We start from the raw sequence: 57671 nt of genomic DNA on the forward strand, positions 1-57671 counted from the left end.
TGGGGGCGTTGCACCAAAAAAGTAAACGGCGATAACACCATTTTATACCTGTCGGTTTTTAAATGGCCTGCCGATGGTAAGCTTAATGTACCGGGGTTAAAGAATAAACTTGTTAGCGCAATATTGTTGGCAAATGGCACAGCATTAACAACTTTAGCTGATAAGGACGATTTAATAATTAATGTCCCCGCCCAGGCACCCGACGCTATCGCATCGGTTATAAAAATTGAAGTAAAAGGAAGCCTGGCCAAATAACGTGTACTACAGTATCGGGCGGTGCCGGATCTATAGATTATTAAATTAAGCGTATGACATTCAAAATATTAAAATTAAGCGCTGGTATATTACTATGCGTGCTGACAGTAAAAGCGCAAACTACTGTTACTACTCCGGCAGATAACTCGGCTTATATTTTAACGCCTAAAACCGGGCGGGCACCGCGCATTAACGGCCCTAAAATATTTGGTGTAAGGCCGGGGCACCCTATTGTTTTTACTGTGCCTGTAACCGGTACCCGCCCTATAAAAATTTCGGCTACGGGTTTGCCCGCCGGGGTGAAATTAGACGCGACAACCGGCAGGTTATCCGGTTCTGTTAGCAAAGCCGGCACCTATAACCTGGTGTTTATAGCTAAAAACCCGGCAGGTAGTGCCAAGCGTAATTTTAAACTGGTTGCAGGCGAAGATATTGCTTTGACACCGCCAATGGGCTGGAACAGCTGGAATGTTTATGCTTCAAACGTAACCCAGGAATTGCTGCTGGCCAACGCCAAAGCAATGGTAAGCTCGGGTTTAATTGATCATGGCTGGAGCTATATGAACATTGACGATGTTTGGCAGGGCGAACGCGGCGGTCCGTTTCATGCCATACAACCCAACCTGGCAACTTTCCCTGATATGCAGCGGGCAAGCAATGAAATTCATGGCATGGGTTTAAAAATTGGGATCTACTCTACACCGTGGGTCGAATCATACGGGCACCATATTGGCGGTTCGGCAAATAATTCCGAGGGGACCTTTGAAAAGACCCCGGTTGTAGTGCCACGTAATAAAAAACTAATGCCTTATGCCATTGGCACCTATCAGTTTGTTGATAATGATGTAAAGCAATGGGCCGCCTGGGACATAGATTATCTGAAATACGACTGGAACCCCATTGAAATGCCGGAAACCAAAAAGATGTTTGACGCCTTGCGCAACAGCGGCCGGGATATTGTTTACAGTCTTTCAAACTCCACGCCTTTTGCTACTATTGCCGACTTATCTACCGTATCAAATACATGGCGCACGGGCGGCGATATAAGAGATAGCTGGCCGAGCTTAAAAAGCAGGATCTTTACGCAGGACAAATGGGCGCCATATGAAAAGCCGGGCCATTGGAACGACCCAGACATGATGATAGTGGGCTACTTAGGGTGGGGCAAAGATCTGCACTCAACTAATCTTACACCCGATGAGCAATACACCCACGTTAGTGCCTGGTGCCTGATGTCGGTACCGTTATTATTGGGTTGCGATTTGACCAAGTTGGATGACTTTACTTTGAGTTTATTAACCAATGACGAAGTATTAGCCGTTAACCAGGATACCGCCGGTAAGCAAGCAACGGTAATATCCAAACAAGGCGACAACGGTATAATGGCCAAAACTACAGAAGATGGCACAATAGCTGCCGGTATGTTTAACCTGGGCGATAATGGAAAACAACAAATCACTTTAAACTGGGCCGACCTAAAACTAACCGGCAAATACATCGTGCGTGACTTATGGCGACAAAAGGACCTTGGTACTTTTAACGGAGAGTTTAAAGCTGATGTTAACCAGCATGGCGTAGTAATGATAAGTTTACGCAAAGCCAAATAAGCATGCTGATGCCGGAGGTCAAGGGTTCGGATGCTGTCATTCTTTCTTGTCGGCACACACGGAGATGCCTGCAGTCTCCAACCCACTATACGACGTAGTCCGAAGTTTGTAACTTATTTAGATTGCTTGTCAAAAAACTCCTTTAGCACCTGGTTAAACAGGTTAGGACTTTCGTAAGCGCCATAATGCGTTGCGCCGGGCATAATAAACAATTGGCCGTGGGGTAGATGCTTATATATCTCAAGCGTGTGGGTAAGCTGGATTGCATCCCTATCGCCCGACATGATCATTGCCGGAACCGAGATCTTATTTAGTTTAGCAAAGGCGATGTTTGGATATTTCGCCATCAGCATGTTTAACTTTTTTGCTTTGGGGTCGGTGCTGTTTTTAGAAGCATCAACCACACCGCGGTATATTTCTGGTAGTAAGGCAGTACTGTCAGCCTGGATATTAGCGCCCCAGGTTGCCAGTTTTCTTACTTTGTCCGGATGTTCCATCGCTAAAATCAGGCCGATGATACCACCATCGCTTTGTCCCCAGATATAAGCCGAGTCTATATGTAATACATTCAAAAGCTTATTTATATCATCCGTCATCAGGTCATAGGTAAGTTCTTGATTTGCGTCGCCTGACCTGCCCTGTGCGCGGCTATCAACAGCAATTACTTTATAAAACTGCTTAAAATAACTTATGCGTGCCGAATGCCCCTTGATAGAACCACCATTACCATGCAGCAACAATAAAGGTTTGCCTTGCCCGTATACCTCGTAATACAGTTTTATACCGTTAACATCAGCATAACCACCGGCGCTATCATTTTTGCCATAGTCTACGTGATTTGCGTCTATCCTGAGAGCGCCTTTTCCTATTGCTGCATCCTTTTGGTCCTGCTGAAAGCTAACCCCGTCAAAATTCATTGGGGCAGATGGTGTACCGGCCACCCATGGCGACAGGTCGGCATTTTCAAAGCCACCGTTTGGCAGGGCCAACTTTTCGTACTTGCCGGCACTTGTTTCAACGCTTAAATTAAAATCATCAAAAAAGAAACTCCCGTTATTTTTACAATAGCCGCCTAACTGTAATGTCTTTGCTGTAGCATCTAACGGTCCTTCAACCGTAGCTTGCTGCCAGGTTTTACGTTTGATCATATTAGCATGAAAGTCATTCCGGAAGCCGGGGCTGTTATCCTTTTTCTTAACCAGGGTGATTATGTTACACTCCGCGGAATCTGAACCTGATACTTTAACAAAAGCCGTTAGGCGCATTTTTTTACCGGCATATTGCGCTACGTTAATTTCGCGCGTGAAGAAGGCGTAGTTGGTAACAGATGGTGCGGGTGCATTTTGGGCGTTTACCATTGGTGCGGTTATGCCCAGCATTAATATTGATGCAATAAGAATAGCGTGTTTCTTAAACGTCGGCTTCATTGTGCTTTAACTTATTTACGGTTTAACAATAATAACCCGCGTTAACTGAACCGCCGGTCGGGATTAAAAGACAATGGAATTTTTAGAATGTTGCATGGGGCCCACCGTTGTCAGAAGTTTATGACTCCGGACGAATATGCGGTAGTGTAATTACAGCACAAAAAAAGGCCCCCGATATATCAGGAGCCTTTTCCAATCATTGTGAGTCTTAAATATTATTCGCCGCCATCACCGCCATGCACGCTTTCCTCGTGGAATAGTTTAGCGCTGAAGAAGTCGTTGTTCATGCGTGATATATTGGTCAGCGTAATTTCTTTAGGGCATTCTGCTTCGCAGGCACCGGTGTTGGTACAGTTACCAAACCCTTCTTCGTCCATTTGGGCTACCATGGCTTGTACACGGCTGTAGCGCTCGGGCTGGCCCTGTGGCAACATACCCAATTGCGATACCTTAGCCGATACAAACAGCATAGCCGAAGCGTTTTTACAAGCTGCCACGCAAGCGCCGCAACCTATACAGGTGGCCGAGTTGAAAGCCTCGTCGGCAATTACTTTAGGGATAGGGATAATATTGGCATCGGGCACACCACCGGTATTTACCGATACGTAACCGCCGGCCTGCTGGATCCTGTCGAACGCCGCACGGTCAACCGCCAGGTCCTTTATAACCGGGAACGCCGCCGCGCGCCATGGCTCAATGGTGATCGTTTCGCCATCATGGAAGCTGCGCATATGCAGCTGGCAAGTGGTTATGGCGCGCTTAGGGCCATGCGGGCGTCCGTTAATATATAACGAGCACATACCGCAAATACCTTCGCGGCAATCATGGTCGAAATGGATAGGCTCATCACCTTTTAAGGTAAGGCCCTCATTCACCACATCCAGCATTTCCAGGAATGACATATCCGGCGAGATATTCTCGGCTGGGTATGTTACCATTTTGCCAGCAGAATTGGCATCTTTCTGTCTCCACACCTTTAGTGTCAAGTTCATATTACCGCTCATTATTTGTAACTCCTTTGTGTTGGGTGAACAAATTCAAAATCTAAATTCTCTTTATGTAGTTCCTCCGGCTGATTCTCGCCTTTGTATTGCCATGCACCAACGAACGAGAATACCTCATCATTACGCATTGCTTCGCCTTCCGGAGTTTGCGACTCTAAACGGAAGTGGCCGCCGCATGATTCACTACGCATCAACGCGTCGTCAACCATCAGCTCACCTAATTCAATGAAATCGGCAACGCGCCCGGCTCTTTCTAACGAAGCATTTACTTCATCATTCGCGCCAACTACTAAAGCGTTTTTCCAGAACTCAGCCTTTAAAGCTTGTATCAATCCTTTGGCTTTGGTCAGGCCTTCGGCAGTACGCGCCATTCCGCAATATTCCCACATAATGTGGCCAAGGTCGCGGTGGTATTCGTTTACCGTTTTAGTGCCTTTAAGCGCCAGTAATGTCGCTATCCTATCCGTAACATCCTTTTTAGTTTGCGCGAACGCGGGGTGGCTGGCATCAACCGGTTTCGGGCCGATGGTGGCTAAATAATCGCCTAAAGTATATGGGATAACAAAATAACCATCAGCCAACCCCTGCATCAATGCCGAGGCACCTAAACGGTTTGCACCGTGGTCGCTGAAGTTACACTCGCCCAAAGCATAAAGGCCCGGTACGTTGGTGCTTAAGTTATAATCAACCCAAAGGCCGCCCATGGTATAATGCACGGCAGGGTAAATACGCATTGGCTGGGTGTATGGGTCCTCGTTGGTAATTTGATAGTACATATCAAACAGGTTACCATATTTTGCAGCTACAGCTGGCTGGCCAAGGCGGTTTATCGCGTCGGCAAAGTCAAGGAACACGGCAAAGCCTGATGCACCTACACCACGGCCATCGTCAACCATTTCTTTAGCGTTACGTGATGCCACGTCGCGCGGAACAAGGTTACCAAATGATGGGTATTTACGCTCTAAGAAATAATCGCGGTCGTCCTCTGCAACCTGCGCGGCTGTGATTTGTTTAGTGCGTAGTTTCTCGGCAGTCTCTGTAGTTTTTGGCGCCCAAACACGTCCGTCGTTACGTAACGATTCAGACATCAGCGTTAGCTTGCTCTGGTGATCGCCCGATACCGGGATACAGGTTGGGTGGATTTGGGTATAACAAGGGTTAGCAAAAAAGGCACCGCGTTTATGTGCGCGCCAGGCTGCTGTAACGTTTGATCCGATGGCGTTTGTCGACAAGTAAAACACGTTACCATAACCGCCGGTACATAACAATACCGCGTGGCCGGTATGTGTATCTATCTCGCCGGTTATCAAGTTACGGGTTATGATACCTTTTGCCTGGCCGTCAACTGTAACCACATCCAGCATTTCGCTGCGGGTGTACATTTTAACTTTGCCTTTATGGATCTGGCGGTTTAATGCCGAATAAGCGCCTAATAATAATTGTTGTCCCGTTTGGCCCCTCGCATAAAACGTACGCGACACTTGGGAGCCACCGAATGAACGGTTATCCAGCAAGCCGCCGTATTCGCGGGCAAATGGTACACCTTGTGCAACGCATTGGTCTATGATATTTACAGATACTTCGGCCAAACGATAAACGTTGCCTTCGCGGGCGCGGTAATCTCCCCCTTTAATGGTATCGTAAAACAGGCGGTAAACACTGTCGCCGTCGTTTTGGTAATTTTTAGCAGCGTTAATACCACCCTGTGCAGCAATAGAGTGCGCACGGCGCGGGCTATCCTGGAAACAAAACGCTTTTACGTTATAACCCAGCTCGCCTAACGACGCAGCAGCCGACGCACCTGCCAAACCCGTTCCTACAACTATAATGTCGTATTTACGCTTGTTGGCCGGGTTAACCAGCTTTAAGTTAAATTTATGCTTGCTCCATTTTTCGGCTAATGGGCCCTGCGGAATTTTAGCATCTAAACTCATTTCTTTTATTTACGATTTTAGATTTAAGAGTTACGATTTAGTTTTTTGAATTGGATCAATTCGTAAATCTGAAGTCGTAATTCGTAAATCATATTTAACTCACTATTTAAAAAAATAATACACTATCGGCATCAGGGCAAAGGCCGCGGGGATAATAACCGCGAAGAACCAGGTGCCGATAAACTTAACCACCGGGCTGTATTTTCTATGCGTCCACCCTAATGTCTGGAATGCGCTTTGGAAACCATGCAGCAGGTGGAATGATAATGTACCCATTGCAATAACATACAATATCAAATACCATACGTTATGGAAACTGGTTGAAACCAACGCGTGGATGTCCTTAACCCTAACAATTTCTATATTACCTTCGGTGGTTGATGAATGTTCGAAATTTGGGTCGGTGGGTGTAAAGTCGGTAACCGTGGTTACGTTGCTTAACACATCGGTACGGTACTCTTTATAGCCAACATTATGGGTAAACTTGTAGTTATACCAAAAATCTTTCATGTGTACCACGACGAAGAAAAACAGGATAGCCCCAAGCAGGCCCATATTTTTTGACGACCATGATGCCGGCGATTTTGTTGCCGATGCATAAGCTACCGGCCTTGCCTTGCGGTTGTTAATGGTTACTACCAATCCGTAAAACGCGTGTAACAGGATAGAGAAGTACAGCAGGTAAGCTATAACCTCTATCGGCGGGAAATGCGTAAGGAAGTTGGCATAAACGTTAAAACCATAACCGTCGTCGTTTTTAAACAGGAACAGGTTACCGCCTACGTGTACAATGATGAATGTACACAAAAACAAGCCTGTTAAAGCCATTATAAGCTTTTTGCCCAGCGATGAGTTAAAGGTTTGTTTAATTTCGCTCATTATTTTATTGTAAATGAAAATTTAGGCAAAAGTATTTATTAAATACCAAAAGATAGAAATGCATTTTATTAAATAGCGGTCAATTAGCTATTTAGAAACAATCTAAAGGAATGTGTTTTTACTGTAAAATTTTGAACGTACATTTGCCTGTAGTGGTAAATATGCTACTTTAGTAAAAACCAATACCCCTGTCACTATGAAATATGTATGCGTTGTTTTTTTAGTCCTGTTATTTACAGCCTGCAAACACTCGCAAAGCGGGCAAATTGAAATTACCGGCACTGCCGATGGTGTAAATTTTGGCAATGTTATTATCAGGGACCAGGCAAATGCCCCCGTTTTCAGAGCTGATATAACTGCCGGCAAATTTAATCTGAAAGAGTTTTTACAGTATGCCGGTTACTATAAAATGATCTATGCATCAAGCGCTACCCGTGGCGGCACCCGCGAGGTCGAGGTTTATCTTGAACCGGGTACCTATTCTATCGACATCGATCAGCAAAAAATAAACGATTACCCTTATATCACCGCGTCATCGCCATTACAAACGCAGCTATCTGCTTTTAACGCCATCAGGGACACCGCCCGGCACGAGGCACATAATAAAGCCATTGACATCACGAAGCAGATGCAGCAGTTAAGCGATACCGAGATCAAATCAACCACGCAAATTGGCAGGCTTAGCGAGTTGCAGGCAAAACAGCTGCAGGCCAACCAGATAGATGAGTTTGCAGTTTACAAAGAGTTTATGACCAAATACCCGGATAATGCTATAGCCGGGCATTTAATGAAGGCTTTGCCCTATCAGGATAACCCAGTTGCTTATTACGCTATCTTCCAGAAATTTAGTGTGCTGGCCAAAAACAGCGATGACGGTAAAGAGCTGGAAGTAAAGTTAAAAGGCTTGGCCAAGCTGGCACCCGGAAGCCCGGCACCCGATATTGCAGGCACCACACCCGATGGTAAACCATTAGATATTAAGGCCCTGCACAAAAAAATAATACTGCTGGATTTTTGGCGCTCAACCAATGGATCAAGCCGCGATAACCACGAAGAACTGCTAAAAACAATGGTGCCGCAACTACGCTCGAAAGGGTTTGGGGTGATCAGTGTGTCGTTAGATACTGACAGGGTAAAATGGGAGCAAGCCATCGCTTCCGACAGAATGGATTGGACACAGATCTCGGACCTTAAGGGCGACGAGTCGCCAAATGCCGGTACCTGGGGTATTAAAAGCATTCCTACCTATTATCTTTTGGACGGCAACGGAAAAATAATTGCCCGCGTTCCGGAGTTTGTGGAAATTGGCGCGGCTATTTCTGATTACCTGTCAAAACATTAATTACTAATTTTTTAGTTTCCGGATATTTTATTATAATTTGGTGATACCAATTTACCTGTCACCATGAAATATTTTCTCCTGCTTTTAATTGCTTCGGTATTTGCCGGCTGTACCGGTAATGATATCGAGATAAACGGTACTGCCGATGGTATAACCGACGCTACAATAATTCTTAAGGACGGCTCCGGGCAAACAATATCAGGAGTTAATATAAAGGGCGGCACGTTCCATGTCCCCAAAACGCACCTGGATTATCCCGGTTACGGCTCCCTGATCTTTTCAAGGCCGGGCGAGGATGACCTGAGTTTTGAGCTATATCTTGAACCCGGATTATACACTGTTAAATTAGATAAAGCGAAATTAAACAGCTATCCGCAGGTAACATCAAATTCACCAATCCAAAATCAATTATCAGACTACAAGCTTTTATTTGAGAAAATGAGTTGGGATGCCAATCAAAAAGTAAAGGCGCTCGAAGAGAAATTTCAACAAGCGGTCAGATCCACTCCGGGTTGGGGTGACAGCACCACTGCCTTATCTAATCGTGTCGAAACTGAACGGAAAGATTTAACCGATGTTAGCTGGCGGGTTCTATTGGCTTATATCAATAAATACCCTCAAAATGATATTGCGGCCCATATGATGCAAAGCATGAGTATGGATCTTAACCCTACGGCCTATTATAACGTTTACCAAAAGTTTAGCCCAGCCCAAAAAAATAGCGACGAAGGTAAAGATATAGGCGAAAGGCTAAAAGCGCTTATCCGGTTAAAACCAGGTGCAATGGCACCAACAATTGCCGGCACCATGCCTGACGGTAAGCCGTTCAACTTAAAATCGCTACACAAAAAATTAATATTGGTCGAGTTTTGGAAGGCTGGCAATTTCCAAAGCCGCCTAAACCACCAGGCTATGTTCAAAAATCCGCCGCCGTTATTTATGCATTTTAATGATCTGGGTATTGTAAGTATATCATTTGATAAAAAGCGCGACTGGTGGTTAGGCTCTATGCGTGATGATAAACTAACCTGGCCACAGTTATCTGATCTGAAAGGCACCGATTCGCCTAACTTCACTAATTGGGATATCCAAAATTTGCCAACTTATTGGTTATTGGATGGCACCGGCCATATTATAGAACGCGATCTGCAATTGAGCGAGATAAGCATAGTAGCAGCCAAATATCTTAAAGACCATTAAGCAATAGCCATTACTTTATCCTTAAGCACAGCGAAAATGCGGTCGGTTGCTATGCTGCGGATGGCTACCCTGCCCGTAAACCTGCCGAAGGATGGCAGGATACCCTGCCTTTTCCCAAACGCGAAACAAGGCAATGTTAAGCTTTGCCGGCCCTTACCTTTTAAGTTTACGCCCGGGTGGATATGCCCGCAAAGTACATAGCCTTTTAGCTCATTTAATTCTGTTTCGCTTTGCGGATGGTGCAGCATCAGGAAAGGCGCCATTAAAAGCGAGGAATGCAATTCTATGTTTAGCTGATGATAATGATCATCGTGCACAATATCATGGTTACCACGGATCAGGATAATGCGCAGTTTAGGGAACTGTTGCCGCCACAATCTTAACCACTCCCAATCGGCATTCATATCGCTGTGGAACAGGTCGCCAAGGAACAATAATTTTTCGGGGCGATATTCATGGATCAGGTCGGATAATACGGCCAGGTCATCCTGCTCCATATCCCGCGGAACAGCAATCCCTGCTTTACGGAAATGACCCACCTTACCCAAATGCACATCCGCAGCAATTAATGCTTTTTCCTGCTGCCAGTAAATAGCCCGTTGGGGTGTCAATAAAAGATCCTGGTCTAAAAGTTTAAAAGCAGTAGCCGCACTCATCGTCATAATTAGTGCAAAAGTAGTAAAAGGCATTTCATTGTTCTATAAAATCCTACTATAGCGATGGGTTTGAAACCCATCGCTACGGAAATAGCTGCCAGATTTTTTTATCGGCATATCAATAACCAAAACTTCTTCCTACTTTTAAATGCAATGAAAAAATTCCCTGCCTTATTAATTTGTATCGCACTGCTACAAACCATTTGTGCCAACGCGCAAACTATTGATCCGGATAGTGCGGCGTTTGCATTAATTAAACTCAAACAACAGCAAAACACACTTTTACACGCACCGCCGGCAACAGGCGCTGCAAAGGTTAAACAGATCAGTCAATTGCTACGATGGGGTGTATGGGATAAAGCCTGGAAATTAATCAATACAGGGCCTGTTACCGCTGATATCCGCTTGCTGAAAGCTGATTATTTGATCCTTCATAATGATTACCCTGCTGCCGAGACCGAAGTAACCACCGTACTTAAAACCGCACCAAATAATTTAAAGGCCTTACAGTTAAAAGCCACATTACAAATCCAGGCATGGAAACTGCCGCAGGCCATTATCACCTGTAAAAATATCTTAAAAGCCAGCCCTGCGTCGGAGGCTACAGAATTGATAATGGGCCGGGCCTTATTGCTGCAAAAGAAATATCCTGAAGCCTTAGCCATCGCCAAAAAAATAGAGAAGCAAAACGCAGTGAATGCCGGGGCCTACCAATTGGAGGCTGACGTTTATTTCTGGGATCAGCACCCCGAGCAGGCGGAAGCGCCTTTAAAAAGATCGTTAGCTATCGACCCATATAATGCCGATGCCCGTTTTAGCTATGGCTATGCTATTTGGCGCCGGGTTGATGCTACACAGTTAAACGCCATGGCGGCGCAATGGGAAGTCGCGTTAGCAATTAACCCGCTGCATTTTGCTACGCACTGGCATTGGGGCAATGGGCATACCAACCTAACTTATGCCGATTACGCGCAGAAGGATGATGACGAGGTACGCCGTGCATTAGAAAAAGCCGATGCCCTGTTCAGCGCTAATAAAATTGATGAGTCTATCGCCTACACGCGTACCGTGCAGCAACAATACCCAACATCAGTATTGCCGCTGATGCACCGCGGATCGCTTTATTACAGTGCGTTTGATATGGACCGCAAGCTTCGGTTAGATTCTGCAGAAAATATTTTCAGGCAGATCCTGTTACGCAAAAAAAATTACGGGCCGGCGCATAATGGTTTATCTGCCGTAATAAAATCAAAGCGGATCCCTTACCTGTCCATTTATGATTCGGTAACCAGGGTACTGCAAAATGTAAAGATCACGGATATGAAAAACTTCGAGCAGGTTTTCCCTGATGTATCTTATTATCCGGGTACGCTGGCAAAAGCTATGGTTTGGAACCAATTATACGCCGCTACGGTTTATTTCCCGTTCCTGTCTAAGCAGAACAGGTCGTTCAGGGTATCGCCGTTGCATATTGATCTGGCTATTACAATGCGTTCGCCAAGTTTTAGGTATACCACCACGTTTGATAACAGGCAATGGATGGATATCCGTGGGGTAGGCAGTGGCTGTGCCGATATGGAATATGTGGAGCGCGGCGCTTACGAAGAGCGGAATGTGGTGCTGCACGAGTACACGCACCTTTTTCATCAAACCGTATTAACTGATGACGAAGTACGGCAGATAAGAAAGCATTATTATACGGCGATGGCAGAGCACCGCACACTTGATTATTACTCGCAAAATAACGAGCATGAGTATTTCGCACAGGTATACCCTGCTTACTTTGAACCGGTAAAGGTGCACCCGCTGGATTTTAAATCGATGAATACATCCAGCGACCTAAAGACAAAGGACCCCGGCATGTACGCCTTTCTTGATAAGCTGGTTAAAAAGCAACGTGCCTACCTTGCCGGCGATAAAAGCGCCATGGCTGATAACTGGGCGCAAGTGTATTTAAATTTAAGCGGCGGACGGCGTGGAGGGCCTAATGCAAAAGCAGCGAGTTACCTTGATACCTCGTTAATGTACGATAGCAAATACCTGCCAACTTACCTGGCTTACTCGCGGTTGAAAATGGCAGAAAAAGATTTTGTCGCCGCAATACAATGGCAGGAAAAAGCCATGGCTATAAATCCTAAATATGCTCCAACTTATGTGGCCCATGCCGACCTGGTGGCCGCGCTTTACGATGCTAAACTCTTAACCCAAAAAGCAGCGATTGAACAGCAGGCGGAGCATTTAAATAAGGCTTATCATTTGGAAGACGATTACCAGGAACTTGCCGCTATTAACAGCCAGCTGCGCGATATGTACCGCCGTAACGGGCAAATAGCTGATGCTATCGCGATAGCAGATGAGTATGCAAAAAACGGCGCAACTGTATCAACCTACCTACGCGATCAGCGTGATGATGCGGTGGCTTATGTGGCCTCATTGAGATCGGAGCTGGGTTATCCTGAACAAGTTGCTACACTACAGCGCCTGGTTGAGCAAAAACCACAAAACTATAATTACCGTGCCTTATATGCCGATGCGTTGTCGAACAATAAACAATATACTAAAGCAATTGAAACCTTACAACAGGCCCAGCACATACTAAGATCAAGCGGCAATGGTAACCCGGGTTTTGACTTGCAAATAGCCGAGTTTTATAATGCGCTTGGTCAAATGGATTCGGTAACCAAGTACCTGCCGGTAGCAACTCGTATTGCCGGCCGTGGCGGGCGCAATAATAATGATGTGCTGCGCTATGCGCGGCTGCAGGCCGCAACGGGCGATACCGATAAAGCGATGCATATGACATTCGGTCTAAATACAGGTACCGACAATGCTTTATTGAGCGACTATCAATATACGCTCGGCATAATAAACGAGGGTCATAACGACGCCTTTGTAGCTAAAAATTATGAGTCGGCTATCGCCTATAACCCCTACCTGTTTAAGGTTTATCCGTTGCTTATTACTTATTACAACAACAGCGGCCAGCCAGCTAAAGCGGCGGCGTTACGTACAAGCCTTAAGAATCTAAAAATACAACCGGGGCCGGGTATTGGGGTGCTGTAGAATACTTGCAACCCTATTTGTCATTCTGAGCATAGCGAAGAATCTTATACACTTAACAGGTCGATAATAAGCATGGTTTAGAAGATTCTTCGCTACCGCTCAGAATGACAACTCTCTTTAATAAAAAAGCCACCCCAATTTCTGAGGCGGCTCCGCTTTCAAGGTTTAGGTAGGGTCAATTAGTTATAAATATTATCGCGCTTTAAAAGGTTAACCTCGCCGGGGGTGATATCAACTATCGCGCGTCTTTCGTTATTGGTGATGTTTAGCTCATCCATCAGGTTAACCACGTTGGCATAGTTTGATTTATCGCTGGGTTTTATCAGTACCACCATATCCTTACCCTGCTCGCGTTTTATCCGGGCGCTTTGTTCAAGCAGCGCTTTACGTATCCCGTTCTTGCCGAACCCATCTACAGCAGGCGCGGTCAATGATTTACCCGGCAAGCCTATATACCATTCTAATTTATCATTAGCGCCTATCAGTACTGTCATGGTGCGCGACTCGGGGACGCCGCCTACTACGTCGCCTTCTTTATCAGGCATTGTAAGCGCCATAACATTCGGCTTTTGCAGCGTGGTTGTTAATATAAAAAAGGTAATGAGCAGGAAAGCCAGGTCAACCATCGCCGTCAAGTCTACCCGTATTGCTTTTTTGGTGCTTCTAACACGGCCGCTGTTTCCGTTAGCGGCGGGTTTGGTTTCTAATTCTGCCATAACTTTAGGTTTTATGCCAAAAGGCGGTTAATAATTTAGGTTGATTATAAATTAAAGGTAACTCTTTTATTTATTAAATGCAACCTAATTGCATTTTGTTTTTTAAAGATTATTTTCATTCATTTTCGGCTTACCAGATATCATAAACCAATCATCCATGTAACATCTCTGCTATGTTAATATGCCAAAGCCACCTTGCACCTGGTGGCTTTTTGTTTACACCTTCTTTTTTCTATTTTTAGGGAGTGAAATAATTTCGCTGCTGATCTCAAAAAAACGCTTATCCAATTTATATGAAGAAATTTTACTTCTCTGTTCTGTTTGCATTAGTGCTGCTACAGGTTAAGGCGCAGGCACCCGTTGCGGCTTCGGCTCCGCCAAAAGGCAACTACATGCTGGCATCAAAATTTAACGCCGATAAACTGCGCAAGATGGTATTCTCGCAGGCGGTTGATCCGCACTGGCTGAAGCTGACCAACCGTTTTTGGTATGTGTACGAAACCAGTGAGATAAAGAGCTGGTATATCGTTGATCCCGCTACGCGAAAAAAAACAAGGATGTTTGATAACGACAAACTGGCTGCCGAAATAACCCTGATTGTTAAGGACCCCTTTGACGCGCAGCACCTGCCCATAGAGAACTTGAAGTTCACCAATAACGAAAAATCAATACAGTTTGAGCTGAAAAGTACCATTGACGTGGTGAAGAAGGACCGCAAGGATAAAAAGGCTGCCGACTCGCTGGAGAAGAAAACCTTTTACTTTACCTACGATCTGCAAAACAATAAACTGGCCGAGCTGAAGGATTTTAATAAGGTTAAACCAAAACCTATCTGGGCATCAATAGCGCCGGATAGTTCGGCAATTGTATTCTCTAAAAACTTTAACCTGTACTGGATGGATAAAGAGAACTACAAAAAAGCCGTGAAGAACGAAGACGACAGCACCATTGTAGACCACCAGCTAACAAAGGACGGTATTGAATTTTATGCCTATGGCAGCGGCCGCGGCGATGACGAGAGCGTTACCGATAAAAAAGCCAACAAGAAACGCAGGCCGGCAGGTGTGCTATGGTCGCCCGACTCGAAATACTTCGTAATGGAGCGTAACGACCAGCGCAAGGTAAAGGACCTATGGGTAATAAACAGCATTGCCGAACCGCGCCCTACCCTGCAAACTTACAAGTACCTGATGCCGGGCGAGAAAGAAACCCCTACCAGCGAAATGTTGCTGTTTGACTTCGGCGCAAAAACGTTTAAGAAACTGAATATATCGATATTTAAGGACCAGTCGATAGGCGTATGGCAGGCCCCTGCTACCGCCAGGAGCCGCGACGACGAGTTTAAGCCAAATGTATGGCTGGGTACTGCGGATAAGTTCTATTTCTACCGCATGGGCCGCGATTTGAAGCGACTGGACGTTTGTAACGTTGACATACATACCGGCAAAATAAACGTACAGGCTGACGAGCGCATGAATACTTATGTAGAGATCTCGACCCCTGGCCTGATCAGCGGCGGTAAAGAGTTGATTGAATGGAGCGAACGCGACGGCTGGGCACATTTTTATTTGTATGATGATGCCGGTAAAATGAAGAACCGCATTACATCAGGCGCTTTCCATTGCGATGACATTGTGCGTATTGACGAGAAGAACCGGGTGTTGTACTTCACGGCATCGGGCCGTGAGCCGGGCGAGAGCCCTTACTATGTGCACCTGTACCGTATCAACCTGGATGGCAGCGGCCTTAAGCTGTTAAACCCGGGCAACTTTAACCACGGCAGTAATATCAATGACGGGCCGAGCTATTTTGTAGATAACTTTTCGAGAGTTAACGCGGGTCCAAAATCGGCTTTGTATGATAATACGGGCAGCAAAATAATGGACCTTGAAACCGCCGACCTGTCAAGGTTAATGGCGACAGGCTATAAGTTCCCCGAGCCCTTTAAAATTAAGGCTGATGATGGCATTACCGACCTTTACGGCGTAATGTACAAGCCTTATGATTTTGACCCGACACGCAAATATCCTATCATAGAATATGTTTATCCCGGCCCGCAAACTGAAGCTGTAAACAGCGGCTTCAGCGTAAGCGCAGCCAGCATGAACTATGTAGACCGATTGGCACAGTTAGGCTTTATCGTTGTTAGCGTAGGTAACCGCGGCGGCAGCCCCGAGCGATCTAAATGGTATCATAACTACGGCTATGGCAATTTACGGGATTATGGCCTGGCCGACAAAAAATCAGCAGTTGAGCAACTGGCAGACCGCTTTAACTTTATTGATATTACCAGGGTGGGTATTACCGGCCACTCGGGTGGTGGTTTTATGAGTGCTGCCGCGATGTTTGTGTATCCTGATTTTTATAAGGTGGCGGTATCCGAATCGGGCAACCACGATAACGCGGTATACAACAGTTGGTGGAGCGAGAAGCATAACGGCATTAAGGAAGTAATTACTGCCAAAGGCGACACAACCTTCCAATACACCATTGATAAAAACCCTGATATCGCCAAAAACCTTAAAGGTAACCTGATGCTATCAACCGGCGAAATTGATAATAACGTAAACCCGGCCAATACCGTAAGGGTAATAAACGCGTTGGTAAAAGCCAACAAACGTTTTGAATATGTATTGTTACCCGGCCAACGCCACGCTTATGGCGATATGAGCGAATACTTCTTCTGGCGTAAAGCTGATTACTTTGTACAACACCTGCTTGGCGATTTCTCGCAACCCGTGGATATTATGGAAATGACCAGGGAAGTGGAAATGAATGGGAAGCGGAAATAAACCTCAGCCCAACCCCTCTCCTTTGGAGAGGGGCTATTAAAAATAGATTTGGCCCGTAATTTTGTTGCGGGCCTTTTTTAGTTAGATTTACTATCAGATTTTTTTTACCCCTGCCTGATGCTAAAGCGATTACTCATCATCATTCCGTGTTATAATGAACAGGCATCGTTACCGGCGTTGCTTGCAGAATTGATTGAGGTAAAAATTCCGGGGTATGTAATAATCCCAGTGGTGGTTAATGATTGTTCCACAGATGATACTTCCGCTATCGCCCGGCAACAGCAAATAAAGGTTATTGATCTGCCCATTAATCTGGGCATAGGTGGTGCGGTACAAAGCGGGTTATTATATGCAGCGCAATATAATTTTGACCTGGCTGTACAAATGGATGGCGATGGCCAACATCCGCCCAAGGAATTGGTCAAGCTGTTAAGCTGTTATGAAAATAGTAATGCCAACCTGGTTATCGGCTCACGGTTTATCGAGAAGGAAGGGTTCCAATCGTCGTTTACCCGCAGACTGGGTATTGGGTATTTTTATTGGCTCAACAAGGCGTTTACCGGGTTAAATATTTATGACAGCACATCGGGTTTCCGCTTGTTTGACAGAAAGGCTATTGAACTGGCATCGGTTGATTATCCTGACGAATACCCTGAGCCGGAATCATTAGTGTATTTCGCTAAAGCCGGGTTTCGCATAAAAGAAACCCCGGTAATAATGGCAAGCCGTGTTGGTGGCCAATCATCTATCAGAAATTTTGCTTCTTTGTATTATTGTATAAAAGTTAGCTTGGCTATGCTTTTTTCTGCAATCCGTAAAATCCAATAACTATGGCCCGTATCCAAATCATCACCATAATAACCAGCCTGCTGTTCCTCCTTTATATTTCAAGGCTGATAATAAAAGGCAAGCTACGCGAAGAATATGCCATAGTATGGTGTGTATGCACTGTGGTACTGGTTATCTTTTCTTTCTGGCGAAGCGGGTTAGAGGTAATGTCGAAGCTATTCGGCGTGTACGAGGCGCCCAACCTGGTATTTACGGCCTGTATTTTTGCTATCCTTATTTATTTATTGCACCTAAGTGTAGTGGCCTCAAAACTGCATAAGCAGAATAAACAAATGGCGCAGGATATAGCCTTGCTCAAGGAAAAAGTATATAACACAAAAAAAGATTAAAATAAATTTGCGTAACCCAGAAGTTACATATACATTTGCGTAACTTCAAAGTTACACATATGGCAAAGATCATTAAACACGATTTATTTTTCCCGAACCCGCAGACGGACGTATGGGAGTACATTACCAACGCCGACCTGATAGCGCAATGGCTAATGCCCAGCAATTTCCTGCCTATTGAAGGGCACGAGTTTCAGCTAAAAGCACCGGCAATGCCCGAAATGGATTTCGACGGCGTGTTTCATTGCAAGGTTTTAGAGGTTACGCCACCTACTCAACTTTCCTACTCATGGAACTTTGGACCGGGTGACGGAACGCTAAATAAATCAGTAGTGAGCTGGACTTTAACTGAAAAAGACAATGGCACCGAGTTATCGCTGGTACATCGCGGGTTTGAAGGCGAAACCTTTATGGCGATGTTCGACTCCATGAGCGAGGGCTGGCCAAAACATATCTCGCAAATTCTTAACCTGCTAAACCCGTCGACAGATGACACAGCAAAGGCTTGACGTGTTCCAGGTTATCGCCGACCCGAGCCGTCGGCAGATATTGCAGCTGCTATCAAAAGATAGTTTGACTATCAACTCGCTGGCCGAAAACTTTGATATGAGCAGGCCCGCTGTGTCTAAACATATTAAAGTGTTGCACACTTCGGGCTTTATCTCTATAAATGACGTAGGGCGCGAACGGCATTGTGTATTAAAGAAAGAGGGCTTTGATCAACTACATCAATGGCTGGCTTATTACGACGCATTCTGGGGCAGCAAACTGAAAAAATTGGAAAGCTTATTAAAAGAAAAGCACGATGAAAACAATACCCGATTATAACACAACAATTTTAGTAGACCAATCACCAAAGGAGGTGTTTGATGCTATCAATAATGTACGCGGCTGGTGGTCACAAAATATTGAGGGCGGCACCCAAAACCTAAATGATGAGTTTAACTACAAGTATAAAGACGTTCATCATACTAAAATGAAGCTGATAGAGGTTGTTCCCGAGCAGAAAGTAGTGTGGTTGGTCACGGACAACTATTTTAATTTCATTACAGATCAAAATGAATGGAAGGGTACAAAAATTATTTTCGAGATCTCTAAAAAAGATAACCAAACACAGATGCATTTTACGCATGAAGGCCTAACGCCGGCTTATGAATGTTACCAGATCTGCTTTGATGCCTGGACAGATTATATCCAAAACAGTTTACGCAACCTGATAACTAACGGTAAAGGCACACCTAACCCTAAAGAATAAATAAACATGAATAATAAAGATTTTACAACCAGTATTTTAGTGGATCAATCACCAAAAGAAGCGTTTGATGCTATAAACAATGTTATAGGTTGGTGGACAGAAAACCTTGATGGTGGCACACATAACCTAAATGACGAATTTGAGGTCCGTTTTGGGGATGTGCACTATTCAAAACAAAAGTTAACAGAAGTTATTCCGGGAGAGAAGGTAGTTTGGCTGATCACAGATAGCAAGCTAACCTTTGTTAAGGACCAAACTGAATGGACGGGAACAAAGATAATTTTTGATATTACCAGGAAGGGAAATCAAACAGAAGTTCGCTTTACACAACAAGGCTTAACGCCTGCGTTTGAATGTTATGGTGGCTGCTCAAATGCCTGGACAGATTATGTCCAAAACAGTTTGTACAGCTTAATTACTACCGGTACAGGTAAACCAAGCCTAAAGGTTAGTTAATACTTACCATGCATTTAATAACACCGTTTGCCGGGTCGAGCCAGCTTTTAAATTCTGTTGCAACATCGTCGAAGCTTACCCGGTGAGTAATGTAATTGGCGGGGTCTACCAACTTATTTTTCATAGCTGACATCACAAGATCAAAATCTTCGCGGGTTGCGTTACGGCTGCTCATTAAGGTAGCTTCCCGTTTATGAAACTCGGGGTGGCTAAAGCTTATCTCGCCTTTTTGTAAGCCGATCAACACAAAGCGGGCACCATGGGCCATATATTGAAAAGCATTATTTATTGCTTTTTGGTTGCCCGTAGCGTCAATAACCACTGTTGGCATATCGCCGCCTGTAATTTCTTGTAACCGCGCCGTAACATCATCCGTTAAAGCATTGATAGTATGGTCGACTTTTAATCTGTCTTTACAAAAGGCTAAACGTTGCGGGTTTATATCTAAAGCTATTACTTTGCCGCCGGCAATGCGGGCAAATTCCATGGCGCCAAGCCCAATAGGCCCCGCCCCGATAACCAAAACATATTCACCCTTTTTAACATCCGCACGGCGTACACCATGCGCCCCAATGGCCAGGGGCTCAACCAGCGCTAACTCGTCTAAACTTAACCCTTGCGAATGCAACAGCAGCCTTGTAGGTACTTGTATATATTCTGCCATCCCGCCATTGGTATGTACACCTAATACCTGTATAGCACTACAGCAATTTGTTTTCCCCGAACGGCAAGCTAAACACTTACCACAGTTTAAATAGGGGATAACTGTTACCTGGTTGCCAGCTTTAAAGTCGTTGCTGCCTTCGCTGGCTACTATTTCGGCAGCTAATTCATGCCCTAAAATACGCGGGTAAGTAAAATACGGCTGTGTGCCATCAAACGCGTGCAGGTCTGTCCCGCAAATGCCTATCCGCTTAATTTTAAGCAGTGTATGGCCCGGCTGTAGTTGGGGTATTTCTTTGGTTGTATAAGATAGGTTACCCGGCTCAGTGCAAACAAGTACTTTCATTCTGTTATATAAAAGATTATTATTGGGATAAAATTAATTTTTATATAGCAGAGTTTTATGAGAATTTTACCCAATTGATGACTGATATATTCATAAGTACATATCACCAGGCCTAAAAAGGAAAAAGTCAACCACCTCGCGTGACTGACTTTTATTTAATTAACTTTAACTTTTCCAATTATTAACAATTGGTATCGCAAAAGTAAAGTTCGGCTACTCAGCAAAATATGTGGATATCACCTTAGATTATTAATATTAAATAATAAAGCCCGCCCAACAGTTGTCGGGACGGGCTTGTTATTTAAGTTTATAAGGTATTAATTATGGAACCACAACAACCCTTACCGGCTCGGGGATAATGGTGTCGCCGTTATCCAGCGTAATTAAAAAGTAGAAACGCTTAGCCAGCTCGGTATTGTTAGCGGTTGGTATGGTACCAGCTGCTTTGGCAATATAGTCGGCAAACGTGGTATTAAAGGTAACTGTTGTACCAGTACCGGCAATTGCAACCGGTGGGTTACCATTATAAAGTCCGGTTGTGCCTTGTACTTGTGTTGCCGTTGTGTTGGCAGCCACCCGGGTTATCTCCTTAATGGTACGTCCAGAACTGGCTGGGATAGACAACGTAATGGTAATTGCACCGGTAGCTCTCGACGCAAACACAGTTGGGTCTGGCCGATAATCCTTAGCGTTGGTTACCGTTACAGGTATTGCCGGACGGTTATCGGTTAACCCATTAAAGCCGGACTTTTTGCATGATTGCATTAGCGCTACAGCAACTAAGCTAATCAACAGATATTTTATGTTATTCTTCATGTTTTCCTTTTTTAAAATTAACCTGACTACTTGCCCCACCAAACCTTAACATTGGTTAAAGGCTGTGGTGTTGGCACATTTGGATTCCTTTGTATTTCATTACCTGTGTAAGGAAACCGTTTAGGTATGCTATTGGGGTCGTCGCCTTGCGCGTTTAATGCTAATGCCAAAACCGGGTAACCCGTTCTTCGGTAATCATTATATGCCTCGATGCCATTCCCCACAAATGATATATATTTTTGGGTGATGATCTGCTGGCGCTTTGCTTCTGTTGATCCTGTTAAGATAGCCACCGTTGGGTTTGCCGTTAAATAAGTTGTAACAGCGGCCTGTGTTATGCCCGTTTTTAACATTGATTGCGTGATACCTTCGGTATACAATGCCTGTGCATCACCCGGTGTAGCTAACACCAGGGCAGCCTCGGCCAGAATAAACGCACGCTGATAGTTGGTTACCAACCTTATAGGGGCCTCGCCGCTGGCGCCGGTTATATAAGTGTTATATTTTGAGCGTGTTGCTGCTGCCGGGGCAGGGATAGTGGCGCCATTATCATACGAAGTAAAGGTTCCTGCCGGGCTGGTGTAAAACTTACCTAAACGCGGGTCGGCAAGGTTATTCATCAGCGTTAAAAAGCGGGTGCTTAGCATTTGATCGTTAGGACGGTTTATATTATTATAAGCATATATAGCATTTTGATTACCCACATTTGTACCAAACGGAACTTCAAAATCCTGTGCAGTACTGTTGATATAGTTATTGCCGGTAATAACATCGCTTATAACCTGTTTACTCAGCGTTGGGTTTACATTTGATATTTGCATAGCAAATTTTAGCAACAGGGTATTACCCGCGCGCGCCCATTTAGCCAGATCGCCTTTGTATACCAAATCATCTGTACCAGGTACTAAAGCGCTGGGTTTTGCAAGATCAGCTATACCGCTTTTTACCAGGTCAAACAAACTTGTTATACCTAATGCGGCGTTTCCCTGGTATATGTCTTCCTGTTTATCAAACCGTGGCTGGGGGAAAGTAAGGCCCTGGCCGGCTTGCGAATAAGGAACATCACCCCAAAGATCGGTAGCTACCGATATAGCGTAAGCCAGTTCAATTTTTGCTATTCCTGCATAAACCGGGCTGGTTTCCTGGGTTTGTTTGATCAGGTTAACGCATGCGCTAACAGCGCCGTTATAAATTTCAAAGTCCCATTGATTGTCCATTGGGCCACGAACGTTATAAATATCATAAGCTGCCGGGTTATTGCCCAAACCTGCATTGTGTTGTACTATAACATCAGCTGCCCTGTTTAACTCGTTAGAGTTTGTCCAGGCTATTGCTACCTCTGTATTAGGCAATTGCGTTGCCGGCGGAACCACTAACGGGTTGTTAGGCGTATCGTTAACATCTAAATATTTCTTGCATGCAGGGGCCATCAAAATAATTGCGGCCATCATGCTTATTGTTACTATTTTAATTTTCATAATCTTAAATCCTTAATTTTTAAAGCGTAAACCTCAAATTAAATCCATAACTCCTGCTGTTTGGGGCGCTCTGCAATTCCAGTCCCCTGATGTTGCTTGCTCCTGCTGTATTAACTTCCGGGTCGATAGGGCTATTAGGTGCTTTGAACCACAGGTTTCTGCCAACTAAAGAGAATGTTATACTACCAAATGGCAGTTTAGTCAACAGATTTTTAGGTATCGAGTAGCCTAAAGAGATCTCCCTTAAACGGTAAACAGTAGCATCAAAAACACTCACATCTGTTTGTGTACCAAATGATTGCCAGTAAGTTTGTGCTGATACCTGGATATTATTGGGTTTGAAAGACCCATCGGCTTGTTGTATAACACCCGGTAAAATACGCGGTTGCTCGCGGTCAATAGCTTGTTCCTTTAACAATCCACGGCCACGGTACGTTGCTGCCGAGAAGGATACGATATCGCCACCTTGCTGTGTATCAAACAAGAATGATAAAACCAGGCCCTTGTAATTAAAAGTATTGGTAATCCCTGCTAAGTAGTCTGGGTTTGGATTAGCAATTTTCTGGCTGGCTAATGCTGGTGCAAAAGTACCCGTTGCCGGATTGATGATAAACTGGCCATCGGGACTGGTTGGGTTTTTATTACCCAGTATGATACCATAAGGCTCGTTAACATTAATTGATGGTATGGTGCCTGAAAACTTGCTACCCGGTATAGGGAAGCTGGTTATACCAGGCGCAATTGAAATAACTTTATTACGGGTTCGGGTATAGTTTAAGCTGATATCCCATTTAAAGCTGGGTGTTGAAACCGGCGTAGCCGAGATTAACGCTTCGAAACCGCTATTATTTAACTGACCTACGTTAGTAGTAAAGGTATTGTAACCTGTTGATGTTGGTATAGCAACATCAATGATCTGGTTTTTACTTTTTGAGTTAAAGTAAGTAAAGTCTATTGATACAGCGTTGTTAAAGAAGCCCAGGTTTGTACCAAACTCATATGACGTTGTAAACTCGGGCGTAAGCGTATTACTACCAATACGCGAGCTTGTTGTAAAGCCTGATACGCCATTCAATGGGAAGGTCATTAATGCGGTGTTATTACCGTAACCGGCAGTAACATATACAGACTTTAATAAATACGGATCAGCATCTTTACCTACTTTTGCTATACTTGCCCGTAACTTTCCATAAGATAAAATAGGCGAATTAATTTTAAACGCATCGGTAAATACAAAGCCTAAACTTGCTGCCGGGTAAAAATAGGTATTGTTTCCAATAGGAAGTGTTGATGATTGATCCTGGCGACCAGTCAACTCTAAAAACAAGTAGCTATTATAGTCAACAGATAATTGTCCATAGATGCCTAACAATCTGCGTACGTTATTGGCTTCTCCGGATCCGTTGGTGAAAACAGTTGCATTGCTCGCGTTATAAAAACCAGGTATGGTTAAATTATCACCTTGCAGGGTAGTGTTCTGGAATTTACGCTGATTAATGTTCTGCCCTACTAAAATCGAGGCATTAAAATTATCAAGGAATAAATTTTTCTTACTTGCCCTAACAATAAGGTCGCTGTTGATCTCACTTCTAAAGAAATCATCCTGCAAAACCTGGCCGGCAGGTACACGTGCCGATGAAATAGCAAATATTTGTTTCCTGCGATCGAAATAGGTATCCATACCTAAACGATAGCTGATGTTTAACCATGGTAAAATATCATAGTTGGCGTTTATATTACCTATTAAACGATCTACTTTACTGGTTAGCGGGTTCTCGTAAGCATCGAAATATGGATTATCTACTCCCGGGGCATAAAACACGTTTCTGCCATTGGCATCTTTATAAGGCAGGCCTTGCAGGTCATAGCTTCGCGGTACAAATAACGACCCTATCGCGCTGCTTCCGTTACCACCTAATACGCCCTTATTGGCGGTATTACTATATGCTATAGACGCGCCGGCTCTTAATTTATTGGCCAAAACCGTATTCATGTTAAACTGAACGTTGGTACGATTTAAGTCGGTATTGGGTAAAATACCGTTTTGCCTGGTGTTTCCTAATGATATAGAAAAGTTTCTATCCTTATCGCCATTTGATATATTAACGGTATTAGCTAACAGGTTACCTGTTTTAAAAAAATTCTTAATGTTATCAGCATACAGCTGGTAAGGCACGGTGGCACCGGCAGCAGTAATCAACCCGTTTAAAGTAGACGGCGTTGAACCAAACTTAGGCCCCCATGAGTTGGCCGAAGTTGATAAATAAGCACCTAAAGTACCCTGGCCATAATCAGTTTGAAACTCGGGTAGCCCGTAAACTTTTTGCGCCTCGTAAGTAGATGAAAAAGTTACCTCTGCTTTTTTATTGGCATTGCCTCCTTTTTTTGTGGTAACCACAATAACACCATTGGATGCTCTTGAACCATAAAGGGCAGCTGCTGCGGCTCCTTTAAGTACGTTTACAGATTCAATGTTATCCGGGTTAATATCCAGCGCCCGGTTTGATGGCTGGTTATCGCCATTGGTACCTAATGATCCGCCGTTTGTACGATCAACATCATTACTTATAGGTACACCATCAACAACAAATAAAGGTTGGTTACCCCCGGTAAACGAGTGTATACCACGTATGTTGATATTAGTTGATGCACCCGCGCTGCCGCTGGCACCGGTAATTTGCACCCCGGCAACTTTTCCCTGTAATAAGTTTAAAATGTTAGGTTCACCCCTATTTGCAAGCTGGCTGCCTTTAATTTCCTGTACAGCGTAATTTAAAGATCGTTTATCCCTTTCAATACCAAGGGCGGTTACTACTACTTCGCTTAAAGCTTTACTGTCCTGCACCAGTTTTACGTTGATTACAGATTGTGAACCAACCTGAACTATTTGGCTGGTATACCCTACATAACTAAAAGTTAATGATTGAGCGCCGGCAGGTATGTTAATAGAATAGCGGCCCTGCACATCCGTTTGTGTGCCAACGCCTGTACCCTGTATCGTTACAGAAACGCCAGGGATTGATTGCCCGTCATCGGCACCTGTTACCGTGCCTGTAACGGTTTTGTTTTGCGCCGATACATTGGTTATGCCCAATGCAAACAGCAAGAATATTATGAGTAAACTGTGTTTCATATTAATATTAATTAAGAAAATAATGAAAATTGGCCCTGCTTGAGGGCATACTGCTTTGTATCAATAGATTACAAAGCCCATCATGTGGGTGATTTAATGACTAGCGTGAAGTCCATAGCGATCAGTTTAATGTTACAATTACCAAATTGTAATATTAGGAAAACACGGATCCTGCGGATATGCGATAATCACCCGTTTGGTGATTTAGGCTTATTGCACTATATTTTTCGGTTGTGTATCAGGCTGTCGTCACATTATTTACATGATGCCTGCCGGTATTTTTGTGGTGTAATACGATACCTGTTTTTAAAAAGCCTTATAAATGAACTTGGGCATTCAAACCCAACCAGGCATACAATTTCATTAATAGGATATTTGGTTGTTTTTAGTAGTATACGTGAACGCTGTAAACGCAACTGTATTAAAAACTGGTGCGGCGACAAATTAAAGGCTTGTTTAAACGTACGTAACAAGTGGTTAACTGATAAATAAGCGTGTTTTGCCAGCTCCTCTAACGATATGTTTTTATTGTAGTTGGTATACATATAATCTTTTGCAAGGTTTAACCTTTTCAAGATCTCTACGCGGGTGGTTTGATTGGTAAAGTTTAGTTTTTGTGCCTTGTCGGCTATCTCATTAGCATAGATTCTATAGTAATTAATAAGGCTATGGTGCAGGTATTCATTTATTAACAACTCATCCTGTACCCCTTCATCCAGATGATGCTTTAAGTGCCGGATGTTAAAGCCCATATCGCCGCTTAAAGGATATATGGTTTCATTAAAATCAAACACCTCCGATGAGGCTTCACCTCCATTATCTAATAGTTTGATTGCCGGCAAGCTATAGGCAAGATTAAAGTCTTGTAAAAACGCCTGGTCAAAAGCAATTGAAAATGATTCTACCGGGGTGTTCGAGTCTATTTTACTGGTGTATTGAGTGCCTTTGTTTAATAATAAAAAAGAATCAGGGTATATAGAAAGTTCGCGCCTGCCCATTTGGAACAGCTCATTACCGGTAAGTGCAAATCTAAAGCTCAGGTCGGCGGTACATTGGGTTTGGTGCCGATACGCCCTGGTTTCGCTAAAAATTTTATTGTTGTTTCTTAAAGTCCTGTTATAATCCATCGCCACGTAGTTTACAATTCGTTATAATTTCTTTCTTCTAATAAAACATATGCATTACCATAGTTATCATTAAACTCTGCACATAACCCTACAGCCAGGTATTGCGGTTGCTCTTTAAAATCAATGCCCAGGGTTTTTAAATTATGGTAGTCTTTAAGACAATCGTCAGTACTTAAAATAATACGCGATTTAAAGCCTGACTCTCCCTTGTCCTCTACCAGGTTTACATATTGGTCGGCATTGTTTATGCGCATGGGTATTTGATCGTTCTCCTTATCAAATGCAATTTTATCCGACGCGCAAAATCCAAGCTTTTTAGTGAAGAAGCTAACTGCCTCTTCCATATCCTTAACAAAAATTTGAGTGTATTTTATTTTCATAACTGTACCACATAATCATTAGCAATTAATTAATTTAACAAAGCCTAACTGATCAGTTATGTCCAATAAATGGATTAAGTTGTAGTACAATTAACCTACGGTTACTTGTATACCCAAAGTTAACCTATAAACTTAGTAGATTTTATCACCCAAATAGGGGGATTTTGCATATTTTTAAATAGTAGTTATAAATGATAAGGGATTATCACTTATTGTTAAAAGTTGATGAAATAATGGCAATTGGCATAGCTTTAATGGTGCAATTAGTGCAGCGGCAGGTTAGATCAGTTTATTATCACGGGCTATTTTAATAGCGTCGGCACGCGAGTTTACATCAAGCTTGGTATAAATGTTTTTGATGTGGCTCCTTACAGTTTCAAGGTCAATAAATAGCTCGGTAGCTATTTGAGTACGGCTTTTGCCATTGTATATCAATTCCAATATCTGCGTTTCGCGTTTTGACAGAGGCGAGTCCTGGTTTTTACGAAACGAGTTTATTACCACTTTAGCAATGCTTACACTCATGGGGCCACCGCCTTGCTGTACTTCTTTTATCGAATCGATAATTTTAGCAGCAGGTGTATTTTTGGTTAGATATCCTGACGCGCCATTAGACAAGGCCTCGAATATTAATTTTTCAGATTCATAAACAGTAAGGATTAGGATATTGGCCTGGGGTACCAATTTTTTAAGCTTGGGTATGGCCTCCACCCCGTTGGTGCCGGGTAATTCAATATCAAGTAAAATAACGTCGGGCGCGTCTGTAGCAATTTTCTTTGCCGCGTCCTCAAACGAGGCATAGCCGCTTACCACAGTATAACCTTCAGTTTGGCCAATTAAAAATGTATAGCCCTCGCGAATGGTTTTATCATCCTCAATAATTACTATTCTGATATTATCGCTGTTATACATATCAATCTTTTTTCAATTTCAGTTTTAAAGTTACCTGGGTACCTTTGGTACTGCCTGACTGCACTTCAATTGTACTGCCAATGCGCGCGGCCCTGTTCCTGATATTATTTATGCCATGGCCGGTGGTATCATTATTCGTATTAAACCCTTTACCATTATCTGCAAGTGTTAGCTTCATTTCGGTAGCGCTTATAAAATTCCAGCTTAAGTTTACCTGGTTTGCGCCCGAATGCTTTAACGTATTATTTAACAGTTCTTTATATATCATGGTTATATTTCGGCAATAAGCCAGCGGTAATTTTATGCGGTTAAGGTCAGGGTTTATATCGTCCATTTTAAACTTTACCGATGTATCATGAAAAAACTCTGCACCAAAAAGCCTTATATGGGTTAGTATCTCATATAAGTTATCGCTCTTGGGGTCCAGGGCCCATAAAATATCCTTTGTGCCATTGTATAGTTCTTCGGCATTTTGTTTTATTTGCCCCACCAGGGTTTTTTGTTCGGTTTTCTCTTCACCCAATTTAGCGGTTAATATATCTGAGAGTACGGTTATACGCGTTAGTTTGTTGCCCAGGTCATCATGAAAGTCTTCGGCAGTTTGTTGCCTTATTTTCTGCTTTTCCTCGCGTTTCATCTGCTCAATTAATTGTTGTGAGCGTAATTTACGCCTGTGCATATAGGTTTGGATACTAAATCCTAACAGTACAAATGACAGCAGTAGCAATGATCGGAAGATCCAGGTCTGGTAAAACGGGGCCTCTATTTCAAAAGTGTATAAAGCTATATTTTTTGACAAAAGCCCGGCCGATGTAACTGCCTTAACCTGGAAGGTGTATTTACCTGGCGGTAACGAAGGGTAATCAATCACATTGTTTTTTACCGGCGCGCTAAATCTGTCATCATATCCATATAGCCTGTACTGGTATAATACATCCCCCGGGCTTTTTAGATATACCCCTAAAAATGATATGGCCAGGTGGTTTTGATTATATGGGATCTTTGGAGCAACCGCATCTGTTATCAGCCTTATGTTTTGTTTGGTAAAAAGTTTTACCGATTGAATAATTACATGCGGGGCCGAAGGCGAATCTGTGGTTTTAGCAGTATTATAAACAATTAGGCCCTTGGTGGTGCCCATCCATATTTTATTATCTAAAGAAATTGCAGCGTTTTGATTTGCCTCTGCAATAATGCCTTTTGAGTTATCATAACCAACAACTATAAAATCTTTACCATTTGCTGCAGGTATAATGCGGTTAGCTCCGCGCCCGGTTCCTGCCCATATTACACCATCTTTATCGGCTACTAAACTGTATATACTGTTAGCGTTAAGGCCTTTTTTTACATCGTAATTTTTTATATTACCGGTTGATTTATCCCAAATAAATAATCCCCAATCGGCGGTGCCAAATATTATTTTATTACGGTAATTGATCATGCAAAAAATATTTGATGATGCTAACGCTTTAATGTTAAAGCCTGGTACAAGCTTTTTATTTACAAATAGTTTAACGCCTGCCTGTGTGCCCACTAACATTGAATCTTTACCCATTGGCAATAAAGTGGTAACAAATGTATTTATATCGCGCAGTTGTATCAGGGTGTCTTTACCTAAATAAAAACACCCTGCAGGCGTAGCCATCCATATGGTGCCATCGCCATCCTGGCTTAGTGCATTGGCTATCCGCATGTTTGACTTGGGTATCATGGTATATCTATTACCGTCAAATTTCCAAACCCCACCTAATGAAGTACCTATCCAAATGTTATTGTCCTTGTCGGTATAAATACATTGTGCTTTTTTAACATATCCTCCAGTTGCAGGTAATGGCACCGATTTAAACTCTTTGCCGTTATATTTAAGTGCCCCACTTCCATCGGTAGCAAGCCAGATGTTTTTATCCTTATCGCTTGTTATGCTCATAATAGTTTGGAAGCTGGTAATCCCAAACGACTGATCAAATACAACGAAGGCATCACCCTCATACTTATAAATACCGCCACCCCAGGTTGATAACCACAAATTGCCTTCATGGTCGCAATAAATGTTTGATACGGTTATGTCTGTAAAACCATTTCGGGCATCAAAATGGATCAAATGATTGTTTTTTATATAATAAGCGCCATTAGTAGTCCCCACCCAAATGTCACCGTGCGTGTCCTGTTCCACAGCCATCATAGCAACCCGGGCTGTACTTAACTCTTTATTAGGATAAAGAGTTACTGTTTTGTTGGTGCTTACAAATAACTGGTTATCGGCAATCAGGTATACTTTGGCAGCGTCAAATCTGTCAAACAGCATTCGCCGGATAACTATGTTTTTGCGTTCGGCCGGTAATGGTATAATATTTACCCACCTGTTTGCGGTCAAAGAAAAAACGCCTGCCTGGTAAACGCTTACACAAATATTTCCTAAACGGTTAATTGCAACACCAGTTACCGAATAAGCATCGTAACTAGTTACAGATACTTGCTGTAGGGCAGCACCTTTTACCTTATAAAGTCGGCTTTGCATGGTAAACCATATTGTCCCGGCTTTATCCTCAACAATATTGGTTATAAACGGCCGCTTAACGTTTGCCGGGACTTTGAAGTTAATTATTTTTTTGCCATCAAGGCAAGACAACCCTTGATTTGTGCCAAACCATACCCGGTCTTTTTGGTCGGATAATAAGGCGTATATTAAGTTGTTTGACAGTCCGTTTTCCCGGGTGAAGGGGATAAAATCTTTACCATCAAACAAGCATGCCCCTCCCAGGGTACCTATCCATAATCTATGCGATTTATCCTGGCTTAAACCATTAACCTGCGACTGCACCAAGCCATTTTCAATATCATAATGAGTGAAGCTATACTTTTGTGCCTGTATTTTAAAAGGAAAGCAGCTAACAGCACAAACCGTTATAAATAACAGCCTTAGAGCAGTAAACGCTGTTAGGGTATTTCTTTTTAATACAAACATATTTAAACAACAAATTTTAGCCCCCGATAAATCTACCGAAAACTAAAACCTGTTTCATAGTAAAATACCACCCCAAACAGGATGGTATTTTAGATCCTTTATTATAAGATACCCCTTAGAAAATAATGTTACTTATTTAATTAAATAAATATTGCAACATTATTTAACCCTGGCGGTTGCGTCTGCAGCATCCGAAACGGGGTTCTTATCATTAGCCGGGAAAAACTTGCATATCTGGGTGATCTTCCACTCTTTGTCTTCGTTTTTCTCCAGTGTTATATAGTTTTGTTGTTTAAAGCTGGCGTACTCAAAGTCAACCCGCGCTATAACCAAAGCATCGCTTTTAACAATAATTTCATATTTGCTGGTGCAGTTTTGTTTAACTGCATCAACCCTCATTTGTTCAACCAGGTTTGCTTTATGCTGCACAATTACAGCCTCGGCCCTCGGAATTTTTACACATGCATCATCGCTTAATATTTTTTTCAACTTCTTCGAGTCCGAGTTCATATAACTGGTAATGTAATCACCAATAACGGCCTCGTAGTTTGATACTACCGGCGGGACTTTTGCATAACTGCTGTTTGTTGTGATTGCTAATGCAACGATTATACAGATCACTAATAATTTACTTTTCATAGCATTGGTTTTTTTAATCAAATATCAATGCGGTATGACAAAGCAAATGTGTAAATCCCACCTAATATAGGCACATAACAAAAATTAAAAATGTGCGAAAATCACCAATCGGCAAACAATCGGTAACATTTAAAATTGAAAACCATCTTATATACTTAAACCAAAACGCTATGAAAATTTTAACTTTAATAATTATTATCGCCGGAGCATCATATGTATACTATGAGCAGCCCGAAACGCCGCTAAAAAAAGCCGGAACCTGTAAAAACATCAGCAGAAAAACTACCTGCGTTAACAAGGAATTTGCCGATCAAAAAGATAATTAAAAATTACTTCCCCTCCATTAAGTCCCTAAACAAAAACGGCCCCGAATGTTCGGGGCCGTTTTTGTTTTATAGTGTTTTTACTTATTGGTGTAAAATACTAATTGTGGTGGCGCGAAATAAATCTCCGGAAGTTTGATCGCCGGGTCTGAAGCCGATGTTGGCCTGGCACTTGCTTTAAGTGTGAAACGGATTAGTTCTGCACCTTTACGTACAAAACTTAAAAGGGGAGAGGCCAAATGGCCTCTCCCCTTTTTTTCTACACTGTAAATAAGCGCCTTATCTCAATTCCACCTGGAAAGCCATTACCGTCCAGTCGGGCAGGTTTGCCGGTTTGGTAATTATCAGCGCGTCATCCTCTTGTTTCCATTTTAGTTTTTGCTTGCTGCCCAATAAAGATACGCCTACTATTTTCTTATCATTAACCGCTGATGTTTTGCCTAATGATTTGATCTGGACGTCGCCTTCAGGCATTTGCATACAAAATGCATAAAGATTATTGCCTTTGGTAGTAAAGCGGATATCCCCTGGTTGGTAAGAACGGGTATCGGCAAGGCCCGAGAACTGACCTTTCTTTTGATTTTCTTTTATGGTTGATGGGCCCTCGCCATAAATTTTCCAGGGGCGGGTACCATAAATACCTTTGCCGTTTGAAGGCATCCAGGCAGCAATGTCTTCCACTATTTTTAGCACATCAGGCTCAAGGTCGCCCTCAGGGGTTTGCACTACGTTAATTAACAGGTTACCGTTTTTACTTACAATATCAACCAGCATTTGTATAACTTCTGTACCGGTTTTGTATTTCTGGCCGGTTTGGTAGTACCAATCGCCTATAGAAGTATCGGTTTGCCATGGGTAAGGGTTGATATCTCCCTGTACGCCGCGTTCCAGGTCCTGCACCCATTTACCGTCAGACCCTTGTTTGCAATTATAGATAGCAGTGGGGCTACCATTATGGAAGGCGTAGTTTCCATTATAAAAATTAGCCAGCATACTGCGCCCCACGTCCCCAAAAGGCAACCCGCTGTCAGAGTAAAGCAGATCCGGATGATAGGTATCTACCAGTTCTTTTATATTAGCATACCACTCTTTCATATAATCGGTATTGGTGGTTAGCCAGGCTTTATCTTCTGGTGCTGCTTTGGTATGGTACAGGTCGGCATATTGCGGATCGGCACCATCATAAGGTACACCTGCAAGTTCGCCGGTTTTATCTGCCCTGTGCGACGCCTGGAACCAGGTATAGCTGGCGCCCAAATGTTCTGAAACACCAAATTTAAGCCCCTCTTTTTGCGCCGCTTTTTGCCAGGTACCCACAACATCTTTATGCGGCCCCATATTAAATGCATTCCATTTATGAAGCTGCGATTTCCACAAAAAGAAATTATCATGATGGCTACCCATACTTACAAAATATTTGGCACCGGCTTTTTTGTATAGTGCCATCAGCTTTTCGGGGTCCCATTTCTCGGCCTTCCATAAGGGGATAATATCCTTATACCCAAATTTTGATGGAGGCCCGTAATGTGCCACATGGTATTTATTTTGACGGCTGCCTTGCTCATACATGCCCCTTGCATACCAGTCGCCCTGGCGTGGCACAGCCTGCGGGCCCCAATGCGCCCAGATACCAAACTTAGCATCCCTGAACCAGTCGGGATACTTATATTCTTTTAACGACTCGTCGGTTGGCTTATATGGCCCGGGGTTTATGGGCAACTGCTGGGCTTTAGTTAAAAGTGTAACCACTGTTAGCACACCCATTAAAAGGTATCTCAGGTTTGTCTTCATAATTAATAATTGGCTTGAACTAATATAGGCGAATTTATCCGTACCAGTACTTATAAATATTACATTATTAACGGTATAGATAGTTATATAGGCTTTATAAGATATTACTGATTACCTTTGGCAGTTATTAGCTGAAGATATAATGACAACAAATCTGCCCAAAACAACTCCCGAAAAAGAAAACATGCACCCGCGCAACGTACACCGGCAGGGGTATGATTTTAAACAGCTTATTAAAGCCAACCCTGCTTTAAGGAAATTTTTGGCTTTAAATAAGTTTGAGGTGGAGTCGATTGATTTTAGTAACCCTGAAGCGATTAAGGCGTTAAATAAAGCCCTACTTAAGCAATTCTATGGTGTTGATGGCTGGGATATCCCCGAAGGATATCTTTGCCCGCCTATACCCGGCCGTGCAGATTATATACATTACGTAGCCGATCTGTTGGCAGATACAAACGAGAACGCTGTTCCCAAAGGAAACAAAGTGCGCGTGCTTGATATTGGTACCGGGGCAAACCTCGTTTATCCGCTAATTGGTTCCAGTTTTTACGGCTGGCAGTTTGCAGGTACTGATATTGACCCAACCGCTATTCGCTCTGCAAAAGAGATTATAGCGTTAAACAAAGGCTTGGAACAGAAGATCGAGATCCGTTTACAGCCGGGTTATGACATATTTGCAAACGTTATTAAACCCGATGAGCGTTTCGATCTCACCATTTGCAACCCGCCTTTCCATGCATCATTCAGAGAAGCGGCAGACGCCACGTCAACCAAATGGAAAAAGCTGGGGGTGATGAAAAAGCCTACCTTTTTAAACTTCGGCGGTCAAAAAAATGAGCTTTGGACCAAAGGCGGCGAGGCAGGCTTTATCCGTAAGATGATCGAAGAAAGTGTGAAGTACGGAAAACAGGTATTATGGTTTACTACCCTGGTATCAAAAAAAGAAACACTGCCTACTGTTTACAGCACGCTAAAGTTTGTTAAAGCTGTTGATATAAAAACCATCACCATGGCGCACGGCCAAAAAACAAGCCGCTTCATAGCCTGGACATTTTTAACCCCCGAAGAGCAGGCTGTCTGGAGAAAATAGCTTAAGCTTTATTGTTCCTTTTGTTCTACATAATTAATTATGTATTATTGTGAGTAGCTGTAATATGGACGTAGAAAATTTAAGTAAAGACCTGGAGCGTGTATCTACCGAAACAATGGCCGACATTGTGGAGCTGCGTTTAAGAGAGTTTTTTAAAAAGAAATCTTTTAAGCCGGGCGACGCTCTGCCTAAAGAAATGGAGCTGGTTGCCGCCCTTGGTGTTAGCCGCAACGTGGTGCGCGAAGCCCTGAGCCGCTTACGTATGCTGGGTATGATAGAAACCCGCAAGAAACGCGGAATGATACTGGCCCGCCCAGATGTATTGGGCACTTTTGAACGTGTGCTTGACCCGCTTATTATTGACGACCATATATTACAGGACCTTTTTGAGTTGCGCCTGGCATTAGAAATGGGCCTGGCCGATCTGCTGTTCCTTCGTAAAACCGATAAAGATATTGCCGAACTGGAAAAGATCGCCCTTGACGAAAAGCATGACGGCGAGCAACGCTTTAGAGTAAAAAGTGAGATAGCCTTTCATGGCAAATTGTACGAAATAACCGGGAACAATACCCTTAAGCGTTTCCAAACAATGCTGATGCCGGTGTTTGGTTATGTTACCACATTAGAAAGGGCCCGTACTTACCAATCGGGTAAAATAACGCACCTGGACCTGGTAAACATTCTTAAAAATGGCACCAAAGAAGATTTTAAGGCCGGTATGTATGAGCATTTAAAACCTCATTTTGATGGCCTTCCTAAAAAGAAATAGCATTCCAATTATTTCATAAGTACTTGTTTCGCAAAATAGTATCAAGATTCTAAAATTATTATGTAGTACATAATAATTTAATCTTTATATTTGTGATAACCGATAAGCCCGCCAATGGCTTAAACTTATGAGAGAGAAACTAACTGCCATCAATTTAAAAGGTAACTGGGCAACGCTGTTGCTTCCGGTAAATACCGACGATACATTTAATTATGAACTGTTAGCATCCGAGATAGACATGCTGATAGCCGCCGGGGTTGATGGTATATATTCCAATGGGACAGCCGGCGAGTTTTACAACCAAACAGAAGAGGAATACGAGATCGTCAACCAAATATTGGCTGATAAATGTAAAGCCGCGGGCATGCGTTTCCAGATCGGCGCCAGCCACCCATTGCCAATAATGAGCATTCAGCGGCTAAAAAAAGCGGTGGCGCTTAAGCCTGATGCTATACAGGTTATCCTGCCCGATTGGGTACCTGTGACGCTGCCAGAGATGGTGGATTATCTTAAAAAGGTGGCTGAGGTAGCAGGTAATATTCCGTTAGTACTTTACAATCCGCCGCACGCCAAGTACGTATTACAGCCTGCTGATTATGAGTTGCTCAAAGACATTCCGCAATTAATAGGCGTTAAATTATTAAGCCGTGATGAAGAATGGGTAACTGCCATGAAAAAGCATGCGTCGCATCTGTCTGTATTTGTACCGGGCCATTTTTTGGCAACCGGTGTTAAAAACGGGATAGGATCAGGCGCTTATTCAAACGTGGCATGTATTAACCCTAAAGCCGCGCAAAGCTGGTGGGCCTTAATGCAAACAGATATTGATCAGGCTTTAAAAATACAGGATGATATTTTAGCATTTTTTAAACAATGCGTAATGCCCTTAGCGCAGCAAGGTTACAGCAACCCTGCATTAGATAAGTTTTTGGCGGCCGTTGGCGGCCATTATAATGTAGGCACCCGACTAAGATGGCCCTATAAATGGATCCCTGAAGAACAGGTAACCAAAGCACGCGAACAAGCACGCCAAATGATGCCTTACTTTTTTGATAAAACAAAATGAAGACCAACATATTATTAACGGCTTTTTTATTTATGGCAATAACTGTGTCGGCACAAAAACCAGGCTTTAAATGGGGGCAATTAGCTTCGATCCCGGATGAGCACGGCTTTGCCGGCTCATTCGCCGGTATATCAAATGGTGCATTAATAGTAGCCGGCGGCGCAAACTTCCCCGATGGTGGGGCACCGTGGACAGGCTCTAAAAAAGCCTGGACAGATAAAATATTTGTGCTGAAAAAACCAACCGGCAAATGGAAACTGGCTGCAACACTACCACAACCACTTGGGTATGGCGTATCCATAAGCTATCATAACAAATTGATATGCGTAGGCGGGAGTAATACAGGTGGCCATGTGGCTACCGTATTTGCAATGAATTATATAAATGGCAAAATTGAAATAGAAAACTGGCCCGAGCTGCCTGAAGCATTGGCTAATTCGTGCGGCGCCGTGGTTGGGCATACTTTATATATTGCAGGTGGCTTATTATCGCCCGATGCTAAAAACACGGCATCCGTATTTTGGTCGCTTGATTTGGATAAACCAAAATCAGGGTGGAAAAATTTAGCTACCTGGCCGGGGTCACCACGCATGCTAAGTGTCGCCGGTTCATTAAACGGCACATTCTATTTATTTAGCGGTACGGATTTGGAAGATAAAGCCGGCGTGGCACACCGTCATTATTTAACAGATGCTTACGCCCATACACCGGGCACCGGCTGGAAAAAACTGGCCGATCTGCCACGCGCTGTAGTTGCCGCAGCCGGACCGGCATCGCCATATCATAAAAATCAATTATTAATATTTGGCGGCGATGATGGTGCATTGGCAGATAACGCGGCCGCGCTTAAAGAAAAGCATCCTGGTTTTTCAGGCGATATCTTAAGCTATAACACCACAGCTAATAAATGGACAAGTGCCGGCAGAATCAAAACCAATAAGTTAAGCGATGCTGCCGAAAATCCTAACAAAAGCCTTTGGGCACCGGTAACCACTACTTCAGTATTATGGCACGGCGCATTGGTAATCCCGGGTGGCGAAGTAAGGCCGGCCGTGCGCACAGCAAGAGTATTAACAGTACATATACCATCAGCAATAAAATAAATGGATACAGCAAATAAAAAACCGGCGGGCTGGTTTTACCCGTGGGTGATAGTAGGGATATTATGGTTGGTGGCATTCTTAAATTATTTCGATCGCAACCTGATCGCCTCCATGCGCGACCCGATAGCTGCCGAATTTAAGCTGACCGACGCGCAGTTTGGTTTATTAACAACCGTTTTTTTATTATCCTACGGCATACTAAGCCCGTTGGGTGGTTACCTGGCAGATAAGTATGGCCGTAAACGCATTATTATATTCAGCGTTTGTGTCTGGTCGGCGGTAACGCTGTGGACCGGCTTTGTAACCTCGTTTCCTGAAATGCTGGCAGCAAGGGTGGTAATGGGTATTAGCGAGGCTTGTTATATCCCCGCGGGTTTAGCCATGATAGCTGACTATCATAAGGGTAAAACACGATCGTTAGCAACAGGCTTGCATATGAGCGGTCTATATGCAGGCCAGGCATTGGGTGGCGTTGGAGGTTATATGTCCGAAGTATGGGGTTGGCGTTATGGCTTTCAAATGATTGGTGTAATTGGCGTCGTGTATGGTATTATATTGATCTATTTTTTGCGCGATAATAAGAACAAGCGCGGCGATGAAACAGTATCAGCCAATCCGGAAGTAGTTGCCGAAAAAAGACTGGGCCTGTTCCCAACTATAAAAATGCTGTTGGCAGAAAAATCGTTCCTGGTACTATTGTTTTACTTCTGCATGCTGGGTATTGTTAACTGGATGATATATGGCTGGCTTCCTACCTTTTTAAAGGAACATTTTACTTTAGGCTTAGGCAAAGCCGGGTTATCAGCCACAGGATACGTGCAAATAGGTTCGTTTGCGGGTGTGGTTTTAGGAGGATTGATAGCGGACCGCTGGTACCGAACTAACAAACGCAGCAGGTTATACATGATCGTTATCGGCTTTACACTTGGCGGGCCGTTCCTGTTCCTGATGGCATCAACTCAGGTTTTTGCTATCGCGATAGGAGCTATGATAGTTTATGGGCTGGCGCGGGGTATTAATGACAGTAACCTGATGCCGATACTCTGCCAGGTAATTGACGGCAAATACATCGCAACCGGTTACGGCTTTTTAAACTTCCTGAGTACCATCATCGGCGGCATAATGGTATACGTAGGCGGCCGAATGATGGACGCGCATATCAGCCTTGCTATAATTTACCAGGTATCAGCCGTATTTATGGTGATAGCAGCGTGGTCATTACTAAGAGTAAAGATCAGTAAAACTTAAGCTTTATTGATAAAGGTGGTTTTGCAATAACCAATTATAGCAGCGGTCCATCCATTTATCTTTAGTAGTAGCGTTGTTCATGCCGAAGCCGTGGCCGCCCTCCTGGTAAATATGAATCTCGGCCTTAACGCCATGCTTTTGTAGTGCCATAAAATAGTTTATACTATTGGCAACCGGCACAACTTTATCATTAGCCGCCTGTACTAAAAATGCCGGCGGGGTATCAGTGTTTACCTGTAGCTCGTTAGAATATTCTCGTGTTTTTTCTGGGGTAGCGTTTTCACCTATGAGCGCTTTTTTAGAGCCTTTATGTAATATACTATCCTGGAAAGTTATAACCGGGTATATCAATAACGAAAAATCCGGCCGCAGGTTAATGTTGTTCGGGTTATCAATAACTGCCTTTTGGTAATGGGTTGACAACGTTGATGCCAAATGCCCCCCTGCCGAAAATCCCATAATACCTACTTTGGTTGCATCTATATGCCATTCAGCCGCACGCTCACGCACAATCTGGATGGCGCGTTGCGCATCCTGCAACGGGCCAATTTCCCGGTTAACCATAATTACATCACTTGGCAACCTGTATTTTAAAACAAAGGCAGCTATACCATGTGCTGCAAAATCGCGGGCAACGTGCGCGCCTTCATCGTTTACTACTAAATAAGAGTAGCCGCCGCCCGGGCAAATTATCACGGCTGTTCCGTTGGCTTTGGCAGGCTCTGGTAAAAACGCGGTAAGGGTTGGGTCTACAACTTTGCTAACCTTTCCTCTTTTTGATGTAGTGTCATTCACCTCCACTACATTATTTCTTTTAGAGTTGGGTACAGTTTTATATAAATGAATAACTGTTTGTGCTTTTAATAATGACGCTGATAATAGGATCAGCATTACAAAAGATATTTTTTTCATAACAGGAACTAATTGGTACATCAAATATAAAAATAAATTCGTTATTATGTAGAACATAATGATATATTTGAACTGAAATTTCTTCATAACCTGGATTATACAAGAAAATGAAAACACGTTTAGCCAACCCGGTGCATTTTGTTATGGGCTTGTTTTTAACAACCACCCTTACATTAGCCGCATCCACTTATGCAAATGCGCAAAAAGCCCCAGCTCCGGCAGCGCCCGAATATTCGGTCCAAAAGATATTTACCGGTGGCGAGGATGGCTATCATTCTTACAGGATCCCGTCATTGGTAAGATCGGCCGGTCATGGTTATTTGCTGGCTATTTGCGAGGGCAGGAAGAACAGTAATAAAGATTACGCAAATATTGATATCGTATGCAAACGCTCATTAGATAATGGCGCTACCTGGGGCAAGCTGCAAGTAATTGCCGATCCCGGCAATTATACCATGGGCAACCCTACTACAGTTGTCGACCAGCAGAACGGTAAAATATTTGTGTTTATGGTGAAGAACGATTCCACCCACTATAATAAAGCTGATAATACATTTAAAGATTTCGCCGTAGGCGAACGTACAATTTACTATTGTTCAAGTACTGATGAAGGCGCTACCTGGTCGGCACCGGTAAATGTTACCGCTACTACCCAACCTGCGGAACGGACAAAAGATTGGATTGGCCCGGGCGTAGGCATCCAAAAAATACATGGGCCAAATGCGGGCTATTTAATTGTGCCCGCCTACGGACGCAATATTTATAGCTCAGATCATGGTGTTACCTGGAAAGATGCTGTGTACGACCAGGGTACAAAAAAATCAACAGAAGCAACTATTATAGAAAAACTAAACGGCGATATGGTAAGGAATGATCGTCCTGTAACAACTTTACCGCGTTACCGCCAGGTAGCTACCGGCTCGTTAGAAGGTGGTTTTAACAACTGGGCATCGGATACAAACCTGCCCGATCCTGCAAGCCAGGGCTCGGTATGGCGCTATAATGATCCGGAACCTAATAGAATATTATTTTTGAACTCGGCCAGCCAAAAAACAAGGACCGCCATGATGATCCGGATCAGCTATGATGAGGGAAATAGCTACCCGGTAGGGCGTGATATACCTGTTTTTGGCTCGGAGCCGGGTAAACTGGGTGGTTACTCAAGCCTTACCAAAACTGCCGACAGGCATATAGGTGCTTTGATAGAATATAATGAGGACGTTAAGAATAATACAACCAGCCAGCGCTCTATTGTATTCAGCAAATTCGATTTACCGTGGATACTAAACGGTGCTGCCGAGAATCCTACAAAGACAGCTAAAAACGTAGCGGCTGTTGCCCCACCTGCGCCGGTTACAGCAACAACAACCGAGGCTTTAAACTACATTTATAAACCCGGCGATAACGGTTATATGTGTTTCCGTATCCCGTCAATGATCACCGCAAAAAGCGGTATGCTATTGGCTTTTGCCGAAGGCAGAAAAAAAGATTGCCTGGATGCCGGCGATATCGACCTTGTACTGCGCCGATCTGCTGACGGCGGTAAAACCTGGGGACCATTGCAAGTTGTCTGGAACGACTCGACCAATACCTGCGGCAATCCCGTACCCATACAGGATGTAACTACCGGTAAGATCTGGCTGATAAGCACCTGGAACTTTGGCACTGATCATGAAAAGGATATTAAAGCCCAAAGCAGTAAATATGGCCGTAATGTGTACGTGCTTTCATCGGCTGATGAAGGTAAAACCTGGTCGACCGCCAGGGAGATCACCAATGATGTAAAACTTCCCGGCTGGACCTGGTATGCCACCGGCCCGTGCCATGGCGTGCAAATATCAACCGGAAAATACAAGGGTCGCTTAGCTGTGCCGGTAAATCACATTGAGTTTGCTACAGGTAAAAACTTTGTGCATACTATTTATTCTGACGATCATGGCAAAACCTGGAAGCTTGGCGAGAACACTCCGCAGGCCGGAACAAACGAGGTTACCATGGCCGAAATAGGAAATGGCAACCTGATGATGAATATCCGCAATGCCGATCGTGCCAACAAAACCCGCCTGGTAACAACCAGTACCAATGGTGGCCAAACTTGGGGCGACGTAACAACCGATACCACACTCATCGAGCCGGTATGTCAGGGCAGCTTGCTTAACTACCGGCTATCGAAAAAGAAGTCAGTATTATTCTTTATTAACCCGGCCAATAAGCTAACCCGTGCTAATGTAACTATCCGCGCCAGTTTTGATGATGGTAAAACCTGGCCAATCAGCCAGGTGGTTTTCCCGGGGCCATCTGCGTATAGCGACATAGCAGTATACAATAATAAAGAAGTGGCTTGCTTATATGAAGCTGGTATAACCAAACCATATGAAGGCATTGCCTTTAAAACCATCAGTTTAACAGAATTGACCAAACAATAAATAAGAAGATGAAACAGGAAGGGTTATTTAACTACCGGAAGCTGACAGATGAAGAATTAGCATCTTTTAAAGAACAAGGCTTCTTGATTATTAAGGGGATTTTAAAGCCGGAAGGCGTTGCCCAAATGCAGCAGGAATGTATGACGGCATGGGACAAGGAGAAGGAAGGCTTCGATCCTACCAAAAGCTGGCTGCAAAACTCGCTATTGGTAAACATTCACCATAAAGCGCCAGCCGTTAGGGATTATTATTTCGACGGCCCGCTGGTTGATGTGGCAACACAACTGATAGGCCCAAATGTAAAAGGAGCAACATCACAACTTACTTTTAAAATGAAAGGCAACACCAAGCCATTCGGCTGGCACCAGGATAACGGCTATGGCGAATTAGAGCCCTACAACGCGTTAACAACGCTGACCGCATTGGATGATACCGACCGTGGAAACGGCTGCTTATGGCTCATCCCGGGCAGTCACAAGCAGGGACAAATAAGGGTGCAGCAGAGCGAGGAGCAGAAAAAAACACAGTCGGAAATTGTGGTAGCCGCTGACGATAGTTTGGCTGTACCAATGGAAATGAAAGCCGGCGACTCGCTGATATTTAATTGCTGGATGCTTCATAAATCAGACGGTAATTATTCGACCGACCGTGACAGACGCATCCTGTTTTTACGCTATGCGGATGCCGATGCTGTCGAGGTTTACAACAACCGCAAACCGCGTTTAGGTAAATTAGTACATGGCGATACTAAATTTGAAGAAGTAAAAGCTTTTGAAGCAGATATATAATATTACGATACTAACATGAAGATAAAAGGAATAGTTGCAGCAACGTTTTCGGCTTATAAACCGGATGGATCATTAAACTTAGAACTCATACCGTCGCTGGTTGATAAATTAATAGCCGACGGGCTTACCGGCGTATACATTTGCGGCACAAATGGCGAGGGCCCAAACCTTACCATTGAAGAGCGCATGGCGGTAGCCGAAGCCTATGTAAAGGCAGCAGCTAAACGCTTTTTAGTGCTGGTGCATGTGGGGCACACCTCTATACAGGAAAGTAAAAAACTGGCGGCACATGCTTCAAAGATCGGTGCCGACGCCATATCATCAGTAGCGGCATTTTATTTCAAGCCAACATCGGTACAAAACCTGGTTGATTGCATGGCCGATATCGCTTCGGGTGCGCCAAACCTGCCATTTTACTATTATCACATGCCGACGCTAACCGGTGTAGGTATGGATATGGTTGACTTTTTAAAATTAGGTGAAGAAAAGATCCCTAACCTTGCTGGTATAAAATATACGGCTTCAACCCTGCACGAATTACAGGCTTGCCTGAACTATAAAAACGGCAAGTTTGATGTGCTGTCCGGCTATGACGAAATGTTGTTACCTGCATTAGCTGTAGGCGCGCAGGGAGCCATTGGCAGTACCTATACTTTTGCCGCGCCGGTTTATTTAAAAATTATTGAGTTATTCCGTGCCGGTAAGCTGGATGAAGCCCGCGATTTACAGGCAAAGGTGGTTGATTTTATCCGCTGTATTATCAAGCATCCGTCGATAGCGGCACAACGTGCTATTGTTAAAATGTTAGGATCGGACCTGCATAGCCCGAGGTTGCCTTTGGTAACACTATCAGATGCGGGTTATAACGATTTAAAAGCTGATCTGGAATCGGTTGGATTTTTTGATCTGCTAAAAGAACATGCATTAACCAAATAGATACCATATAATGCTCGAAAATAACCGGATAATTGGCAATAATGGATTTAAATACCGGGTTAATACCAATTGGGGGATTCCCCCTACAGGTACTTACCCGGTTAACGATTGCCATGAAATGGTGATGGCTAAAAACGGCCTGCTTTACCTGCTTACCAACGAGACGCAAAATAATATTTTGGTTTATAACAAAGATGGTACGGTGGTCAATAGCTGGGGTACAACCTATCCCGGCGCGCATGGCCTTACGCTGAGTAACGAAGGCGGCGAGGAGTTTTTATATATCACCGATACCGAACGCCATCAGGTTATTAAAACTACGCTTTCGGGCAGGGAGCTGATGGTACTGGATTTCCCTAAAGAGATCCTATTGTACACATCGGCAGATGAATATAAACCTACCGAAACAGCCATTGCGCCTAACGGTGATATTTATGTAACCGATGGCTACGGGCACCAGTTTGTGATCCAGTATGATAGCAAAGGCAAGTATATCCGCCATTGGGGTGGTAGGGGCGATGGCCCTTACCAGTTTGATTGCGTGCATGGCGTAGCTATCGACTATCGCAAAGCAAAACCTACTTTACTGCTGACATCAAGAAATCATAATGCCTTAAAAAGGTTTACGATGGACGGCCAGTACCTTGACGTTATTAACCTGCCCGGCTCCTTTATTTGCCGGCCGGTAATTAGCGGTAATAATATATATGGGGCAGTTTTCCGGTCGGAACGGAATGATAATTCTGGCTCGGGTTATATTACTATTATTGATGAGAACGATCGTGTAGTTTCAACTCCCGGCGGTACCGAACCTGTTTATGCAGATAATATATTACAGCCACAAAAAAAGGCGGATGATACTTTCATCCACCCTCATGATGTTTGTGTTGATAGGGATGAGAACCTGTACATCCCACAATGGAAATCTAATAAAACGTATCCCTTATTACTCGAACGCGTTTAAGCCTGAATAATATTTTAGGTTGATCAGGTCGCCCGGGATACTTGGTTTGGTATTCCAGGCATAATGCATAGCCAGCGCTGTGCCTAACGCCGTAGCCTGCGCCATTGATGCGGCATAAACTTCAACATCAGGGTAAGCCTTTGCCAGCAAGTTCATAAACACCGCGTTCTTACTAAATCCGCCATCAACAAAGATCCTTTTTACAGGGCTGTTATTTAATACCAGGTCAGTGGCTTCTTTTTGCTTCGCGACAAGGTTATTCATCAGCTCAAAATAAGCGGTTATGTCATCGCCCTCCAAATCGGTATCATAGGAGATATTACGGTATTTAATTACGTCCTCACCGTATTTTTCAGCAATGGCTTTAATCCCCACATCATACTCATGCCCGCTAAAAAGGCGCGATGCCCTAACAGGTTTGCCTTTGTACTGGATATAATTTAAACAGTCTTTTTCTAATTCCGCCGCAGTTAAGGGCGATTGATTAAAGGGATTTAAACTGATGGACCAGGTACCGGTAGACAGCAATACAAAAGGCATGTTAAAACTTGCCAGATAAGGTATCAGCGCTGCCGAGCTATCGTGCAGGCCCATGCCTACCTGGTAATGCTCTGTTTCAATAGCCGGTTCAACTACGCCGTTTGATGGTGCTATTGGTGCAAGGATATTTGTAAGGCCTTCCTGTTTAACCCAGTTGTGGTAATCATTCTTTTCAAAGTCCCAAAGGGCGGTATGGCAGCCAATGCTGGTGCAGTCTGAAAAAGCTCGGCCGCTTACTAAATAGCTCAAATACTGAGGCAGGTGCAGCGCGTATTTTATCCGCTTAAATAATTCGGGCTGCTCATATTTAATGCGATAAAGCTGCAGGCCGGAGTTTAAACTCTCCAATGCCGGCGAGGCGGTTTCAAAAGCTATTTTAGCCTCATCGCCATAGGTATTATAAAACTGTTTTTTAAGCTTCTCAGGATAAGGCTTCAGGTAATTATATAAAGGTGCAATAGCTTCGCCATCCTTGTCCAAATAAACAAAGCTGGCGCCATAGGCCGAAAAGTTAACCGCTTCTAACCTGAACTCTTTTAACCGCTTTACTTCATTAAGCGAATCCAATACGGACTTTTTCAGCGCGTCTAAATTCTCGCAGGCGAAGCCGTCCTCGTCAACAATCTCATTAAACCTGGCCGATCGTTCAAAAACAATATTATAACTCTCATCAAAAAGAAATAGCTTTTTATTGGTTTTGCCCACATCAAAAACCGCGATAACTGGTATAGGGTTCATGCTATAAGCCGGTTGCCTGAGTTTTCTCGCCGCGTTGTTTAATCAGGTTAGCACGCACCGCTCCTTCGCGATATAGCGCGATAGGGCTCAAAGCACCGCCCGCGCGTAAACGAGCCTCGGCCAATAACGGGCGCACATCTGTACGGTACGCGGTCTGTAAGATTTCCTGCGCTTTAGCTACGTCGTTATCATTCTGCGCGTCAACCAATGCTTTGGTATCAACCAACAAGGCCTGTGCATAAGCAATTTTAATAGCCTCTACCGATTGGATCAAATCCTCGATAGGGTCCTTGACGTTATGCGACGCGTCTATCATCCAGCCAATACCGGTAGCATGATTTAGTCCACGGGCATCCATCCCTTCCACCAGTTCATTAAATATCAGGAACAGTTGATATGGGTTAATGCTGCCTACGGTAAGGTCGTCATCGCCATATTTTGAATCGTTAAAATGGAAACCGGCCAGTTTTTGCTCCATTAGCAATAAAGAAACTATCTGCTCAATATTGGTATTCGGCAGGTGGTGACCAAGGTCGACCAGCGTCAACGCTTTTTTACCCAATTTAGAAGCCAATAAATGCGATTGTCCCCAATCGCCAATAGTGGTCGAATAGAAGTTTGGCTCGAATGGTTTGTACTCAATCCAAACTTTCCAATCGTCAGGCAGGGCAGCATAAATTTGCTGCAAGCTATCTAATGTGTTTTGGAACGCCTTACGGAAGTTCAATTGCCCTGGGAAGTTTGATCCGTCAGACAACCAAACCGATAACGCATTAGAACCCAGCTCAACACCGTATTTTATTACTTCGATATTGTGAGCGATGGCCTGATCGCGCACCGCTTTATCCGTATGGTGCAACGAACCAAATTTATAGCTCAGCTTGGCATCTTTCTGATCCTGGAAAGTGTTAGAGTTTACCGCGTCAAAATGCAAACCGTATTGCGCCGCATGGGCTTTTATAGCCGTTGCATTTTCAGGGATATCCCACGGGATATGCAGCGAGATAGAATTACTTGAACGGTTTAACGCGTGGATCATCCCCACATCACTGATCTTCTCCTCCAGATTGCGCGGCTCGCCACCGCCCGAGAAACGGCCAAAACGTGTGCCGCCCGTACCCAAAGCCCAGCTTGGTATAGCGATATTAAATGCCTGCAGCTTTTGCAGTACATCGTCCAGTTTAGCTACATCCTCGGCAACGAAATTAAATTTGCGCTGATGGTCTTTTATATGCTGATGATTAAACTCATCAATTTTTTGCTGTTCCATAGTATATTATCTTACAAATGCAGCGGCAACACCGCCATCAACATTTAAAACATTCCCGGTTGATTTGCCTAACAAGCCTCCTGCAAAAGCGAAGCAGGCATTAGCAATATCTACCGGCAGGATAACTTCATTTAATAAGGTGCGTTTAGCGTAATAGGCAGGCAGTTCGGCAACGGTTATGCCATAAGCTTTAGCACGGCCTTCGGCCCAGCCACCGGCCCAGATATTACTGTCGCTAATTACCGCATCAGGGTTAACCACGTTAACACGGATCTTATCGGCACCCAACTCTGCAGCATTTAACCTGCTTAAATGTAGCTGCGCAGCTTTGGCACTGCCATAACCGGCGTTGTTGGGGCCGCTTACCAACGCGTTTTTGCTGACGATATTGATAATGTCGCCGCCAATATCCTGTTTCTTCATCACGTTAGAAGCTGCCTGCGTTACCAGGAACTGGCCCTTCACTAATACGTCATATAGCAGGTCCCAGTCCTTCTCGGTATGGTCTGCAATAGTTTTTGAGATAGACAGCCCGGCGTTATTAACGATCAGGTCCACACCACCGAAAGCTAAAATAGCTTCAGCTACTGCGCTGTCAATCTGATCTGCTTTGGTAACATCCAATATCGCTGTGGTATAAGCGTCTTTACCAAATAGCTTTTTAAACTCTTCGCCGGCACTTTCCAGGCGTTCGGCATTCATATCGTTCAACACAACACATGCGCCTTCTTCGGCAAATTTTTTGGCGATAGCTTTGCCAATACCACCTGCGCTACCTGTAACTAATGCCACACGGCCCGATAATGCTTTTGGCTTAGGCATACGTTGCAGTTTAGCTTCCTCTAACAACCAGTACTCAATATTAAACGCTTCCTGGCGAGGTAACGAGGTATAATCAGAAATCGCTTCGGCGCCTTTCATTACGTTGATGGCGTTGGTATAAAACTCGGCGGCAACGCGGGCGGTTTGTTTGTCCTTAGCAAAAGTGAACATACCCGCGCCCGGGTACAAAATAACTACCGGGTTAGCATCGCGGATAGCCGGGCTGTTCGGGTGCTTACAGGTTTCATAGTATTCAGTATACATGGCACGGTAAGCGTCAAACGCGGGAGCAAGGCGGGCCTTAAGCGCTTCAACATCGGTTAGATCCTCATCCTTACCTAACTCCAATACCAGCGGACTGATCTTTGTCCTTAAAAAGTGATCCGGACAGCTGGTACCCAATGGTGCCAATCTATCCAGATCATTTGAGTTAATAAACTCCAACACACGGGCATCATCTGTAAAATGCCCGATCATATTTTGCTTTGACGAACAGAAACCACGCAGTATCGGCGCTAACGCGATAGCCTGCTTTTTTCGGCCGGCTTCGTTTAAACTATCCAGTTTTTTACCCCCGAAGATGGGACCTTTCTTGCCATAGTTTTGCTCCAAATATTCAGCGCATTGCTCAATTACCTCAAGGGTGTTGATATAACTTTCGTAAGCGGTATCGCCCCAGGTAAATAGCCCGTGCGAGCCTAACATGATACCACGGATACCCGGATTAGCATCTAAACAAGCTTTTAATAGCAAGCCAAGCTCGAAACCCGGTTTTTGCCATTCAACCCAGCCAATTTTGCCTTTAAACAGGTCGGCAGTTATTTGCTTACCATCTTTTGCTGCCGCGATGGCAATAGCCGCGTCAGGGTGCAGGTGATCAATATGTTTAAATGGTAAAAATCCGTGTAACGGCGTATCAATTGATGGTGCTTTTGATGCCAGGTCGTAAATGGTGTGGTTAAACAACTCTACCATTTCGTCCTCATGCTCCAAACCGCGATATACATTTTTAAGGCTACGCAGTTTATCTACATACAATGCAGCAAGGCCACTTTTCTTTAACGTACCGATATCACCGCCTGATCCTTTGATCCACATTACCTCAACCTCCTGGCCGGTCAATGGATCTTTAGCCATAGCTTTGCAGGATGTGTTGCCGCCGCCGTAGTTGGTCAGGCGCAGGTCGGCGCCCAAAAGGTTCGACCGGTATATTAAAAGGGCCACTTCATCACCCGCAAGCTTTGCAGCCTCCGCATCGTCCCATAAATAGCTTACGTGCTTAAAATTTGTTTCTTTGATAGACATTGTACTGTTTGTTGTTGATCGTATTATTATTTCCAGTTAATTAGGCGGCTCCTATGGAGCCTATTCCTTTTTTGTTTTTTTCTATAAACAGGCAACTCCGCTGGAGTCTCTTACATTTTGATCAACTATATTGCTCCCATAGGAGCTCCCTGTTTATAGAAAATGTAAAAAGAATCTTCCCGGCTCCATAGGAGCGCCCTGATTTAGATATTTATTTAATGTGTTTGCTCTATTTGCGCTGTTTTAGCGGCTTCTTTATCTTTTAAATTATTGCCATAGCCCACCAAAACAACCGATAGGATAATGGTTACTATACCCACAACTAAGGTGGTAAATGCTTTTTTGCTTACGGCCGTCCATTCTTTCAATATCAATCCCCACATGTTGGCCACCAGGATGATAAATGCCATGTGCAGGATCCATGAGCTTGCGCCATTACCCAACTTGCTTTCGCCCATGCCGTAGAAGAAGAACTGCAGGAACCAGGTTGTGCCGGCTAACGCCGAGAATATATAGTTTTTTAACAGCGGGGTTTTGCTATCGGTATAATTACCAAACGTTTTGTTACGTGCATTTAAGATCATACACCAAATGAAGTTGGTGGTTAAACCGCCCCAAAGGATAACGATATAAGTAACGTTGTTTTTGTAAAGGAAGTTAGCGCTATCTGTAATATGATTAGCTTCTCTCCAGGCCACATTAGCCGCGTTAGCCATATCTGCACCGGCATCAATACCAAAAGCAAAGCAGGCACTTAATACACCTGATATGATCGCTACGGTAATACCTAAACCGAATTTGTAATCTTTATTCTCATTAGCTGCCGCGCCTGCTTTATTTAAGTCCCGCTCTTTTAGCGTACCTGCACGTCCGCAGATAATAATTCCGAGAACGCATACCGCTATGCCTATCAATACGATCTGCCCCCAGTGGCTTGACGCCAGCATACCAATGCTGTCTTTACCATCCTTGGGTGAAAACTCATAATAAACAGCAGGCACCAGCGCGCCGAATACCGAGCATAAGCCTAATATAATGGTACTGCCTAATGATACACCTAAGTAGCGCACACCCAAGCCATAAGTTAAGCCGCCTATACCCCATAATAAGCCAAAGAAATAGGTTAAACCCAATATACCACCGTTGGTAGCTTTAATGATATCGAAAAAATGCGGAACGGTTAACCACGCAGCCAACGGCGGAACTATCAACCATGAAAAAATACCGCCCACTATCCAGAAACTTTCCCAGGCCCAGCCTTTTACTTTTTTATAAGGGATATAAAAACTACCGGAAGCAAAACCGCCGATAAAGTGAAATATTACTCCGAAAATTACTTCCATTTGTTTAGGTATTACATTGTTGTTGTAAAATGATAAGTGCCTGAGCCAACGTTAACCGCAGTGTAGCCCGCTATTTGATCGGCAGCTTTTGTAACCGGTTTGCCGCCTTCGGTAACCGCGCTATCGCCTTTGGTTGGTACGTAAATGGTGGCAGTTGTATTTGCCGGGATAACTACATCCAGCACAAAATTACCGCCATCAATTTTCCAATGCGAGCTTGCTTTGCCATAAGGCGTTTCGTAATCGGCTGCTATACTGGTAAAGTTGCCCCCTATGGTTGGTTTGATGACGATACCCTTATAACCTACCTGGTCGGTTTTAGTATCTAAACCTGCAACGGTGCGGTACATCCAGTCGCCAATTGCGCCGTAGGCGTAGTGGTTGTACGAGTTCATTGATGGTACTTCTAATGTGCCATCAGGATGGATACCGTTCCATCTTTCCCAAATGGTGGTGGCGCCCATTTTTATCGGGTATAACCATGATGGGTAGTTTGGTTGCAGTAATAATGTAAAGGCAACATCAGCATGCCCAAAACGACTAAGCGCGCTGCATAAGTAAGGCGTACCCAAGAAGCCGGTAGTTAAGTGATTACCATAACGACGTACGTTAGCCGCTAACCGGTCTGCCGCTTGCATTCGTAGGTTTTCAGGCAACATATCAAATTGTAATGCCAGTGTATAGGCCGTTTGCGTATCAGATGATATCAAACCGTTTGGCGTAACATACTCTTTTATATAGGCCGATTTTACATCAGCTAATAACTTAGTATAAGTTGCTTCATCGTCAGTTTTACCTAAAACTTTGGCCGCGTTTATCAGCAATTGGGTTGAGTAAGCATAAAAGCACTGCGCTATTAAATATTTACTTGTTATAGCTGCCGTGCCATCGTTATCATCATTACGGGTGAAAAACAGCCAGTCGCCAAAGTGGCTCCCTGTGTTCCAAAGGTTGTTATGGCTGCGGCCTTTCATGCAATCAACCCAGGCTTTCATGCTGCCATATTGATTAGCTAATATCTCTTTATCGCCATAAGCCAAATACATATTCCATGGCACAATGGTAGCAACGTCGCTCCAGCCCGCGCTGCCACCACCGCCTGATGGTTTGCCATTATCAAAAGCATCAGGGATAACGTGCGGTACGCTGCCATCTGCAAACTGATCTAACGCAACATCTTTTAACCATTTGGTAAAGAAATTATGCGCGTTCATGTTATACGTTGCCGTGCGCGAAAACACCTGCGCGTCGCCGGTCCAGCCTAAACGCTCATCACGTTGCGGGCAATCTGTAGGGATATCAATAAAGTTGCCGCGCTGGCCCCACTCAATATTATGTTGTAATTGATTGATCAGTGGATTAGAGCTGGTAAAAGTTCCGGTAACCGGCATGTCCGAATAAACGGCCGTAGCGGTAAAATCCTCCGGTTTGATCTCGCCCGGATAACCCTCTATACGGATATAACGGAAACCCTGCCAGGTAAACTGCGGCTCGAAAGTTTCTTCGGCGCCGCCTTTTAGTATAAAAGTGTTTATACATTTAGCGTCGCGCAGGTTGTCTGTATAAAAATTACCCGCTTTGTCCATTACTTCGGCGTGCGAGATCACAATTTTGTCGCCTGTATTACCTTTAACTTTAAATTTTACCCACCCAACAAGGTTTTGGCCGAAGTCGATAACCTTTTCGCCTTTTGGCGTGGTAAATAATTTAACCGATTTAAATGTTTCGTGCTTTTTAACCGGCTCATTAACCGTACCTATTAATATGTTTTTAGGATAGTTTTGTACAGCTACATCGGTCCATTTTGAATCATCAAAAGTTGATGTCGACCAGCCTTTTTGTTCCATCCTGGCATCAGTAGTTGATCCCATATAAACCTCGGCATAACGCACCCCGCCGGTTGAAGTTTTCCAGGTACCATCTGTGCCGATTGTAGCCGTTGTTCCATCTGTAAAGGTGATATTTATCTGCAATAGCAGGGCGATGTCTTTACCGTAAATTTCTTTACGTGTGCCAATACCGTAAATACCGCGGTACCAACCGCTGCCCAATGACGCGCCAATAGCGTTATTACCCTGTTTTAACAGGTTGGTAACATCATAAGCCTGGTATTGGATGCGTTTGTTATAGCTGGTATAGCCGGGTGTTAGATAATCTGTACCCACACGCTGTCCGTTAATATGTGCCTCATATAAACCATGAGCCGTGATATACGCAAACGCCGATTTTATTTTTTTGCTGATAGAAAAGCCTTTCCTAAATAGTGGGCTTGGACGCGATGCCTCTTCAGTAACAGGGCCTATCCATTGCGCTTTCCAGTCGGCTTCACTTAACAGGCCCATCTGGAAGGATGCAGTTGCCCACTCTGATGCTTTACCTTTATTGTCCCAAACCCTAACCTGCCAGGTATATTTCTGGCCAGACGCTAATGGCGAACCTTTATAAGTTATGTACAGCGACTCATCGCCGGTAACTTTACCCGGAGCCCATACGGCGCCTTTGGGGCCGCTAACCTTTAGCTCATAAGCGGTTTGCATAACGTTGCGGGAAGTGCCGGCATTTAACTGCCAGCTAAACCGCGGCGATAAAGCGTCGACGCTGTTAGGGTTAGTTAGGTTCTCGGTTTGTAAATGTTGTACTTTTACCTGCCCCAGGCACAGCTGCGCCGCAAAAAGGGCAATAAATAAAAAGGAGACTTTTCTCATTGTTTATCAAAAAAGGATGTATAATTGGTTAAGGCAAGTTAACAAAAATGATTTTGGTTAACTATCCCCTACTGTCCTATTATTTGAGATGAAAAATTATTTAAAGATTATCCAGATAGATGAACACTCCATCACGCCCAAGTATTTGCAGATCTGCAACAGCATTTTGCGCGGCATTGAGGAGGAGAAAATAGAGAAGGATGATATCTTACCATCAATAAACGATCTAAGCATCGCCTTAGAAGTCGCCCGTAATACTATAGAGCGTGCTTATAAAGAGTTACGCAAATACAATGTTATAAATTCGGTAGCCGGCAAGGGGTATTTTATAAGCAACACGCAGTTTAACCAGCCTATAAAAGTTTTGCTGTTGTTTAACAAGTTAAGCAGCCATAAAAAAATTATTTATGATGCCTTTGCCGAGGTATTGGGCAGCAATGCCGCTATCGATTTTTACATCTATAACAGCAACTTTAATTTCTTTAAAAAACTACTTACGGGTAATATCGATCATTACTCTAAACTTATCATCGTTCCGCATTTTATTGAGAACACGGAAAGTGCCCGGGCGGTTATCAATAATCTGCCAAAGGATAAACTAATACTGATGGACCGCCTGGAAAACATCACCGGCGATTTTGGCGCGGTCTATGAAAATTTTGAACAAGATATCTACGATGCCTTAACACAGCTTTTAGATAAGCTGAGCAAATACCATACGCTCAAGATCATCTTCCCCGAACATAGTTATTATCCTAAGGAGATCCTGAAAGGGTTCATCAATTTTTGCAGGCAGTACGCCTTTGAATATGCCACCATCCATGAATTGGCTAATGAAACCCTGCAATCGGGCACGGTCTATATCAACCTAATGGAGAACGACCTGGTTGAGCTGGTAGAAAAGATCATCAGCAGTAAATTAAAAGTAGGGCAGGATATCGGCGTAATATCCTACAATGAAACCCCGCTTAAAAAAATCATCCTTAACGGCATCACCACCATATCAACCGATTTTAAAATGATGGGCGAGAAAGCCGCCGAAATGGCGCTGAATAATACAAAGGAGCATTTGGCGATACCGTTTAAAGTTACGTTAAGGGATTCGTTGTAATAACACCCCGGGGATCTGCTGCATTTGCAACTATCTGTTTAGCACCGTACCTTTAAGTTAATCATGACAGATTTTCGCTTCATACCCATTCAACCTCATCCGATATTGAGCACGTACGTAGCCAAAATACATGTATTTGAGAGCGGTGGGCGGCTTCCTGATACAGAACGGAAGCTGATTGTGCCGAATGCCAATCTTAAACTTACACTTAGTTATCGTAATGGCATAACTGCTGATATCAACGGCAAATTATTTATTCAGCATGAAAATGAGTTGACCCTTACCGGCCTTATCGATACCCCCGTTACGCTTGACCCCTATAAAGACACCCAAACAGGCACCATCATTATCGAATTTAATCCTCTTGGCGCTTACCGGTTCTTTCATTTACCTTTTGCCGAATTAAAAAATCAGATATTGGGTTTGTCTGATCTGATCGGCAGCCGGGCAGAAGTTATCCGGAGGCAACTTGCTGAAACAGAAAATGTTTTTCAAAAATTGCAGGTGCTTGAAAACTTCCTGATTCAACAACTGGATAAAACATCGTCCGATAATATCTACGATTACTGTATTAATCGCATACAAAGTTCAAGGGGATTAGTTACGGTAACCCAATTAGAAAAAGAAACCGGGTATAGCGCGCGCTGGCTTCACAGAAAATTTACCGGGCATCTGGGTACCGGTGCAAAAAATCTATCAGAAATTGTACGCTTTAAACAGTTTTACCAGGCTTATGCCATTAGAGCCAGCCCGCAAAGCTTAAAGGAGCATATATATCACCATTATCATGATCAATCGCACTTTATAAAGGCTTTTAAAAGATTTACAGGGACCACACCAACCGAGCTGCAAAACAGCACCAATGAATTAGCTACAAGGCATTTTACCAGCTGAGTTCCGATTTTTACAATACATAAATTTGCCATTGTTTCATCTTTGTATAAAAAACAAAGCAAACATGGACAACAATTTTAACATCAGCATTTCTGCCGGCATTAGTGCCGATGAAGCCATCAAAAAAATAAGCAAGGTGACAGAATGGTGGGGCGTAAATATTAGTGGAAACACAGCGAAACAAAACGATGAGTTTATCATAAAAATGGGCGGCGATTCATTCTTTAATTGCACTGTAACCGAACTGATACCCGGAAAACGCATAGTGTGGTTGATAGGCGATTGCTATATGCCCTGGTATACCGACAAAACAGAATGGGCAGGCACCCGCCTTATTTTTGACATTAACGAACATGGGGGCGCTATTGATCTGCATTTTACCCATGAGGGTTTAACCCCCGGCCTTGAATGTTACAAGGACTGCAAACCCGGGTGGACGCACTGGATAGCCAATAGCCTGCGTTCTTATTTTATCACCGGTAAAGGCGAATTTAAGCAACGATAACCAGGTTTAACTAAGAGATGACAACTTGTGAAGTAATTATTGAGGTTGACCAAACCCGGGGTTATGTTTTTAATTGCATTTTTGAAGTTAAGAAATGGTGGAACCCGGAGTTTGAGGGCAGCCATGCGCAATTGAGTGATGAATTTATTATCCGGCATGGCGATATTCATTATTCAAAACAACAAGTAGTTGGCCTTATTCCGGGTAAAAAAATAGAATGGCTGGTTACCGATTGCCTGCTTAATTGGTTGGAAAACAAAACGGAATGGACTGGCACCAAAATGGTTTTTTGTGTTAGGCGGTACGGAAATAAAACAATTGTCCATTTTAAACATGAGGGCCTTACCCCACAGATGGAGTGTTTTGACAGGGTTAAAGAAAGTTGGGATATAGCTATAAAAGATTGGCTTTTTAATTTCATAGTTCACGGTACAACTCGATAGTTGCGCCTTAGCGCAACTATTAAAAAGCTTTACGGCGCCTTACTCAGCTCCTCCCACTTAACCATCCACGATCCATCTTTAGGCCAGCCGGGTTGTTTAACATTTTTGTCGCCATCCCAGCCCGCGGTCATCATCGCGACAGCATATAATAAGCCGCCGTTTGCCGGGAAATAAGGATAGGGATTACCGCCGCCAACCATGCCATGCTCATCAAAGCCAAACTTTTTAGCCGGGTGTAACAGGAAATCAACGGCATCTTCTTGGTGGCCCAAACGTGCGGCGTTCATAGCTACCATAGGGAAGTCCCAACCCCAGCTTCTTTCCCATTGCCAGGTTGCTTTAACTTTTTGATAGGT

At 43.8% G+C, this 57671-nt stretch carries 48 protein-coding genes and 1 pseudogene (1 of these 49 running past the window's edge); 26 read left to right on the forward strand and 23 right to left on the reverse strand.

The window, feature by feature from the left end; genetic code table 11:
• Both ABIB50_RS25465 and ABIB50_RS25470 read left to right on the forward strand, forming a co-directional pair.
• A pseudogene (locus ABIB50_RS25465) lies at positions 1 to 255 on the forward strand (alpha-L-fucosidase); the annotation flags it as partial.
• A gap of 53 nt (positions 256 to 308) precedes the next feature.
• Positions 309 to 1862, forward strand: a complete 1554-nt coding sequence (locus ABIB50_RS25470) for a putative Ig domain-containing protein (RefSeq protein WP_429384602.1) — start codon at positions 309 to 311, stop codon at positions 1860 to 1862.
• 113 nt (positions 1863 to 1975) lie between these two features.
• On the opposite strand, the gene ABIB50_RS25475 is transcribed toward ABIB50_RS25470, so the two are convergent.
• The 4 genes from ABIB50_RS25475 to ABIB50_RS25490 form a co-directional block, all read right to left on the reverse strand.
• Positions 1976 to 3289, reverse strand: coding sequence for an alpha/beta fold hydrolase (locus ABIB50_RS25475; RefSeq protein ID WP_429384604.1), 1314 nt, complete (start codon positions 3287 to 3289; stop codon positions 1976 to 1978).
• Between the two features lie 215 nt (positions 3290 to 3504).
• Positions 3505 to 4293, reverse strand: coding sequence for a succinate dehydrogenase/fumarate reductase iron-sulfur subunit (locus tag ABIB50_RS25480; protein WP_429384606.1), 789 nt, complete (start codon positions 4291 to 4293; stop codon positions 3505 to 3507).
• Positions 4293 to 6227, reverse strand: coding sequence for a fumarate reductase/succinate dehydrogenase flavoprotein subunit (locus ABIB50_RS25485; RefSeq protein ID WP_429384608.1), 1935 nt, complete (start codon positions 6225 to 6227; stop codon positions 4293 to 4295). The genes ABIB50_RS25480 and ABIB50_RS25485 overlap by 1 nt, the downstream gene beginning before the upstream one ends.
• 102 nt (positions 6228 to 6329) lie before the next feature.
• The gene (locus ABIB50_RS25490) at positions 6330 to 7106 is read right to left on the reverse strand and encodes a succinate dehydrogenase cytochrome b subunit (RefSeq protein ID WP_429384610.1); all 777 of its coding nucleotides are present in this window, start codon (positions 7104 to 7106) and stop codon (positions 6330 to 6332) included.
• 196 nt (positions 7107 to 7302) lie between these two features.
• On the opposite strand from ABIB50_RS25490, the gene ABIB50_RS25495 reads away from it, so the two are divergent.
• Together ABIB50_RS25495 and ABIB50_RS25500 are read left to right on the forward strand one after the other, a co-directional pair.
• On the forward strand, positions 7303 to 8448 hold the full coding sequence (locus ABIB50_RS25495) for a TlpA family protein disulfide reductase (protein ID WP_429384612.1): 1146 nt from the start codon (positions 7303 to 7305) through the stop codon (positions 8446 to 8448).
• 63 nt (positions 8449 to 8511) lie between these two features.
• Positions 8512 to 9648 (forward strand): TlpA family protein disulfide reductase, encoded by a 1137-nt coding sequence (locus tag ABIB50_RS25500; RefSeq protein ID WP_429384614.1) that lies wholly within the window; start codon positions 8512 to 8514, stop codon positions 9646 to 9648.
• Here ABIB50_RS25500 and pdeM read toward each other — a convergent pair.
• Positions 9645 to 10337 carry a ligase-associated DNA damage response endonuclease PdeM gene (pdeM, locus tag ABIB50_RS25505; protein ID WP_429384616.1) on the reverse strand — a complete coding sequence of 231 codons (693 nt, stop codon included), beginning with the start codon at positions 10335 to 10337 and terminating at the stop codon, positions 9645 to 9647. The two genes, ABIB50_RS25500 and pdeM, sit on opposite strands and share 4 nt — an antisense overlap.
• 120 nt (positions 10338 to 10457) lie before the next feature.
• Here pdeM and ABIB50_RS25510 point away from each other — a divergent pair, with 120 nt between their 5' ends.
• The gene (locus ABIB50_RS25510) at positions 10458 to 13367 is read left to right on the forward strand and encodes a hypothetical protein (RefSeq protein ID WP_429384618.1); all 2910 of its coding nucleotides are present in this window, start codon (positions 10458 to 10460) and stop codon (positions 13365 to 13367) included.
• Positions 13368 to 13546: 179 nt separating this feature from the next.
• Here ABIB50_RS25510 and ABIB50_RS25515 read toward each other — a convergent pair whose 3' ends face one another.
• Complete coding sequence (locus tag ABIB50_RS25515) at positions 13547 to 14083, reverse strand: ExbD/TolR family protein (RefSeq protein ID WP_429384620.1); 537 nt, start codon at positions 14081 to 14083, stop codon at positions 13547 to 13549.
• A gap of 293 nt (positions 14084 to 14376) precedes the next feature.
• Here ABIB50_RS25515 and ABIB50_RS25520 point away from each other — a divergent pair, with 293 nt between their 5' ends.
• The 7 genes from ABIB50_RS25520 (at position 14377) to ABIB50_RS25550 (ending at position 19764) form a co-directional block, all read left to right on the forward strand.
• Positions 14377 to 16875, forward strand: a complete 2499-nt coding sequence (locus ABIB50_RS25520) for a DPP IV N-terminal domain-containing protein (RefSeq protein WP_429384622.1) — start codon at positions 14377 to 14379, stop codon at positions 16873 to 16875.
• A gap of 117 nt (positions 16876 to 16992) precedes the next feature.
• The gene (locus tag ABIB50_RS25525) at positions 16993 to 17703 is read left to right on the forward strand and encodes a glycosyltransferase family 2 protein (protein WP_429384624.1); all 711 of its coding nucleotides are present in this window, start codon (positions 16993 to 16995) and stop codon (positions 17701 to 17703) included.
• Between the two features lie 2 nt (positions 17704 to 17705).
• Positions 17706 to 18053: a DUF2304 domain-containing protein gene (locus ABIB50_RS25530; RefSeq protein ID WP_429384627.1), complete on the forward strand. Its 348-nt coding sequence runs from the start codon at positions 17706 to 17708 to the stop codon at positions 18051 to 18053.
• Positions 18054 to 18112: 59 nt separating this feature from the next.
• Complete coding sequence (locus ABIB50_RS25535) at positions 18113 to 18562, forward strand: SRPBCC family protein (protein WP_429384629.1); 450 nt, start codon at positions 18113 to 18115, stop codon at positions 18560 to 18562.
• Positions 18543 to 18881, forward strand: coding sequence for an ArsR/SmtB family transcription factor (locus ABIB50_RS25540; RefSeq protein WP_429384631.1), 339 nt, complete (start codon positions 18543 to 18545; stop codon positions 18879 to 18881). Before ABIB50_RS25535 ends, ABIB50_RS25540 begins: the two co-directional genes overlap by 20 nt.
• Positions 18859 to 19308 carry an SRPBCC family protein gene (locus ABIB50_RS25545; RefSeq protein WP_429384633.1) on the forward strand — a complete coding sequence of 150 codons (450 nt, stop codon included), beginning with the start codon at positions 18859 to 18861 and terminating at the stop codon, positions 19306 to 19308. The genes ABIB50_RS25540 and ABIB50_RS25545 overlap by 23 nt, the downstream gene beginning before the upstream one ends.
• 6 nt (positions 19309 to 19314) lie before the next feature.
• A complete protein-coding gene (locus ABIB50_RS25550) occupies positions 19315 to 19764 on the forward strand; it encodes an SRPBCC family protein (protein ID WP_429384636.1) in 450 nt (149 codons plus the stop codon).
• On the opposite strand, the gene ABIB50_RS25555 is transcribed toward ABIB50_RS25550, so the two are convergent.
• From ABIB50_RS25555 to ABIB50_RS25595, 9 genes are all read right to left on the reverse strand, one after another.
• The gene (locus ABIB50_RS25555; protein WP_429384638.1) at positions 19757 to 20773 is read right to left on the reverse strand and encodes a zinc-binding alcohol dehydrogenase family protein; all 1017 of its coding nucleotides are present in this window, start codon (positions 20771 to 20773) and stop codon (positions 19757 to 19759) included. The two genes, ABIB50_RS25550 and ABIB50_RS25555, sit on opposite strands and share 8 nt — an antisense overlap.
• Positions 20774 to 21094: 321 nt before the next feature.
• The gene (locus tag ABIB50_RS25560; RefSeq protein WP_429384640.1) at positions 21095 to 21589 is read right to left on the reverse strand and encodes a hypothetical protein; all 495 of its coding nucleotides are present in this window, start codon (positions 21587 to 21589) and stop codon (positions 21095 to 21097) included.
• A gap of 26 nt (positions 21590 to 21615) precedes the next feature.
• Entirely contained in the window at positions 21616 to 23067 is a 1452-nt protein-coding gene (locus ABIB50_RS25565; protein WP_429384642.1) for a SusD/RagB family nutrient-binding outer membrane lipoprotein, read from the reverse strand.
• Positions 23068 to 23086: 19 nt separating this feature from the next.
• Entirely contained in the window at positions 23087 to 26200 is a 3114-nt protein-coding gene (locus ABIB50_RS25570; protein ID WP_429384644.1) for a SusC/RagA family TonB-linked outer membrane protein, read from the reverse strand.
• 254 nt (positions 26201 to 26454) lie between these two features.
• The gene (locus tag ABIB50_RS25575) at positions 26455 to 27327 is read right to left on the reverse strand and encodes a helix-turn-helix domain-containing protein (protein WP_429384647.1); all 873 of its coding nucleotides are present in this window, start codon (positions 27325 to 27327) and stop codon (positions 26455 to 26457) included.
• An 11-nt stretch (positions 27328 to 27338) separates the two neighbouring features.
• Positions 27339 to 27707, reverse strand: a complete 369-nt coding sequence (locus ABIB50_RS25580; protein ID WP_429384649.1) for a VOC family protein — start codon at positions 27705 to 27707, stop codon at positions 27339 to 27341.
• Positions 27708 to 27986: 279 nt separating this feature from the next.
• Positions 27987 to 28619 carry a response regulator gene (locus tag ABIB50_RS25585; protein ID WP_429384652.1) on the reverse strand — a complete coding sequence of 211 codons (633 nt, stop codon included), beginning with the start codon at positions 28617 to 28619 and terminating at the stop codon, positions 27987 to 27989.
• Between the two features lies 1 nt (position 28620).
• Positions 28621 to 31584 (reverse strand): ligand-binding sensor domain-containing protein, encoded by a 2964-nt coding sequence (locus ABIB50_RS25590; protein ID WP_429384655.1) that lies wholly within the window; start codon positions 31582 to 31584, stop codon positions 28621 to 28623.
• A 159-nt stretch (positions 31585 to 31743) separates the two neighbouring features.
• The gene (locus tag ABIB50_RS25595) at positions 31744 to 32223 is read right to left on the reverse strand and encodes a nuclear transport factor 2 family protein (protein WP_429384658.1); all 480 of its coding nucleotides are present in this window, start codon (positions 32221 to 32223) and stop codon (positions 31744 to 31746) included.
• Positions 32224 to 32393: 170 nt separating this feature from the next.
• Here ABIB50_RS25595 and ABIB50_RS25600 point away from each other — a divergent pair, with 170 nt between their 5' ends.
• Positions 32394 to 32549, forward strand: coding sequence for a hypothetical protein (locus tag ABIB50_RS25600; protein WP_429384661.1), 156 nt, complete (start codon positions 32394 to 32396; stop codon positions 32547 to 32549).
• 276 nt (positions 32550 to 32825) lie between these two features.
• Here the strand turns inward: ABIB50_RS25600 and ABIB50_RS25605 are convergent, their stop codons facing one another.
• Positions 32826 to 34337: an alpha-L-fucosidase gene (locus ABIB50_RS25605; protein WP_429384663.1), complete on the reverse strand. Its 1512-nt coding sequence runs from the start codon at positions 34335 to 34337 to the stop codon at positions 32826 to 32828.
• A gap of 142 nt (positions 34338 to 34479) precedes the next feature.
• Here ABIB50_RS25605 and rlmF point away from each other — a divergent pair, with 142 nt between their 5' ends.
• From rlmF to ABIB50_RS25630, 5 genes are all read left to right on the forward strand, one after another.
• Complete coding sequence (gene rlmF, locus ABIB50_RS25610; protein WP_429384666.1) at positions 34480 to 35427, forward strand: 23S rRNA (adenine(1618)-N(6))-methyltransferase RlmF; 948 nt, start codon at positions 34480 to 34482, stop codon at positions 35425 to 35427.
• 64 nt (positions 35428 to 35491) lie between these two features.
• Positions 35492 to 36196 (forward strand): FadR/GntR family transcriptional regulator, encoded by a 705-nt coding sequence (locus tag ABIB50_RS25615; RefSeq protein ID WP_429384668.1) that lies wholly within the window; start codon positions 35492 to 35494, stop codon positions 36194 to 36196.
• Positions 36197 to 36323: 127 nt separating this feature from the next.
• A complete protein-coding gene (locus ABIB50_RS25620) occupies positions 36324 to 37262 on the forward strand; it encodes a dihydrodipicolinate synthase family protein (RefSeq protein ID WP_429384671.1) in 939 nt (312 codons plus the stop codon).
• A complete protein-coding gene (locus tag ABIB50_RS25625; RefSeq protein ID WP_429384674.1) occupies positions 37259 to 38365 on the forward strand; it encodes a galactose oxidase in 1107 nt (368 codons plus the stop codon). The genes ABIB50_RS25620 and ABIB50_RS25625 overlap by 4 nt, the downstream gene beginning before the upstream one ends.
• Positions 38366 to 39613: an MFS transporter gene (locus ABIB50_RS25630; protein WP_429384677.1), complete on the forward strand. Its 1248-nt coding sequence runs from the start codon at positions 38366 to 38368 to the stop codon at positions 39611 to 39613.
• Positions 39614 to 39616: 3 nt separating this feature from the next.
• On the opposite strand, the gene ABIB50_RS25635 is transcribed toward ABIB50_RS25630, so the two are convergent.
• Positions 39617 to 40525: an alpha/beta hydrolase gene (locus ABIB50_RS25635; RefSeq protein WP_429384680.1), complete on the reverse strand. Its 909-nt coding sequence runs from the start codon at positions 40523 to 40525 to the stop codon at positions 39617 to 39619.
• Positions 40526 to 40632: 107 nt separating this feature from the next.
• On the opposite strand from ABIB50_RS25635, the gene ABIB50_RS25640 reads away from it, so the two are divergent.
• From ABIB50_RS25640 to ABIB50_RS25655, 4 genes are read left to right on the forward strand one after another with little or no spacing between them, the layout of a single operon-like run.
• Positions 40633 to 42951 carry a sialidase family protein gene (locus tag ABIB50_RS25640; protein WP_429384683.1) on the forward strand — a complete coding sequence of 773 codons (2319 nt, stop codon included), beginning with the start codon at positions 40633 to 40635 and terminating at the stop codon, positions 42949 to 42951.
• A gap of 8 nt (positions 42952 to 42959) precedes the next feature.
• On the forward strand, positions 42960 to 43739 hold the full coding sequence (locus ABIB50_RS25645; protein WP_429384686.1) for a phytanoyl-CoA dioxygenase family protein: 780 nt from the start codon (positions 42960 to 42962) through the stop codon (positions 43737 to 43739).
• A gap of 15 nt (positions 43740 to 43754) precedes the next feature.
• The gene (locus ABIB50_RS25650) at positions 43755 to 44675 is read left to right on the forward strand and encodes a dihydrodipicolinate synthase family protein (protein ID WP_429384689.1); all 921 of its coding nucleotides are present in this window, start codon (positions 43755 to 43757) and stop codon (positions 44673 to 44675) included.
• Positions 44676 to 44685: 10 nt separating this feature from the next.
• Positions 44686 to 45639, forward strand: a complete 954-nt coding sequence (locus tag ABIB50_RS25655; RefSeq protein WP_429384692.1) for a 6-bladed beta-propeller — start codon at positions 44686 to 44688, stop codon at positions 45637 to 45639.
• On the opposite strand, the gene ABIB50_RS25660 is transcribed toward ABIB50_RS25655, so the two are convergent.
• The 5 genes from ABIB50_RS25660 to ABIB50_RS25680 form a co-directional block, all read right to left on the reverse strand.
• A complete protein-coding gene (locus ABIB50_RS25660) occupies positions 45622 to 46917 on the reverse strand; it encodes an FGGY-family carbohydrate kinase (RefSeq protein WP_429384694.1) in 1296 nt (431 codons plus the stop codon). The genes ABIB50_RS25655 and ABIB50_RS25660 overlap by 18 nt on opposite strands.
• Before the next feature lies 1 nt (position 46918).
• Entirely contained in the window at positions 46919 to 48187 is a 1269-nt protein-coding gene (locus ABIB50_RS25665) for an L-rhamnose isomerase (protein ID WP_429384697.1), read from the reverse strand.
• 6 nt (positions 48188 to 48193) lie between these two features.
• A complete protein-coding gene (locus ABIB50_RS25670) occupies positions 48194 to 50314 on the reverse strand; it encodes a bifunctional aldolase/short-chain dehydrogenase (protein ID WP_429384700.1) in 2121 nt (706 codons plus the stop codon).
• A gap of 215 nt (positions 50315 to 50529) precedes the next feature.
• On the reverse strand, positions 50530 to 51657 hold the full coding sequence (rhaT, locus tag ABIB50_RS25675) for an L-rhamnose/proton symporter RhaT (protein WP_429384703.1): 1128 nt from the start codon (positions 51655 to 51657) through the stop codon (positions 50530 to 50532).
• Positions 51658 to 51668: 11 nt separating this feature from the next.
• Positions 51669 to 54362, reverse strand: a complete 2694-nt coding sequence (locus ABIB50_RS25680) for a glycoside hydrolase family 78 protein (RefSeq protein ID WP_429384706.1) — start codon at positions 54360 to 54362, stop codon at positions 51669 to 51671.
• An 88-nt stretch (positions 54363 to 54450) separates the two neighbouring features.
• On the opposite strand from ABIB50_RS25680, the gene ABIB50_RS25685 reads away from it, so the two are divergent.
• The 4 genes from ABIB50_RS25685 to ABIB50_RS25700 all read left to right on the forward strand — a co-directional run bounded on the left by ABIB50_RS25685 (position 54451) and on the right by ABIB50_RS25700 (position 57315).
• A complete protein-coding gene (locus ABIB50_RS25685; RefSeq protein WP_429384709.1) occupies positions 54451 to 55473 on the forward strand; it encodes a GntR family transcriptional regulator in 1023 nt (340 codons plus the stop codon).
• Positions 55474 to 55536: 63 nt separating this feature from the next.
• A complete protein-coding gene (locus tag ABIB50_RS25690; RefSeq protein ID WP_429384712.1) occupies positions 55537 to 56367 on the forward strand; it encodes a helix-turn-helix domain-containing protein in 831 nt (276 codons plus the stop codon).
• 64 nt (positions 56368 to 56431) lie between these two features.
• A complete protein-coding gene (locus ABIB50_RS25695) occupies positions 56432 to 56872 on the forward strand; it encodes an SRPBCC family protein (protein ID WP_429384715.1) in 441 nt (146 codons plus the stop codon).
• 17 nt (positions 56873 to 56889) lie between these two features.
• Entirely contained in the window at positions 56890 to 57315 is a 426-nt protein-coding gene (locus ABIB50_RS25700) for a hypothetical protein (RefSeq protein ID WP_429384718.1), read from the forward strand.
• 29 nt (positions 57316 to 57344) lie between these two features.
• On the opposite strand, the gene ABIB50_RS25705 is transcribed toward ABIB50_RS25700, so the two are convergent.
• Positions 57345 to 57671, reverse strand: partial view of a hypothetical protein gene (locus tag ABIB50_RS25705; protein ID WP_429384720.1) — the 3' portion only. 1821 nt of this gene lie beyond the right edge of the window; only the last 327 of its 2148 coding nucleotides appear in the window; the start codon falls outside the window, past its right edge; its stop codon occupies positions 57345 to 57347.

The sequence above is a fragment of the Mucilaginibacter sp. UYCu711 genome, assembly GCF_050433825.1.
Taxonomy (GTDB): Bacteria; Bacteroidota; Bacteroidia; order Sphingobacteriales; family Sphingobacteriaceae; genus Mucilaginibacter.

Bases quoted from the DNA above. Each gene is read 5' to 3' on its own strand.
- ABIB50_RS25690 (WP_429384712.1), top strand. From the start codon at position 55,537: ATGACAGATTTTCGCTTCATACCCATTCAACCTCATCCGATATTGAGC.
- ABIB50_RS25670 (WP_429384700.1), bottom strand. From the start codon at position 50,314: ATGTCTATCAAAGAAACAAATTTTAAGCACGTAAGCTATTTATGGGAC.
- ABIB50_RS25550 (WP_429384636.1), top strand. From the start codon at position 19,315: ATGAATAATAAAGATTTTACAACCAGTATTTTAGTGGATCAATCACCA.
- ABIB50_RS25490 (WP_429384610.1), bottom strand. From the start codon at position 7,106: ATGAGCGAAATTAAACAAACCTTTAACTCATCGCTGGGCAAAAAGCTT.
- rlmF (WP_429384666.1), top strand. From the start codon at position 34,480: ATGACAACAAATCTGCCCAAAACAACTCCCGAAAAAGAAAACATGCAC.
- ABIB50_RS25485 (WP_429384608.1), bottom strand. From the start codon at position 6,227: ATGAGTTTAGATGCTAAAATTCCGCAGGGCCCATTAGCCGAAAAATGG.
- ABIB50_RS25650 (WP_429384689.1), top strand. From the start codon at position 43,755: ATGAAGATAAAAGGAATAGTTGCAGCAACGTTTTCGGCTTATAAACCG.
- ABIB50_RS25605 (WP_429384663.1), bottom strand. From the start codon at position 34,337: ATGAAGACAAACCTGAGATACCTTTTAATGGGTGTGCTAACAGTGGTT.
- ABIB50_RS25510 (WP_429384618.1), top strand. From the start codon at position 10,458: ATGAAAAAATTCCCTGCCTTATTAATTTGTATCGCACTGCTACAAACC.
- ABIB50_RS25530 (WP_429384627.1), top strand. From the start codon at position 17,706: ATGGCCCGTATCCAAATCATCACCATAATAACCAGCCTGCTGTTCCTC.
- ABIB50_RS25680 (WP_429384706.1), bottom strand. From the start codon at position 54,362: ATGAGAAAAGTCTCCTTTTTATTTATTGCCCTTTTTGCGGCGCAGCTG.
- ABIB50_RS25700 (WP_429384718.1), top strand. From the start codon at position 56,890: ATGACAACTTGTGAAGTAATTATTGAGGTTGACCAAACCCGGGGTTAT.
- ABIB50_RS25565 (WP_429384642.1), bottom strand. From the start codon at position 23,067: ATGAAAATTAAAATAGTAACAATAAGCATGATGGCCGCAATTATTTTG.
- ABIB50_RS25495 (WP_429384612.1), top strand. From the start codon at position 7,303: ATGAAATATGTATGCGTTGTTTTTTTAGTCCTGTTATTTACAGCCTGC.
- ABIB50_RS25480 (WP_429384606.1), bottom strand. From the start codon at position 4,293: ATGAGCGGTAATATGAACTTGACACTAAAGGTGTGGAGACAGAAAGAT.
- ABIB50_RS25685 (WP_429384709.1), top strand. From the start codon at position 54,451: ATGAAAAATTATTTAAAGATTATCCAGATAGATGAACACTCCATCACG.
- ABIB50_RS25570 (WP_429384644.1), bottom strand. From the start codon at position 26,200: ATGAAACACAGTTTACTCATAATATTCTTGCTGTTTGCATTGGGCATA.
- rhaT (WP_429384703.1), bottom strand. From the start codon at position 51,657: ATGGAAGTAATTTTCGGAGTAATATTTCACTTTATCGGCGGTTTTGCT.
- ABIB50_RS25520 (WP_429384622.1), top strand. From the start codon at position 14,377: ATGAAGAAATTTTACTTCTCTGTTCTGTTTGCATTAGTGCTGCTACAG.
- ABIB50_RS25615 (WP_429384668.1), top strand. From the start codon at position 35,492: ATGGACGTAGAAAATTTAAGTAAAGACCTGGAGCGTGTATCTACCGAA.
- ABIB50_RS25590 (WP_429384655.1), bottom strand. From the start codon at position 31,584: ATGTTTGTATTAAAAAGAAATACCCTAACAGCGTTTACTGCTCTAAGG.
- ABIB50_RS25655 (WP_429384692.1), top strand. From the start codon at position 44,686: ATGCTCGAAAATAACCGGATAATTGGCAATAATGGATTTAAATACCGG.
- ABIB50_RS25600 (WP_429384661.1), top strand. From the start codon at position 32,394: ATGAAAATTTTAACTTTAATAATTATTATCGCCGGAGCATCATATGTA.
- ABIB50_RS25555 (WP_429384638.1), bottom strand. From the start codon at position 20,773: ATGAAAGTACTTGTTTGCACTGAGCCGGGTAACCTATCTTATACAACC.
- ABIB50_RS25580 (WP_429384649.1), bottom strand. From the start codon at position 27,707: ATGAAAATAAAATACACTCAAATTTTTGTTAAGGATATGGAAGAGGCA.
- ABIB50_RS25585 (WP_429384652.1), bottom strand. From the start codon at position 28,619: ATGTATAACAGCGATAATATCAGAATAGTAATTATTGAGGATGATAAA.
- ABIB50_RS25540 (WP_429384631.1), top strand. From the start codon at position 18,543: ATGACACAGCAAAGGCTTGACGTGTTCCAGGTTATCGCCGACCCGAGC.
- ABIB50_RS25500 (WP_429384614.1), top strand. From the start codon at position 8,512: ATGAAATATTTTCTCCTGCTTTTAATTGCTTCGGTATTTGCCGGCTGT.
- ABIB50_RS25470 (WP_429384602.1), top strand. From the start codon at position 309: ATGACATTCAAAATATTAAAATTAAGCGCTGGTATATTACTATGCGTG.
- ABIB50_RS25525 (WP_429384624.1), top strand. From the start codon at position 16,993: ATGCTAAAGCGATTACTCATCATCATTCCGTGTTATAATGAACAGGCA.
- ABIB50_RS25630 (WP_429384677.1), top strand. From the start codon at position 38,366: ATGGATACAGCAAATAAAAAACCGGCGGGCTGGTTTTACCCGTGGGTG.
- ABIB50_RS25620 (WP_429384671.1), top strand. From the start codon at position 36,324: ATGAGAGAGAAACTAACTGCCATCAATTTAAAAGGTAACTGGGCAACG.
- ABIB50_RS25560 (WP_429384640.1), bottom strand. From the start codon at position 21,589: ATGAAGAATAACATAAAATATCTGTTGATTAGCTTAGTTGCTGTAGCG.
- ABIB50_RS25660 (WP_429384694.1), bottom strand. From the start codon at position 46,917: ATGAACCCTATACCAGTTATCGCGGTTTTTGATGTGGGCAAAACCAAT.
- ABIB50_RS25635 (WP_429384680.1), bottom strand. From the start codon at position 40,525: ATGAAAAAAATATCTTTTGTAATGCTGATCCTATTATCAGCGTCATTA.
- ABIB50_RS25695 (WP_429384715.1), top strand. From the start codon at position 56,432: ATGGACAACAATTTTAACATCAGCATTTCTGCCGGCATTAGTGCCGAT.
- ABIB50_RS25640 (WP_429384683.1), top strand. From the start codon at position 40,633: ATGAAAACACGTTTAGCCAACCCGGTGCATTTTGTTATGGGCTTGTTT.
- ABIB50_RS25665 (WP_429384697.1), bottom strand. From the start codon at position 48,187: ATGGAACAGCAAAAAATTGATGAGTTTAATCATCAGCATATAAAAGAC.
- ABIB50_RS25625 (WP_429384674.1), top strand. From the start codon at position 37,259: ATGAAGACCAACATATTATTAACGGCTTTTTTATTTATGGCAATAACT.
- ABIB50_RS25645 (WP_429384686.1), top strand. From the start codon at position 42,960: ATGAAACAGGAAGGGTTATTTAACTACCGGAAGCTGACAGATGAAGAA.
- ABIB50_RS25515 (WP_429384620.1), bottom strand. From the start codon at position 14,083: ATGGCAGAATTAGAAACCAAACCCGCCGCTAACGGAAACAGCGGCCGT.
- ABIB50_RS25535 (WP_429384629.1), top strand. From the start codon at position 18,113: ATGGCAAAGATCATTAAACACGATTTATTTTTCCCGAACCCGCAGACG.
- pdeM (WP_429384616.1), bottom strand. From the start codon at position 10,337: ATGCCTTTTACTACTTTTGCACTAATTATGACGATGAGTGCGGCTACT.
- ABIB50_RS25475 (WP_429384604.1), bottom strand. From the start codon at position 3,289: ATGAAGCCGACGTTTAAGAAACACGCTATTCTTATTGCATCAATATTA.
- ABIB50_RS25575 (WP_429384647.1), bottom strand. From the start codon at position 27,327: ATGGATTATAACAGGACTTTAAGAAACAACAATAAAATTTTTAGCGAA.
- ABIB50_RS25595 (WP_429384658.1), bottom strand. From the start codon at position 32,223: ATGAAAAGTAAATTATTAGTGATCTGTATAATCGTTGCATTAGCAATC.
- ABIB50_RS25545 (WP_429384633.1), top strand. From the start codon at position 18,859: ATGAAAACAATACCCGATTATAACACAACAATTTTAGTAGACCAATCA.